Genomic DNA, 53,396 nt, shown 5'->3' on the forward strand with positions numbered 1-53,396 from the left:
GCTACCGGCAAGGGGCCCTGCGCAAGATGTTCGTGCGCGCGAACCGGCGCGGGCCGACGCCGGGACTGGCGGCGCGGCTCCTGGCCGCGCTTCTGGACTGGGGCCGGGGCAGCGGCTTTCGAGAAATTTTCCTCGGCACCACGTCCAGCTACCTGGCCGCCCATCGTTTCTATGAAAAGAACGGCTTCATCCGCCTCCCCCGCGAGGCCCTGCCGTCCGCGTTCCCGATCATGCGGGTGGACACGATCTTCTACCGCCTGGGCCTGGAGCGGGGCTGATGGCCGAACCGCGTTCCGGGTCCGAGGGAAGGGCCGGGGCGTCTTCCTCACTCCGGGGCCAGGATGACCGACACATGCGCGGTCCGGGAGAAATGAAAGTTTTTTTGTCGGGGGATCAAAATAGTTCTTGACTCCCAAAGAAGGGACACGTAGGGATACACCTTCCGCCTAGTTCGGTTGCGAACAGAACGGCACGGAGCCGTTCGGCCCGACAGGCACATTTCAGTCTTTGTTTGGGAGTCTTATGAAGTCCATTTACGTCGGCAACCTGCCCTTTTCCGCCACCGAGGACCAGACCCGTGACATGTTCGCCGCCTACGGCGAGGTCACTTCCGTGAAGTTCATCATGGACCGTGAGACCGGTCGCTTTCGCGGCTTCGGTTTCGTGGAGATGGATGACGCCGGCGCCGCCGAGGCCGTTCGCGGCCTGAACGGCACCGATTTCGGCGGTCGTACGCTGAAGGTCAACGAGGCCAAGCCTCGTGAAGAGCGCGGTCCCCGCTGGTAGCAGGGTTCGCCCAATACCTGGTGGAAATGCAAGCCGCCCCGCCTCGCGCGGGGCGGCTTTTTTTCGTCCCGGCGGAGGAGTCAGTTCCTCGGGTTTTCGTTGTCCGGGGCGGAGCGGAACGCCTGGAAGGCCTCCCGTAGGGCTTTGGGCCCGAGATGTTCCTTGCCTGGGAGCAGGACCGTGACGATCACGGTCGGCATGTTCTGGGTCAGACGGAGGAGCTGGGCGGCCACGAGAGCTTGTTCCCGGCCCAGCCCGAACCAAGCGAAGGAGAAGACCATCGCGGCCTCGAAGAGTCACAGTCCGCCCGGCGAGGAGGGGATGAGGAAGCTCAGCGAGGTGGCGGCGTAGATGACAAGCAGGGTGCCCAGACCCGTGTTCAGACCCATGACCGTGTTTGTGTTGAAGATGAACGTGGCTGGAGTAGCACCCGTTTGGACCGGACACCCTGGCAGCGATAGGAGATAGGTCTAGCCCTATGTCCAGACCTAGTGCTATGGGGAAACATTGGTGGAGGTGCTGACCACGGTCCACCGTCGACGGTGGACCGTGGCGGAGAAACTGGAGCTGGTCCAGGAGTCGCTGCATCCGGGCATGAACGTCTCGTACGTGGCCCGCAAGCGCGGCAGCAGCCTGCGCGCGGCCGGGAACACCAGAACTTGCGGCTCTGAGAGCCATATTCCGGCAAGGGTCAGGGCCAAAGGAAGCCAGACGAAGTGCTTGCCCGAGACGAGGTTGGCCAGGGCGGCCAGCGCCAGGATCATGTTCAGGTCCGCTAAACGTTCCCAGAAGACGAAACCGAAGCTCTCCCTTATGGGTATGGAGGTGTGCCGCTTGAGGTAGAGGACCTTGCCCAGCTCGCCGAGTCGGGCCGGGAAGATGTTGTTCAGGCCGTTGCCGAGGATGCAGGCCAGGGTGGCCTGGGTGATGGTCGCCCTGGGACCGGTGATGGCCCGGAAGCGGACGCCCTGGATCAGTGAGAGGCACAGGCCGAGGATCAGGGATAGGAACAGGGGCAGACCACGGAATGCCGCCAGGGTTTCAACCGCGCGCTGGAGGTTCAGATCCCACAGTGCGTAGATGAGACACGCTCCGGCTAGGCAGAACCGGAGCGTGAGCGACAATAGCCATCGCGGCAGGGACGCGGCCGGGGTTTGACTCATGGGGCTGCGGAGGAGGGGATGGGTTTGACCCGGCACAGCCTGCGGTCGAAGATCACCTCGGCTCCGGGAGTGGCGTCCGGAGGCGCCCCGTTGGGGGTCACCAGGTAGACGTTTTCGTCTTGGGGGGTCATGGCCGCATACCGTACGTTGTCGTAATCTCGGGAGTCGCCCAGGAACATGGCGGCCACGCGATCTAGGTTGCGAGCCATGAACAGGGGAACCTGGGTGAGCTTGCGGTCCTTCTGGTTTATTCCGGTGAATATCCAGATGAACGCCTGTTCTATTGCGTTTGGTTGCCAAGCTAGGTAGCGCATGACGAATGGCCGCTTTTCGGCCAGGAGCGGGGTGAGAATTTCGGCGTCCTTGCCGATTTGGACGATGGAGTTGGTCGGGGGGATTTTCAACAGGGTGAATGCCGCGAAGGCACCGAACAGCAGCACGGTGCATACTTTTGCCGCGCGGGGCGAGCCTACCTTCAGTGAACTGAGCCAGAGCAACAGGGTGATCAGGCCGAAGGGCGCCACGGAACACCAGTAGCGGGACCCGATGGGGTGCACGATTTGGGGCCTGGAAATGCTGGAAACCATGTAGGTCATGAGGAACATGAAAATCATGTACATGATGGCCAGGGCGCGGCGGCGTTGGTCCGTGGAGCGCAATTCGGACACGCAGGCGATCAGGCTCAGAATCAGAACAGCCAGGAGGCCGCGCAGCTTGGAGTAATCCAGGATGTTCAGGAGATAATCCTTGAGGGGCAAGGTCAAGAGGGTTTCCCGGTCGTCCATGGCGTGTTTGGCCACTCCCAGCCGGCCCAGGATCGAGCCGGTGTCCAGCCAGAAATAGAGCCATTCGCAGCCGAAAAAAAAGCCAGAGGTGAGGCAGAAGGTGAGCACGCCTTTGAAGCTGCGCGAGGGCAGCCAGATGAGCAGGAGCAGGCCGGGAAAGAAGTAGATTGCCGTCTCGCGCGCGCCCCAGGCGAGAACGAAGGCCACGCCCGCCAGAATGAGCAATGCGGGTGAACGGCGTCGTAGCCACACGAGGATGAGCCAAATAGTGACGGCCAGGAAGGCGAAGATGAAGACGCTGGGCCAGAGCTGGCTGCCAGTCTGGGCCATCTGGGGAAAGAGAATGGTCAGGACGGCGGCCGCGATGCCCAGACGGCGGCTATGCAGTTCCTCGCCGATGAGGTAGACGAACACCGTGCCCAGGGAGGCGGTCAGGATCGGCAGCACGTAGTAGAGCATCGGGTTCGTGCCAAACAGCTTCATCAGGACCCACACGGGGACCGAGATGGTCCAGCGCATGGTCTGGTGGGTCCAGGCCGTCAGGCCGAGTCCATCGAGAACGCGATGGACCTCGATCCAACGAGTGGCGTTGTCACCGCCGATGTCCACGTATTCGGCCGTGAGGATGCGCACCACGACGCTCGCGGCGAAGAGGATTGGAAGAAACGATAATCGTCTGTTAGTATTCCTGTTGCTGACCGTAATTGGTGCGCATTGCATGGGGGACAAGGGCGACTCCAGTTTGGAGGAGAAAGGCGCTTCCTTCACAAATAATTGACCGGTAAGATAGGGCGAGGCCTGAGTTTTGTAAAGACTGAGGGGGCAGGTCAATACAATCGAGCATACAGGTCGCAACGCCCCAGCAGTTCCTCATGCCGCCCCTGGTTTTGAACCAGCTGGCACGTCTCAGTTCGTAAGATCTTCCAGGCTCACCACGCGAACTCTCAAGGCCGCAGCCTGCGCCCGGATCTCCTCGAGATAGTTATGATTCATGGCCACGGCCGTGGCTCCGGCAAAGCCGGCCAGCGACTCCGGAGGCAAGATGGGATGGGCGGTGTGGGCGATGTAGCGGAGCTGTTTCCGAGGATTAATGTCGATGACCGCAGCCACCAAACCAGCACCGGGGTCCACGAGATTGAGCAGGGACGCGCCCTTGGCTCCAGCGCCCCAGAGCATCTGGCCTGGGTTCTCGCGGAAGTATGTCGCGAGGCTGGCGATCCGTTCCGGAAAGCCCGTTTCCGGGCAGAAAGCAGAGGATTTCCGAGCCCGAGGTAGGAGATCCTCCAGGCGGGCCAAGCATCCCAGGTACTGCCCCTGGAACAGGGTCTCGAAGGAACAGTCGCGCCAGAGGGCTCCCAGGCTACGGCGGGTGAAGTAGTTCACGTGCTCGTGGAATACGTCCCAGAAGGCCCGCTGGCGGCGGATCCAGTCGAAGCAGGGCACCTCCACGTAAATCAGGCCGCGGCCCTGGTTGGCTTGCGCGATGGTGGCCAGCAGGCCGCGGGGATCGGGCACGTGTTCTAGGGTGTGCCGAAGGACCACGAGGTCCGCAGGGGTGACCGAGCTGCCCGGACCGAAGTACTCGCGCACAACGCCCGGGTCATCGCCCTCGAAACTCGGGTCAAAGCCCGTGACGCGGTATCCGGCTTGGCGCAGCAGGCCCAAAAACAGTCCCTTGCCGCAGCCCACCTCGACCACCGTAGCCCCGGACGGGACTCCCCGGCCCAGCAGTTCGAGGACCTGCGCTAGGTGCCGGCGGAAGGCCGGAGAATGGCCCTGCTCGTTCTGGTATTCCTGGTCATAATCCATGAGCTTCGGGGCGAAGCTGCGGTTAAACACAAACCCGCACTGCGGACAGCAGGCCAAGTCCACCCGGGCCATGGCCGCGCTGCGGGCCGCCACGGGCGTGGGATAGGTCTTATTCTGGAAAGCCGGGCATTCCAGGTTCCAGATATCCCGGGCCCCAGGCGAGTCACACAGCGGACAGACGGTCATAGGCGCTCAGGGCGCGTTGTAGCTTGGCGGTGTTGCCCCAGAACCGGAAGGGTTCCCAGTCCGGGTAGGGATAGACGCCAAGATTGAGGGTCAGGGCCGCCCCGCGCTCGGCCACATGGGCCTGCACCAGTTCCCGCACTGTGGCTGGCTCGCCGGAGCAGACGTTGATCACCCCGGCGACCTCATCCTGCAAGGCGACGCGCGCCAAGTATCCGGCTAGGCGTTCCACCGGAAGGAAGTCCCGGACCTGCTCGCCACCGGACATGTCGAAGGACGCCCGGCCCTCGTCTAAAGCCCGATCCAACTGGGAGAACAAGGAGTTGGGATTCTGGCCCGGGCCGTACATGTAAAACAGGCGGGCCCACTGGAGCGTGGCACCCACGGCCGCAGCGGCTGGCTCCAGCGCCCGGCGCAGAGCATCTTTGGCCCGGCCGTAGGCGTTCTCCGGCCGAGTCTCGATATCCTCGGAAAACTCGCCTTCCTGCAGGCCGTACTCGAAACAGGTGCCAGCCACCAAGAGACGACGCAGGCCTCCCGCCAGCAGGGTTCTAAGAAAGGCCAGGGATTGCGGCAGGTTTTCCTCCAGATGATGCGCCCCGCGATAGTCCGGCAAGCCGGACCAAGCCAAGTGGAGACAGCGGTCGGGCCGGCCCAGGGTCTGGAAGGGATCGGACGACGGCACAGCCAAGTCCAGGGGACGCCAGTCCACTCGCCCGAACCAGGGCATGGCCTCGGCCCGCTCCCGGCTGCGTGAGGCGGCGATGACTGGCACGCCCAGGTCTAGCAGGGCGGCCACCACGTAACGGCCGATGAATCCCGTGGCTCCAGTGATGAGGACCCGCATAATTACCCCCGGGCCTCAGGCGGCCCGGATCAGAGCCAGCAGTTCGTCCAGGTCGGCCCGGCCCTCAGGCCCTACGAAATCCAGGGCCTGCTCAAGCAGACAGCGCCGGCTGACCCTGGCCTCGTCCCGGGCAGCGGCCCTGCGGGCCCTGGCCCGGGTCCGCAGGATGGTCTTGTCCAGCAACCGCTGCCACTCCCGGCGCAGCTTGTCCGCGCAGGTTCGCACGGGCTTGTCCTGAAGCCAGTACATGGCCAATGCCCCGTCTACGAAGACCCGGGCCTGCTCCAGGGGGATGCCCGCCCGCTCGGCTAGGTAGGCATCCACCGCCTGGCGAACGTCTTGCACCTCTCCGCCATAGCGCGGGTCCGTGGCCAGCTTGAAGGGGCTGGAATGGAACCGCGGATCGCGGTCGTTGATCGAAGGCCCGGCCTCCATAAGGGTGAAAGGTAGAGGGAGTTTGGCCAGCTTGCCGTGGATGGCGGCCATGAGCACGATATAGGTCTCGAAGAGATAGTAGTTCCTGAGGGTCTGCGGGCAGCGGCTGAAGATGTCTCGCCACATGTCCGTGCGCTGCACCGCGTAATAGCTGGACCAGAAAAACAGAAAATTCTGGAGCAGCCTGTCCCCGGGGCGCTCGGCGTCCACGGCGAAGGGGAACCGCTTGAACTGGGGGCAGGCCAAGCCTTCCCCGCCCTGGCCGGTCTGGAAGTCCAGGCCCATGGCCGATGAGTAGTCTGGGTGGGCCTCCAGGAACTCCAGGCAGAGACGCACGGCGCGCGGATTCGTCAGCGTATCGTCGGCGTTGAGCAGCATGTAGGGGGTGCGGACCCGCTCCAACACCGGGGCCTGCATCTTCTTGGTCAGGTTCTGGCCCGGACAGTGAACGTAATCCACGTCGGGGTGCCTAGCGGCGAAGGTGTTGGGCGCGGCGCTGGAATCGATCACCAGGATCCGGCCGCGACTGGCCAGGGCGTTGGGCAGGACGCGCCGCTCCAAAAGCCGCTGGCGCTCGTGGGTGGGGATGACGATGGTCAGTTTCTCTCGCACGCAAGCACCTCTTGGGCCTTCAGCAGGTGCCCCGTCGGCCGGGACCAACAGGCGAGAGCAACTCCAGCCGAGGAATCGCCAGGGCAAAACAGCCGCCCCATTCACGCACCTCAGCCAGTTGCTCCATGATCTCGCCCTTGATGTTCCAGGGCAGGATGAGCAGCACGTCGGGTTTGCGTTCGGCAACGGCCTCCGGCGGCAGCACGGGGATGTGACTGCCGGGCATGAACAGGCCCTGCTTGTGGGGCGAGGCGTCGGCACAAAAGGCCACTAGGTCCGTCTTGACCCCGCAGTAGTTCAGCAGGGTGTTGCCCTTGGCCGCAGCCCCATACGCCGCCACCAGCCGTCCGGCCCGCTTCTGCTCGATGAGGAACGTGAGCAGATCGGCCTTCACGGCCTCGGCGCTACGCTGGAAGCCCTCGTAGTAGGCCATGGTCCGCATGCCCCGGCCCTCCTCCACTGCCAGGAGGGCGTCCACAGCCGGGCTGGCGCTCCGCGCCGCATCCTCCGCGTGGCAGGCATAGACCCGCAGCGAGCCTCCATGGGTGGACAGTTGCTCTACGTCGAACAGCCGCAGGCCCTGGGAGGCCAAGATGGTCCGCACCGTGCCCAGGGAGAGATAGGAGAAGTGTTCGTGGTAGATGGTGTCGAACTGGTTGCCCTCCACCATGCGCATGAGGTGCGGAAATTCCAGGGTGATGATCCCGTCCGGCTTGAGCAGCAACCGCATCCCGGCCAGGAAGTCGTTGATGTCCGGCACATGAGCCAGGACATTGTTGCCCACGATGAGATCGGGCCGGCAGCCCTGGCTGCGAAGCCGTTCCGCCAGGGCCGTACTGAAGAACTCGGTTACGGACTCCACGCCCCTGCTCCGCGCCGCGTCGGCCGTGGCCGTGGAGGGCTCTATGCCCAGGCAGGGGATACCCCGCTGCACCAGGAACTGGAGCAGGTAGCCGTCGTTGGAAGCGATCTCCATGACCAAGCTATTTCCGCCGAGGCCGAAGCGCTCCACGGCCATGTCCACATAGCGCTCGGCGTGCTCCACCCAAGAGCGGGAATAGGAGGAGAAGTAGACGTAGTCCCGGGAAAATATCTCCTGGGACTTCTTGTATTCGTCCACCTGTACCAGGAAGCAGCAGGGGCAGGTAAACAGCTTGAGGGGATAGAATATCTCAGGCTCGTCCAACTGGGCCGCCGTGAGAAAGGCGTTGGAAGGCGGCTGGTTCACCAAGTCGATGAAGGCCTGGGACAGCAAGGTCCGGCAGTGGCGGCAGTGCATCAGTTCGCTTCCCGGACCTCGACGGGGTCCAAGCCGATGCGCGAGAAATCGATGTTGGGGTAGTAGCTGGCCATCTTGAGGATGCGGCGGCGCTGCTCCTCGCTGAGTAGGGTCTTGCCGCGGCCTGTGATCCCGACGTTGATGCCCGAGCGCACCCGGTCGCCTCCGACGGCGGCAACAGCGGCCTGGATGGCCTCGTCTCCAGCCTTGATGCCGTAGAACGCGCATACGCCACTTGCAGCGGCCGTCTTATCGGCCATCATTTCCTCATAGCTGAGCCAGTACGTGTCCAGGGCGCCGCTCTGCTGGACCTGGACCCAGGAGCTGAAGAAGGTAAAATACCAGGGCAGGCAGATGTCGATGATCATGTCCGCCTGTCGCTCCTTGAGCTGGCTATTATAGTAGTCTCCCATGTACTGGATACCGAAGATGGGAGTGTGGGAGCAGTGGTCCACGAGGCTGGCCGTGATGTCGAAAATATTGCGCACCAGGACCACGGGCTTGAGCCCGCACATGCGCATGAGCCGGACGTTCTCGTCCTTGGCCCGCATGTGCATGCGGCTGGAGATGCCAGTGAAGGCCTTATCGATAAGAGTCGGCAGGTAGATGTCCTGCTCCTCGTTGCGCACGCCCACGCAGATCTCCTCCGTGGCGTAGCCGGTGATCTCGGCCATGACGTTGCGCAGGAAGGTGGACGCACTCTTCGGAAAACAGGCGATGATCACGCGCTCGCTGGCGTGCGGGGACAGCGTTTTGGTGAGGAAGAACAACCGCTTGAGAAGACTCTTGGTGAGATGCATGAAAGACCTCACGATTATGGTGTAGGGGCAAGCAGTGGATGATTCCTGTCCCTGTCGGAAACCTCGCCCACAGACAAAGGCCACTGGATGCCCATGGCCGGGTCGTCGTACCGGAGGCCGCCCTCGGCCCCCGGCGTGTAGAAATCGGTATGCAGATAGAGCAGTTCCGTGTTCTTCGCAAGGGTCTGGAAGCCGTGGGCGAAACCCTCGGGAAGGAGCAGGGCCCGGCCGTTGTCTGGGGTTAAGACCTCGGCGTGCCAGCGCAGGTAGGTCGGCGAATCCGGCCTGAGATCCACGGCCACGTCGAAGGCCGCCCCCACCAGGCAGCGGACGATTTTTATCTCGGCGTACGGCGGATGCTGGAAGTGCAGGCCCCGGACGGCGCCCCGGGCGTGGGTCAGGGAATGGTTGATCTGGACCACCGGCTTGAGGCAACCCGCAGCGTGCAGTTCCCGAGCGCAAAACAACCGGGTGAAACTGCCCCGCCCGTCCCGAAAAGGCTCGGATTCCAGGAGGTAGAGTCCACCGAGCGGTAGGGCCTGGAGCTTCACGGCAAATTCTCGTAGCGTTCGATCTGCCCCAGCGTGAGCCGTCTGGGGTCCTGGCCCGAGCTTGCCGCCTTGTACCAGGCCAGGGTCCAGGCCAAGCCCTCGCGGAAAGCCAGCCGGGGAGCCCAGCCCAGTTCGCGCGCGGCCCTGGCGGGATCGAGCCGCAGGCAGCCCGCCTCGTGGGGAGCGGCCCAGGCGTCGGTCTCGCAGGCCACGTCCGGGCCCCAGCCCGCGCAGAACTGGCGAGCGACCTCGTCCACGCTGTGGACCTCGTCCTTCGCGGGGCCGAAGTTCCAACCGCCCTGCAATGCCCGGCCCTTCTCGCACAGGCCTTTGACCAGAAGCAGATAGCCGGTCAGGAGGTCGAGCACGTGCTGCCAGGGCCGCACGGCCCGGGGATTGCGGATGCGGGCCCGGGTTCCAGAGGTGGCGGCCCGCACTAAGTCCGGTATGAGCCGGTCCCTGGCGAAGTCGCCGCCGCCGATGACATTGCCAGCGCGCACCGAAGCCACCGAGGTCCGCCCTGCGAAAAAGAAACTCCTGGTGTACGACTCGGTGGCCAGTTCGGCGCAGCCCTTGCTGGCCGAATAGGGGTCGTGGCCGCCCATTGGGTCGCTCTCCACAAAAGGCCTGCCGAGCTCGTCATTGGCGTAGCACTTGTCGCTGGTCACGATGAGCACGGCCTCGGCCCCGGGGCTTCGCCGGACGGATTCGAGCAGATGGACCGTGCCCATGATGTTGGTCTCGAAAGTCCCTGCTGGGTCCTCGTACGAAGGCCGGACAAGGGATTGGGCGGCCATGTGGATGACGATGTCCGGCGCGAACGCGGACACGGCTGCGGTCAGGGCGTGCAGGTCACGGACGTCGCCGCCCAGGCGCCGGACATCCTGCTCCACCCCGGCCAAGACATACAGCGACGGCTCGGTCGGCGACTCTAGGGCATACCCGCCCACGACAGCACCGAGCCGGGCCAGCCACAGGGCCAGCCAAGCCCCCTTGAATCCTGTGTCCCCGGTGAGCAGGATGCGCTTGCCCTCGAAAAAGCCGTCGAACATGGAGTGCCTACCAAATTTTCCAAGGGGCCTTGCCCGCAGTCCAGAGTTTGTTGAGGTGCTCGGTATCGCGCAGAGTGTCCATGCACTCCCAATAGCCCTCGTGGCGATAGGCCGTCAATTGACGCTCCTGCGCCAATCGCTCCAGGGGGCCGAATTCCAGGTCGCAGCTGGCCTCCGGAGTGAGGTAGTCAAAGACCTTGCGGCTGAAGACGAAGAAGCCTCCGCTGATGAGGTCGCGGCCCGCGAAAGTGGGTTTTTCCAGGAACGAGAGCACAGTGTCGCCGTCCAGCTTGAGTTCCCCGAAGCGCTGGGCTGGATTGACGCCGGTGACCGTGGCGATCTTGCCGTGGGAGTGATGGAAATCGAGGAGCGCCCGGATGTCGATGTTGGCCAATCCGTCGCCGTAAGTCAGCATGAACGTGTCTCCTGTGATGTACTTTTCCATCCGTTTGATACGGCCACCCTTGAGCGTCTGCTGCCCGGTGTCAGCCATGGTGATGCGCCAGTCGGCCTCGTCATGGCAGCCATGTATGCAGAGGCGCTCGGGGTGCCCGAGCTCCACGGTGACGTCGTTGTTCATCCACTGGTAGTTGACGAAATAGTCCCGGATGATCTCGCCCTTGTAGCCCAGGGGCAGGACGAAATCGGTATACCCGTAGTGGGCGTAAATTTTCATGATGTGCCAGAGGATGGGCCGGGTGCCGATGTTGACCATGGGCTTAGGCCGGAATTCGGTCTCTTCTCGGAGCCGCGTTCCCAGCCCGCCGCAGAGGATGATTGTTTCCATAGCTTCTCACCTGCCTCATATCAAGGGTGCGAGGATTTCCGGGTCGCGTTCACTGAACGGCTTCCACTGGGGAGTCCTGGGCCGCGCCCTCGGCGAACTGCATCTGGTAAAGTCGCGCATAGAGGCCGCAGGATTCCAACAGTTCCCCGTGGCGGCCCTGGGCCAGAATACGCCCGTTCTCCATGACCACAATGCTATCCGCCGTGAGCACCGTAGACAGACGGTGCGCGATGACGATGCTCGTGCGGTTGCGCATGAGGTTTTCCAGGGCCAGCTGCACGATGCGCTCGCTCTCGGTGTCCAGGGCGCTGGTGGCCTCGTCCAGGATGAGCAGGGGCGGGTTCTTTAGGATGGCCCGGGCGATGGTTAGGCGCTGCTTCTGGCCGCCGGAGAGCTTGACCCCCCGCTCGCCCACCAGAGTCGCGTAGCCCTCGGGCAGCTCGCTGACGAACTCGTGGGCATAGGCGGCCTTGGCCGCCTCCTCGATCTCTTCGCAGCTGTACTGGCGGCTCTCGCCGTAGGCGATGTTGCCGCTCACCGTGTCGTTGAACAGGAAGGCATCCTGGGAAACGATACCCAGGGAGCGGCGCAAGCTTTTCAGGGTATAGTTCTGAAGTGGGCGGCCATTGATCAGGATGCGGCCCTCCTGGGGGTCGAAGAAGCGGGGCACGAGGTTTACCAGGGTGGTCTTGCCCGATCCACTGGGGCCCACGATGGCCACGCGCTCCCCGGCCCGTACCGCCAAGCTGACCCCGTCCAAGGCCGGCCGCGAGGCTCCGGGATAGGTGAAGCGCAGATCCTCGAAGCGCAGTTCCCGGAAGGGCTCGGCCACTTCCAACTCGCCGCCGGACTCGGCCACCAAGTGCGGGGCGTCCAAGATCTCGAAAACCCGCTCGGCTCCGGCCATGGCGGCCTGGATGTCCATGTTGGCGCTATTCATACGCTTGATGGGCTCATAGAGCATGGCCAGAGCGGTGAGAAAGGAGAGCAGCGCCCCGGGGGTCAGATCCTCGCCGATGACCCGCATCCCGCCGTACCAAAGCACCAGCGCGGCGGCCACAGATCCAACGATCTCCATAACCCGGGAGGATTGTTCGCTGACGCGGATCTGCTTGATCGCACTCGTAAGGAACTTGGAGTTCTCCCTCTTGAACTTGTCCACCTCCAGGGACTCGGAGGCGAAGGCCTTGATGACCCGGATGCCGGAGAAGCCCTCCTGCATGACCACGCTCACGTCCGCGACATTAACCTGGGTTTTGCGGCTGATCTTGCGCAGCTTGCGGCTGAAGGATCTGAAGACCCAGACCACCAGGGGCATGACGATGAGCCCCCAGAAGGCCAGCGCCCGGTCCAGATAGATGACGTAGGCGACGAGTCCTAGGACGGTGAAGAATTCGCGGGTGCACATGACGATGGACGGCAGGCTCTGACGGATTAGGGCCACATCGTTGAGCATCCGGGACATAAGCATGCCCACCTGGGTCTCGTTGAAGAACCGCAGGGGCAGATAGACTATGCGCGCGTAGAGGTCGTTGCGCAGGGCCTCAACAACCATGAACCCTGTGGAGTTCATGTAGTAGGTCTGCATGAAGCGGAATACGCCCTTGAGGGACATGAGCACGAAGATGGCCAGGGTCACCAACTGGAGCGCCGCAATGTCCTTGCGGATGAGCACGTCGTCCACGGCCAGCTTGACGAGCCAAGCGGTGAGGGCCCCGCAGGGCGCCACCGCGAGCATGCCGATGACGGCCAGGACGAGCCGTTTCTTGAAGACCAGGAAATAGCTCAGGCTGCGTTTGAGCAGGTGTCGGGAATCCTGATAGAAAAATTTTCTTTTGCCGTCGGACAAGAAGTGTTCCTTTGCGGAGGATTGGGAAGACGTTCGGTGCAGCCGCCCTGTGGCGCCATATACCCCAGATCCTGCGGACAAGACAAGGGCCTCGCCCGCCTTGGGGCTATGCAGGAGAGAGGGCCGTCCGGGTGATCTGGAGGTGCCGCGCCACATAATCCGCCAGCACGTCGAGACGGGCTTCGATCCCCATATTTTCCGTGTCCACGACCACCTCCGGGGAGCCGGCCGAGTCATAGGGGAAGGGCGCCTGTGAATTCGGCGAGTTGGCCCTGCTGTGCCCTACGGTAAAGCCTCTTGGGATCCCGCTGCTCACAGGTCGGCAGACTGACCTTGATATAGACCACGTGGAATTCACCGGGGGCCATGAGTGCGCGAAGGCCACACGATCGCGCAGAAACGGAGAGATGGTGGTCGTGATGCAGAACAGGCCCAGCCCGGACAACAGCTTGACCACGTGAGCCAAGCAGCGCAGGCTCTTGGAGCAATCCGCTGCGAAGAAACCCAGGGCGGAACTGATCCCCTTGCGCATGAGGCCGCCGTCCAACACGACCACGGCATAGCCCCGCTGGAACAGGAGGCGTTCCAGATTCTCGGAGAGCGTGGTCTTTCCGAAGCCGCTCAGGCTGGCGAACCAGAGGATGCCGCCTGAATGCCTGTGGCGGGCATGGCGTTCCTCCGGCAGGATGCACTGGGGCTAAGGACATGAGCTGCAGACCTCGGGTATTCGCGTTCAAATAACAATCTCTGTTGATTGCGATGAAAAATCGCCTGCGGCGGAGGCCAATCCCCACCGGCTGGCGAGACCTATAGCCCAAACCGGGAAGCCAAGGCAAGATGTCCCGTCGGCGCTCCCTTCCGCCAGTGCCGGAGCCGAGCTGGCCTCCGGCATTTTGACAGGTCTGCCCAAAGCGGATAGTTACCGGGCGGGACGCGTTTCCGCCCTCTTCCGAGGCAGACCGGCATTCCGTCCGCATCCCATTGCTTCGAGGAGGTTGTATTTCCAAAATGCTCTGCGCTATTCCCATCGAAATTGCCACTCGGGAATTGGACGGCATCCTTTATCTTGCCCTGCATTTAGCCGCGCGCGGCCTGCCGACCCTGTTCGGCGAGCGCATGGTCAACCAGTACGTGCTCTCCTCCAGCAACCCGGTAATCTACTTTGACAGCGACCAGGACGTCTCGGTCAATGAAGCCGTGTTGGCAGCGGGCGGCCGGGTCATCAACCTCAACCCTGAGGGGTTGAACCAGTGGGATGCGCCGGAATACCTGGACAACTTTCTGCGCATCCTGCCCTGTGTCTCACGTATCTGCGCCTGGGGTGACAAGCAGGCGGCTATGCTGCGGAGCCGCCTGCCGCCGGACAAGGCCAATCTTGTGGCGGTCACCGGGTATCCCTCCTTCGACTTGGCCAGCAAAAAATTCCTGCCCTATTTTCGCGACGAATCCTTGGGCCGCCGATACGGCGAAGATTATCTGCTCATCAACACTAGCTTCACCTGCAATCACAGCATGGGCTTTGACTACTATTTCGAGATGCTCAGCCGGATGAAGGAATGGCGTATCTACAAGGACAAGAAGTTCATGGCCTTCATGAGGCGCAATGCGGAATACCAGCGGGGGCTGCTGGAGCCCTTTGTGGCCCTGACGCGCCACTTGGCCCTGCGCTTCCCGAAACGGCAGGTGATCATCCGCCCCCATCCTGCGGAAAACATGGACTTCTACCGCAGCAGGATCGCTGATCTGCCCAACGTGCATGTGCTCCGCACCGGTTCCGTGCGCAAGTGGATCGCCACGGCCGGAGCGGTGATCCATCATGACTGCACCACCGGCCTGGAGGCGCTACTCATGGGCAAACCGCTCATTCAATACCGTCCGCACTTCGATCCGGAGTTGGCTGCGGCCATCGTCTCCGAGCTTGGCCACCCCGCGGAGACCCCGGAGGCCGTCGCCGACCTTGTGGTCGCCACGTCTAAGGGCTGTGGTCCGGCCCCTTCAGCCCACGACCTGACTTCTTATGTCGCCAATCTGCGCCAGAAGGCTTGCGAGGTCATCGCCGACATGGCCGCCGGCTTTGCGGCAGGCGGTCCCGCCGCCTGGAAACCTCGGCCGCCGGGCGTCTGGGGCTCTGTCAAATGCTGGAGAAAATATCTCAGCAAGTTGCTCCGGGCCAAACAGCCGGGGAGAAACGGCCGCAAGGTCCGATATGCGTTGAGTAAGTTTCCATACATGACGGAACAAGATATCCGCGACCGGCTGGATAAACTCTGGGCAATTGAGCCAGAACTGCCCCGAGCGAGGGTGGAGCGTCTGACTGTGAACACGTTCCTGCTGACCCAGTGAGCTTGCCAATGTGCTCTGCCGAGACCACCATCCGCGAGATGCCGCCAGACCGGAGGCGGGAAGAGATTGTCTTCGAACACGCCGCCCGCGCGTGCGCCAAAAAAGCAGAGGAACGATGCTCAAAGCGTTCCGGGAATGCACGCCGGACCAAAAAGTGAGAACCACATGACTCCCTCAATCATCAATGGATTCCTTCAGAATGCCAAACAAGCGCCGTCCGCCCCGGCCCTGTTCGTCCAGGATGCATTTTACTCCTACGCGGACTTGGCCGCAGCCGGCGCCTCAATCCGCGAGGCCCTGGTGGCCCAGGCCGCGACCGAAGAATTGATCGGCGTCTTCGCCTACAGGTCCCTGCCCATGTTCATCGGTATCCTCGGCACACTCATGGCCGGGAAGTGCTACGTCCCGCTCAACCCGACCTTTCCCGCCAAGCGCCTCAAGAGCGTGGTCCTGCGCTCCGGCATGCGTTTGGTCCTGACCGAAGAGAAGTATTTGGACCAGATCCTGGAGGTGCTCCAGGCCTGCGAAGGCACATACGTCCTCCTGGTGGTTGATGCCCTTGCTGCAGGGTCCTTTGCTGCGGGCAACGTCGTGGTCCACAACCAGCAACACACGGAGGCCCGGGCACTGGAGCCCCAGGCCCTACGCCCGGTGGAGGTGCAAGACAACGGCTTCGCCTACCTGCTGTTTACCTCCGGGAGCACTGGGGATCCCAAGGGCGTGGGCATCACCCACGCCAACGTGAACTTCTTCGTCAACGCGGTGCAACGGAAATACCGTTTCGCTGCCAGCGACAGGTTCTCACAACTGTTCGACTTCACCTTCGACCTCTCGGCCTTTGACATGTTTGTGGCCTGGAGCGCCGGAGCAGCCGTGTATTGCCCGCCAAAGGAGGAATGCCTCGCCCCGGTGAAATTCGTGAAGAAGCACGAGTTGACCGTATGGTTCTCCGTGCCCTCCACGGGTGTGCTGATGGCACGCTTCGATTTCCTCAAACCCGGCAACCTCCCGTCCTTGCGCTTTGCTCTATTCTGCGGGGAGGCCCTACTCTGCGACACGGCCCGGCAGTTCCTGGCCGCCGCGCCGCAGGCCCTGGTGGAGAACCTCTACGGCCCCACCGAGGCGACCATCGCCTTCACCGCTTATCCATGCACCCAAGCATCCCTGGACGAGAAGTGCCGCAACGGCGTCGTGCCCATCGGCAAGCCCTTCGAGGGCCTGGTGGCCGCCGTGGTGGACGAGAACCTGCGGCCGCTGCCCAGGGGCGAGGTCGGGGAACTCTGCCTCGGCGGGGCCCAGATCGCTCCAGGATACTGGGAGGGCGAGGCCCTGACCCGCGCCAAATTCCTCTCACTACCCCATGCGGGCGCGCCGGAGATCCCGTGGTACCGCACAGGCGACTTGGCCTACTGCGACGCCGACGGAGACCTGTTCTTCTTAGGCCGCAAGGACGACCAGATCCAGATCGCCGGGTACCGGGTGGAGCTGGGCGAAATCGAGCACGTCCTGCGCCAAGCCACGGGAATCAGCCACGTGGCGGCCATCGGCTGGCGGCAAGCCCCCAATCACCCGCTGTGCGTCGTGGCCTTCGTGGCGGGCCGAATCGTCGATTCCGCCGCGATCATCGAACGCTGCGCCGAGAGCCTGCCCAATTACATGGTGCCGCACAAAATCTGCAGTATTGTGAGCATGCCGCTCAACTCCAACGGCAAGATCGACCGCAACACCTTGGCCCAGATGGTCACGGGGGCATGATGAGCAGCACGGTCCTGTGGAGCGACTTCCTCCAGCACGTCTTCGTTCTGTACGAACAAAAGTTTTTGCAGCGCGGGATCGCCGTTCCGGACAGCCTCGCGCCCGAATTCGACCTGATCCGGAACACCATCGTCGATTCCCTGGAATACTTCTCCCTGGTGGGCAGTCTGGAGGAACGCTTCGGCGCCCTGGACATGGAGTTGGTGAGTGAGCACGGTTTTGGCGCCCTAGGCTCCCTATACCAGGGCCTCACCGGCGCGGCCCCGGGCAAGCAGGCCGGGATCACCCGGGCGGACATGGCCGAGGCCCTGGCCGGTCTGAGCCTGGAACCCGACGGTGTGTTTGTCATCCATTCGGGCCTCCAGCACCTCGGCCCCATCCAGGGCCATGCCGAGGCGCTCCACGCGGCGCTCCAGGACGTGGCTGGACGCGGCATAACGGTCATGGTGCCTGCGGCCAACATTCCGCAGTTCAAGGCCCACGCCTTTGACGCCCGCACCACGCCCGCCGACGCCTCGCTCGGGGTCTTTTCCGAGTACATCCGGTCCCGGCCCGGAGCCCTGCGCAGCGAGAACCCCCTGGATTCCGCAGCGGCCATCGGGCCCCAGGCCATCGCCCTGATCCGCCCCTACGAACTGGCCTACGGCGAGGGCTCGCCCTGGCGGCAGGCCCTGGACCTGAACGCCACGGCCCTGTTCGTGGGCGTGGGGCTGGAATACGCCTCGGCCGTGCACATGGCCGAGTTGGACTGCCGGGTACCATACCGGGCCATGAAGGACTTCCGCTACCGGACCATGGGCGATTCCGGCCCCCAGGAGAGCTGCTACCGGCTCTTCGCCCGACAGCCGGAGACACTCTACGATTTCGCCAGGATCCACGCCGTGGCGGGCTTCGACGCCGCCTGCACTTGGCAGAAGCTCGGCTACGGCGTTTTGACGAAGGTCCGAATGCGCGCTATCTATGCTTCTGCCGTTCGTGTGCTGAACGAAAATCCTCGTTTTTTCCTGGAGGGATAAATGGCTTGGGACGAATGCTGGGAAAAGATATTCTCGGAGCGCGAATGGGGCAAGTATCCCTCGGAAAGCGTCATCCGGTTCATGGCCAAATACTTCTATAAGGCCCCGGACCGGCGCGCGGTCAAGGTTCTGGACCTGGGTTGTGGCACGGGCACGGTCTCCTGGTACTGCGCTCGTGAGGGCTTCACGGTCTTCGGCATCGACGGCTCGGCCACCGGAGTGCGCCGAGCCCAGGAGCGCTTCGCCCACGAAGGCCTCAACGGCGAGTTCCGGGTGGGCGACATCACGAAGCTGCCCTACGCCGACAGATCCTTTGACGCGGTCATCGACGGCTTCGCCATGGCCGCCAACGACCGCGAGTCCCACGCCGTGATCCTCAAGGAGGTGCGTCGCGTGCTCAAGCCCGAGGGCCTGTTCTACTCCATCTTCCCGGACGTGGACACTATGGGCTACGGCTCGGGTATCACCTTGGACCGCTACGTGCAGAAAAACCTGACTACGGGCCCGTTCGCCCAGGAAGGCACTATCTACTTCTTCGACGAGGACGAGATCAAACGGCAATTCCAAGGCTTTACGGTAGAATCCCTGGAGATGCTCCGGCGCACCTTCGACAACCGCCAGAGCCACTGCACTGAATGGGTCTTTGTCGGCAGGCCCTAAGGCCGCTCCGCAGGACAACCAACCGGTGGAAGCCAGCGCAATGCCGAACCCGCACGCAACCGTCTACGTAGTCCACTGCATCGACACGGAAGGCCCGTTGCACGAGTCCCTGGAGGCCACGTTCGAACGGCTCCGGTACGTCTTCGGCGTCACCCTGGAACCCACCAGGGAGAACCTGAGGCGGCTCCAGGACGGCGAGATCGATCTCGACGGCAACGAGGCTGCAGTGCGCCAGATGGTCGCCCCGGAACTGCTCCGCTACAACGACACCTGGGACGCCGTGGACCGGATGCTGGAGAACGCGCTGAACCCGTCGTTCCGCGACAGCTTCACGGATTCTTTCGGCGGCCACTGGATCTACAACTGGTTCTGCGTGGACCATGTGGGATACGAGGGCAATCCGCGGCACCGGGACATGGGCTACGGCAACGTCTTCGACCACTATTTCCGGTACGTCCGAGCCCAAGGCATGAGGGACGGGTTCCAGTTCCACTACCACCCCATGCCGTTCAGCCGGCAGGCGCACCACTGCGCCACCCACTACTTCGCCCACGCCGACACCCTGTTCCGCAGCCTGGCTTGGCGGATCATCGAGCGCGGCTGGTTTCCCAGCTGCTACCGCCCCGGGTTTCACACCATCCGGCCGGACAGTCACTGGTTCCTGGAGCAATTCCTGCCCTTCGACTTCTCCAACCAGGCCACGGACGAGACCTCTGAGCAAAAGGATATGGCCAGCGGCCGCTTCGGCGACTGGCGGCGGGCCCCGGACACCTGGGTCCCGTACCGCCCGGACCACGACGACTACCAGCGGCCCGGCAACTGCCGTCGCCACACCATGCGCTGCCTGAACGTCGGCACCCGCACGCGCTGCCTGAGGCAGTCCGACGTGGACCAGGCCTTTGTGGAGGCCAGCCGGAGCTTGCCCGTGATCTTGGCCTTCGCCGACCACGATTTCCGCGACATCCGCCCGGACGTGCGCACGGTGGCGGCCATGCTGGCGGATGCGGCCAGGCGCCACCCCGGTGTGGGCTACCGCTTCTGTGAGGCACGTGAGGCCGCCCGCTTCGCCCTAGGCCTGGAGGCCGCAAAGCCCCCCCTCACGCTCAAGGCCACTTGGCAGGACGACACCCTGCTCCTAGAGGCGGACCGGCCCATTTTCGGACCCCAACCGTTCCTGGCCCTCAAGACCCGCACCGGTCAGTACCTTCACGACAACTTCGACATCCAGACCCCGTTCCGCGCCTGGAGCTACGTGCTGGACGCCCAGACCGTGCCCGCCGGCACGGTAGAGACCATCGGCGCGGGCGCCTGCGACGCCGCAGGCAACGTGACGGTGGTCCGCTCCATACCCGGCGGCCCAGCCGAGTCCTTCCACTGGTAGCCCCCGCCGCCCCATTCTTTGCCTTTTGGCCCCGCCGATGCTACACAGACGCCCAGAACGGAGCGCGACATGAAACTTACGGGCAAGCGAATTCTCGTCACCGGGGCGGACGGATTCATCGGTTCGCACCTGACTGAGCACTTGGTGCGCCTGGGGTTCCGGGTGCGGGCCTTCGTGCTCTACAATTCCTTCAACTCCTGGGGCTGGCTGGACGAATCGCCTGAGGAGGTCAAGGCCGAACTGGACGTTTTCGCTGGCGACATCCGCGATCCCAACGGGGTGCGCCAGGCGATGCGAGGTTGCGACGTGGTCCTCAACCTGGCCGCGCTCATCGCCATCCCCTATTCCTATCACTCCCCGGACACTTACGTAGACACCAACGTCAAGGGCGCGCTGAACGTGGTCCAGGCGGCCCGCGACCTGGGCGTGGAGCGCGTGATCCAGACCTCCACCAGCGAGGTCTACGGCACGGCGCGGTTTGTGCCCATCACCGAGGAGCACCCCCTCCAGCCCCAGTCGCCCTATTCGGCCTCCAAGATCGGCGCGGACCAGATCGCGCTCTCGTTCCACCACGCCTTCGGCACGCCGGTGTCGGTGATCCGGCCCTTCAACACCTATGGCCCCCGGCAGTCCGCCCGGGCCGTGATCCCCACCGTGATCACCCAGATCGCCACCGGCGTCCGCCATGTGCGGCTCGGGGCCCAGCACCCCACGCGGGACTTCAGCTTCGTGGAGGACATCGTGCGCGGCTTCGTGGCGGTGGCCCGGGCCGACGCCTGCCTGGGGCAGGTCACCAACATCGGCAGCGGATTCGAGATATCCATCGGCGACACGGCCCGGACCATCGCCGAGGTCATGGGCGCGGACATCGAGATCGTCTGCGACCAGGAGCGTTTGCGGCCGGAGAACAGCGAGGTGGAACGCCTCTTCGCGGGCATCGAGCGGGCCGCCGAGCGCTGTGGCTGGCAGCCCGAATACGCCGGAATCGACGGCTTCCGGCGCGGACTCGCGCGCACCGTGGAATGGTTCCGGACCCCTGACAACCTCCGGCGCTACAAGGCCGGCCGCTACAACATCTGACCGCCGGAGCGGACCCGCATATGAAGGATTGGAAAAAGGCCCTGGTACGCGTCACCGGCACGATGCGGGACGCCGTGCAGGCGCTCAACGACGGCAGCGTGCGCATGGCCCTGGCCGTGGACGCCGAAGGCCGCCTCCGGGGCGTGATCACGGACGGCGACATCCGGCGCGGCCTGCTGGTCGGGAAGACGCTGGAAAGCCCGTTGCTGGACGTGCTCGTCACCGATTTCCGGGCGGCCCGCCCCGGCGACGGCGACGCGGCGATTCTCGCCGTCATGCGTGAGCTGGACATCCACCAGATGCCCGTGCTGGACGCCGAGGGCCGGGTCATCGGCCTGAAGGTGCTCGGCGAACTATCCGCGCCGTTGCCGCGCGACAACTGGGTGGTGCTCATGGCCGGAGGCCTGGGCACACGGCTGCGCCCCCTCACCGAAGACTGTCCCAAGCCCCTGCTGCCCGTGGGCGGGCGGCCGCTGCTGGAAACCATCATGCAGCAGTTCATCCAGCACGGTTTCCACAATTTCTTCATCTCCGTGAACTACCGCGCCGACATGGTCGAGGAGCATTTCGGCGACGGCACCCGGTTGGGCGTGAGCATCGAGTACCTGCGCGAACGGGAGCCCCTGGGCACCGCCGGAGCCCTGGGCCTCCTGCCCCGGAAGCCGGACGCCCCGGTCTTCGTCATGAACGGCGACCTACTCACCCGGGTGGACTTCCCCGGCATGCTCGACTTTCACCTGACCCAAGGGGCGCACGCCACCATGGCCGTGCGCGGCTTCGACATCCAGGTGCCCTACGGCGTGGTGGACGTGCGCGAAAACAGCATCGTGGGCCTGGAAGAAAAGCCGGTGCAGAAATTCTTCGTCAACGCGGGCATCTACGTCCTGGGTTCCGAGGCCGTGGCGGAGATCGCCCCGGACGCCTACCTGGACATGCCCTCGCTGTTCTCCCGGCTCATGGAGCAGGGCAGCCCAACGGCCGCCTTCCCCATCCACGAGTATTGGATGGACATCGGCCGCAGACAGGATTTCGAGCAGGCCAACTGCGACTTCGCCCTGCACTTCCAACGCCAGGAGCGCTAGATGCGGGTTCTGGTCGTCGGCTTCGGCTCCATCGGCGGACGCCACGCCCGCCTGCTGGCCGGACTGGGCCACGAGGTGGCCTGCCTGACCCGCAACCCGGACTGCCCGCACCCGGTCTTCGCCTCGGCCGAGGCGGCCCAGGCGGCGTTCCGGCCCGAGGCGGCGGTGGTGGCCACGGCCACGGCCGACCACCAGAGCGCCCTGGAAAACCTGGCGCGGGCGGGATTCCGGGGCCGCGTGTTGGTCGAGAAGCCGCTCTTTCATCGAGCCGACTTGGAGATTCCCGCCGGGCCGGGACCGGTGTTCGTGGGCTACAACCTGCGCTTCCACCCCCTGGTTCCCAGGCTGCGGGAACTGCTCCGCGACCGCCGCATTCTTTCCATCCAGGCCTATGTGGGGCAGCACCTTTCCCTCTGGCGGCCGGGCCGGGACTTCCGGCAATGCTATTCCGCGCACCGGGACCAGGGAGGCGGCGTTCTGCGCGACCTGTCCCACGAGCTGGACCTCGTGCAGCTCCTGGCCGGGCCCTGGTCGCGGGTGGCGGCGGTGCTCGGAACCTTCGGCGACCTGGGTATCGAGTCCGAGGACACGGCCTGCCTGCTTCTGGAAGCTGCGGGCTGCCCCGCCGCCACCATCCAGCTCAACTACCTGGACCCCCGAGGACGGCGGGAGCTTCTGGTCCTGGCCCAGGGCTTGAGCCTCAAGGCCGACTTCGTGGCCGGGATCCTGGAGACGCCCGAGGGCGTCGAGCGTTTCGCTGCCGAGCGGGACACGACGTATCTGGCCCAGGCCCGGGCCTTTGTCGGGGACTGCGCCGGGCTCTGCACCCTGGGCGAGGCCGGACAAACCTTGGCGCTCATCGACGCCGCGGAACAGGCCGCCCGGGACGGGCGGTGGGTGTGTGCATGACACCGAAAATCTGGGGATTCATTTTCGCCCGGGGCGGGTCCAAGGGCCTGCCGGGCAAGAACATCCGGCCCCTGGACGGCGTCCCCCTGCTGGGCTACGCCGTGCGCGCCGCCCACGACAGCGGCTGCGTCGAGCGGGTCATCGTCTCCACCGACGATCCGGCCATCGCCGAGGCGGCCCGCGCCTGCGGGGCCGAGGTTCCCTTTCTGCGCCCGGCCGAGCTGGCCCGTGACGACTCGCCCGAGTGGCTGGCCTGGCGGCACGCCGTGGACGCCCTGGACTACTTCGACGTCTTCGTCTCCCTGCCCGCCACGGCCCCGCTGCGCATCGGCGCGGACGTGAAGGCCTGCGTTGAGACCTATCTCCGGGGCGACTGCGACATGGTGGTCACCGTGCGGGCGGCGGAACGCCATCCCTCGTTCAACATGGTCCGGCTGGACGAGGACGGCTACGCCTCGCTGCTCATGCCCCTGGGCGACGTGGCCCGGCGGCAGGACGCCCCGGCGGCCTTCGACATGACCACCGTGGCCTACGTCACCTCGCCGCGTTTCATCCGTGAGCATTCCGGCCTGTTCCAGGGCCGGGTGCGGGTGGTGGAGGTTCCGGCCGAGCGGGCCGTGGACATCGACACGGAGCTGGATTTCGCCTTCGCGGAATTTCTCATGCGGCGCCGCAACCAAGGAAAGAAGCCATGAAGAGCATTCGGGAACTCATGGATTTGAGCGGCCGCGCGGCCCTGGTCACCGGCGGGGCCGGGCACATCGGCCGGGCCTGCTGCGAAGCCCTGGCCGAGATGGGCTGCGCCGTGGCCGTCATCGACCTGGACCAGGACAGCTGTCGCGAAACGGCCGATGATCTGGCGCGGCGCTTCGAAGTGTCCACCCTGCCCCTGGCCCTGGACTTGGCCGACGAGAAGGCCGTGGTCGCCGCGCCGGATCGCGTCGCCGACGCCCTGGGTTCCCTGGGCATCCTGGTGAACTGCGCGGCCTTCGTGGGCACTTCCAAACTTCAGGGTTGGGGAGTGCCTTTCGAGCAACAGCGCCTGGACACCTGGCGCGCGGCCCTGGAGGTCAACCTCACCGCTCCCTTCGCCCTGATCCAGGCCGCGGCCCGGTATCTGCGCGCCTCGGGGCACGGCTCGGTGGTCAACGTGGGCTCGACCTACGGCGTGGTGGGCCCGGACTGGAGCCTCTACGAGGGCACGTCCATGAGCAACCCGGCGGCCTACGCCGCCAGCAAGGGTGGCCTGATCCAGCTCACGCGCTGGCTGGCCACCACCTTGGCCCCGGACGTGCGCGTGAACAGCCTCTGCCCGGGCGGCGTCTTCCGCAACCAGCCGGAATGCTTCGTGCGCCGCTACGAGGCCCGCACCCCGGCGGGGCGCATGGCCACGGAAGAGGACATGAAGGGTACGTTGCTGTATCTGGCCGGGGATCTCTCCCGCTACGTCACGGGACAAAACATCATGGTGGACGGCGGCTGGACCGCCTGGTGAGGGCTAGGCCGGAGGCTCCTCCGGCAACTGGGCCAGAAGCTGGGGCAGGACGAGCTCGGGCGTGAGTTCGTTGAGACACTGCATCGTGCCCTTGGGGCAGACGTCCTTGTTGCAGCGGGAGCAGTCCAGGGTCAGGGCCGCGAAGTTCTGGTCCGGGCCCGGGTAGGTCCAGGACGGACCGTAGTTGGCCCCGATGAAGGTGAACGTGGGCGTACCCACGGCCAGGGCCAAGTGCCTGGGCGCGGAGCAGTTGCCCAGGTGAAGCACGGCGCGGGACTGGATCGCGGCCACCCGGTCCAGGGGCAGGATCTCCGGCAGGAGCAAACAGCGGTCCCGGCGACCGCATGCGTCGTACACCTCGCGCACCTGTCCTTCCTCGCCCGGCCCATGCAGGAGCAGGAAGCGCAGCTCCGGCCGCTTCTCGGCCAGCAATTCAAACAGCCGGGCATAGTGCCGCGCGGGCCAGCGCCGGGTCACGGCCTTGTGCGTGGTGTCCACGGTCACCAGCTTCTCCCCGTCCCGCAGCCCCTGTTCGCGCAGCCAGGCGTCGGCCCAGGCGCGTTTCTCCTCCGGCACATGCACGTAGGGCCGTTCGCCCTTCCACTCCAACCCCAGCGGGCTCAGGGCGCAGGCCTTCACCTTGGCGGCGTAGCCTCCGAAGATCGGCGCGGTGTGGGTGTAGAGGAAGCTGTTGTACCACTTGGGCGTATGGGCCAGACGGTAGCGGGCGCCGGAGAAGAAGGTCACGGTCTTGCAGCGCGGCAGCTGCTGGCAGTTGACCACCAGGTCGTAGCTCCGTCGGCGCATGTTCAGGTAGAACGCCAGGGCGCCCCAGGGTGACAGGGACTTGTCCACGACCCAAAGCCGAGAGATGTCCGGGTTGTCCTTGAGCACGTCCGCGCACTTGGCCTCGGTGAAGAAGTCGATCTCCACCGCCGGATAGCGGTCCTTGAGCATGCGGATGAGCGGCGTGGCCAAGATCACGTCGCCGATCTGGCGCTGCTGGCAGATGAGGGCCCGCCTGGGGGTGAAATCCTGGGGTATGGGCTTGGTCATGGCGTCGTCCTGGAAGGTTTGTTTCCTCATCGGCCCAGGTCAGGCGTCCTTCCCGGGACACGTCATTCTCGTATGTGCGCCGTCCAGCAAGTCGTCGATGGTCGGCAGAGGCCGGGCCTCCACATAGAGCTGATAGGAGAAGAGCGGCAGCCGGAGCCTGATGAACAGGCTGTTGAGCCGTAGGAGCAGGCGGCTTGTTGCGTTATCGCCGATGGCCTTGGGGTAGGGGGCCGGGATGCCCCGCACCGCTTCCACCGAGTAGCCCCGCTGCTGCAGCATCGTCTTGAGCGACGCCAGGGTGAAGAGCCGGGTATGGGTGAAGTCCAGAATGCCCACTTTCCCGTAGTTGAAGGATCCGAGGAGCATGCGCAGTCGGATGATGAAGAAGGCCACGTTGGGAACGGTGATGATGATGCGCGGCTTCTCCATGCCGTGCAACGAGGATCTGAGGTCGTCGAAGAACTTTTCCGGCGATGCGAGATGCTCCACGACGTCCAGCAGAAGGATGCAGTCGTAGGACGTCGCCGGCAGGGGGAGCGGGGTCGCATTGAGGTCGGCCCGCCGCAGGGTGATCCCCTCCTCGTCGCGGTCGTTGATGGTGCTGTCCAGGCCGGTCACGCGGCAGCCTTTTTTCGCCAGTTCGCGGGCGATCAGTCCCTGGCCGCAGCCGATGTCCAGGACCGTGCTGTCCGACGGCACGGCTTCCAGGGCCATGGTGTGCGAGGACGGGTAGCTGAGCTTGAGGGAGTAGTCCGGCTCCGAGACGATTTCGTACTTCCGGTCATAGGCGATGGACGCCTGGTGCAGCTTGCTGGAGAGCGTCGTCAGGACCACGTCGAGGGCGTATTTCATCCCGTTGACGTGGCAGACCTCATCCCCATAATGCGTGGGGATCGGAAGTTCGGCGATGCGCAGGCCCTTGAGCAATAGCTGGATGATGATCTCCGTGTCGAAGTGGAAGTCGTTGGAATTGCGTTCGAAGGGGATGGAGGCCAGGGCCTTCGTGGAATAGATGCGAAATCCCGTGTGAAATTCGCTGAAGCCGGTCTTGAGCAGCCAGTTCTGGAGCTTCGTGAGGATGATGTTGCCGAGGAACTTGTACAGGGGCATGCCGCCGCGCAAGGCGTCCTTGCGTTTGAGCATGCGCGATCCGAGCACCGCGTCGGCCTCTCCTGCGAAGATCGGCTTGGACAGGTCTTCCACGAATTCCGGCGGATACTGGCCGTCGCCGTGGATCAGGGCGACCACGTCATAGTCGTTGCGCAGGGCGTAGGTGTAGCCGATCTTCTGGTTGCCGCCGTAGCCGACGTTCATGCAGTTCCGCAGCACTTCCAGGCGTATTCCGGGATGGGTCCGCTTGTATTCCAAGCCCACCCGAAAGGTCTCGTCCTGCGAGGCGTCGTCGATCACCAGGATCCCGCAGCCGCCTTCCAGAAGGGAGGCGGGGATGCGGTCCAAGACAGGCGCCAGCGTCTTTTCGGCGTTATACGCCACGATGAAGACGAGGAGCTTATCTAAATGACGGTCACTCACTGCGGGTCTCCTTGCGAGCCGGAATTCTGTTGCGTGGCGGTCATGAAAAGCGGTAGCCCGTGAAGTGGCCTGGGAAGCGCGGGTTGTGCCAGTTGATGGATGGGCCAGCGCGCCGCGTGCCCCGTGTCGGCCGAGGCCTTGACCGCCTTGGCTTCCGTCCGGCTGGAACGGGGCCTAAGCAAAGCGTTATGGGCGAAATAGCGAAGCGTGGACTTGCTAGCATGTTTGCCTTGGCAAGACAACAACGCCTGAGCCTGGGCTCTTCGCGGTCGCTTGGGAGTGGAGCCCTTCCTCCTGGTTCTTTGCCTTTTGACCGTGCGGGTGGTACATGGCGATGCGGGATGGCGGCGCGGCTGTTCCGGCCGTCTCCCCGGTTTTCATCCCTTCAACCTCGGCCGACGCGGGACCGCGCGGCGCACCACCTGGACACGATGACCGACATGCTGGATCGCTTCGCCGCTCTGGTCCGCCGATTCTACTCCGAGCCGAAAGGCCCCATCCCCCTGCACGCCCCGGTCTTCGCGGGCAAGGAAAAGGAATACCTCTGCCGTTGCGTGGACACGACCTTCGTCTCCAGCGTGGGTGAATACGTGACCCGCTTCGAGGACATGCTCCGCGAATTCTCCGGAGCGGCCGCCGCCGTGGCCGTGGTCAACGGCACCTGCGGCCTGACCGCCGCCCTGGGGCTGGTCGGCGTGCGGCCCGGCGAGGTCGTGCTGACCCAGGCCCTGACCTTCGTGGCCACGGCCAACGCCGTGCGCCACGCCGGAGCGGAGCCGGTCTTCCTGGATTCGGACCCGGACACCCTCGGCATGTCCCCGGACGCCCTGCGCGCCTTTCTGGACGCCAAGGCCGAGAGCGGCCCGGACGGCCCCCGTCTGCGGGCGGACGGCAGGCGCATCGCGGCCTGTCTGCCCATGCACGTCCTGGGACACGCCTGCCGCATCCGCGAGATCGCGGCTCTCTGCCAGGAGTGGCGCATCCCCCTGGTGGAGGACGCGGCCGAGGCCCTGGGATCGACCCTGGATGGCCGCCACCTGGGCCTTTTCGGCCGCATCGGGGTCTTGAGCTTCAACGGCAACAAGACCGTGACCACGGGCGGCGGCGGCATGCTGCTCACCAACGACCCTGAACTCGGGGCCCGGGCCAAGCGCCTGACCGCCACGGCCAAGCGGCCGCACCCCTGGGAATTCTTCCACGACGAGACGGCCTGGAATTACCGCATGCCGAACGTCAACGCCGCCCTGGGCTGCGCCCAGATGGAGCGCATCGAGGACATCCTCGCGGACAAACGGGACGTGGCCGCGGCCTACCGGGAGTTTTTCGCGAACGAGGCGGATATGGAGTTCGTGGACCAGCCCGAGGGCTGTCGTTCGAACTTCTGGCTCTGCTCGGTGCGCGCCGGAAGCCGGGCCGCCCGCGACGCCATGCTGGAGTGGACCAACGCCCACGGGATCGCCACCCGCCCGCTGTGGCGGCTCATGACCGATCTGCCCATGTACGCGGGCAACGCGGGAGACGACCTGGACGCGGCCCGCGAGGCCGTGGAGCGCGTGGTCAGTCTGCCCAGCGGCCCGCGTTGGGGGAAACGCCCGTGAGCCGTGTGCTGATCATCGCCGAGGCCGGGGTGAACCACAACGGCGATCTGGCCCTGGCCTTGAAGCTGGTGGATGCGGCCGCCGACGCGGGGGCCGACGCGGTCAAGTTTCAGACCTTCAAGGCCGAGCGACTGGTCACGCCCGACGCGGACAAGGCGGCCTACCAGAAGGAGGCCACCGGCGCGGCCGAGTCGCAGTTCGTCATGCTCAAGCGGCTGGAGCTGGACGCGGCGGCTCACGAAACGCTCCTGGCCCGCTGCCGGGAGCGCGGCATCGCGTTTCTCTCCACGCCCTTCGACGAACAGAGCGCGGACATGCTCGTGGGCATGGGCCTCGCGATCATCAAGATCCCCTCGGGCGAGATCACCAACCTGCCCTATCTGCGGCACGTGGGCGCGCTCGGCAGGCGCATCGTGCTCTCCACGGGCATGTGCGCGCTGGACGAGGTGGCTGACGCGCTGCGGGTGCTTGAGACCGCCGGGACGCCTGCCCGGAACGTGACGCTTCTGCACTGCAACACCCAGTATCCGACCCCTGACGCCGACGCCAACTTGCGGGCCATCCGCACACTGGCCGAGGCCTTCCCCGCCTGCGCGACGGGCTATTCCGACCACACCCTGGGCATCGCCTGCCCCATCGCCGCCGTGGCCCTTGGCGCGACGGTCGTCGAGAAGCATTTCACCCTGGATCGCCGAATGGAGGGGCCGGACCATGCGGCCTCCCTGGAGCCCGGGGAACTGGCGGCCATGGTGGCGGCCGTGCGCACGGTGGAGGCTGCCCTGGGGCACGGCCGCAAGGAGCCCAGCTCCTCGGAGCGCGAGAACATCCTGGTGGCCCGGCGCTACCTGGTGGCCGCCCGGAACATCGCCGAGGGCGAAGTCTATTCCCCGGAGAACGTGGCCGCGCGGCGCACGGGCTCCGGCGGGGTGAGCCCCATGCGTTGGGAAGAGATCATGGGACGGCGCGCGCCGCGAGCCTTCGCCGCGGGGGAGAAGATCGAGCCATGAGGATCGCGGTCTTCACCGGCACCCGCGCCGAATACGGTCTGCTGCGCCCCGTGCTGGAACGGCTGCGCGACGCTCCGGACGCGGAACTCCTTTTGCTCGTCTCCGGCAGCCACCTTTCGGCCCGCCATGGGCATACCGTGGACGAGATCCGGGGGCACGGCTTCGAGCCGGACGCGGAAATCACCCTGGATCTGGACGACGACTCGCCCCAGGGCGTGGCCCGGGCGGCCGCTCAGGCCCTGGCCGGGTGCGCCGAGGCCCTGGCACGACTCAAGCCGGACCGGCTCCTGATCCTTGGCGACCGCTACGAGGCCCTGGCCTGCGCCGTGGCCGCGTCCCTGTGCCGCGTGCCCATCGCCCACATCCACGGCGGCGAGGTGACCCGGGGCGCGGTGGACGATCAGTTCCGCCATGCCCTGGCCAAGCTCGCCGCGCTGCACTTCACGGCCTGCGAGGAGTACCGCCGCCGGGTGATCCAGATGGGTGAGCGGCCGGAAGCGGTCTTCAACGTCGGCTCGCTGGGGGTGGAGAACGCCCTGACCCTGTCTCTGCCGGGACGCGCGGAGTTGGAGGCTGAACTGCAGTTTTGCCTGGGGCCGGAGTTCGTCCTGGTCACGTTTCATCCCGTGACCCTGGACGCCGACCCGGCGGAACAGGCCCGGAGCTTCTTCGCGGGCCTCGCCCTGATGCTGGACGAACGGCCGGAACTGCGGGCCGTGATCACCGGGGCCAACGCGGACGCCGGGGGCGGGGCCGTGGACGCCCTGACCCATGAACTGGTCGGACGTTTCCCCGGCCGCATCCTGGCCCGGCCCTCCCTGGGGCAGGTGCGCTACCTCTCGGCCATGAAGCACTGCCGTTGTGTGGCGGGCAACTCCTCCTCCGGGGTCATCGAGGCCCCGAGCTTCGGCGTACCCACGGTGAACGTGGGCAGCCGCCAGGACGGCCGCGTGCGCGCCGCCTCGGTGCTGGACTGCCCGGCCGAGGCCGAAGCCGTGGCCCTGGCGCTGCGCCGGGCCCTCTCCGGCGAGGGCGCGGCCCTGGCCCGGAGCGCGACGAATCCCCTCCAGAAGGACGGCACGAGCCGCCGCATCGTGGATCTGCTTATCTCCTGGCGCGGGGGGCTGGAAAAGGTCTTTCACGACATCCTCGCCTGATCGCGTTCCACCTTCGGAGCTCGTCGCCGGACTCGGACGGCGTGTTTCCCTGTCCTTCCCTCTTGGCCTTTGGGTGGCGCATCGTTCCAGCAATCCTTTCATCATGCGACGGCCCACGGCTTACCATCAAAATGATCATATTTTGACAAAAAAGTAATTACTCGCCATTTTTGCATTGGGACAATAAGCCGTAAAAGACGAATTTTGGCATGGACCAAGTTGACAGCCCCAGGCGTGTGGTATACCAGCAAATCAACGCTGACACGCCAACAAGGATCACGGATGACCACGGCCCGGGAAACGTTGCTCCACGCCGACAACGTGAGCAAGAAGTTCGGGGGCATTCTCGCCCTCTCGGAATACTCGCTGACCCTGCGCAGGGGCGACCTTGCGGGCCTCATCGGCCCCAACGGCGCGGGCAAGACCACGGCCTTCAACGTCCTCTCCGGAGTGCTGGCCCCCAGCGGCGGGACGCTCACCTTCGACGGCCGGGACATCACCGGCTTCGACGCCTGTCGCAGCGCCCGCGCGGGCATCGCGCGCACCTTCCAGAACATCCGCCTGTTCCAGGATCTGACCGTGCTGGACAACATCCTGGTGGGCTTCCATCAGCGCATGGGCCGGGGTTTCTTCGCCACTCTGCTGCATCTGCCGAGTTTCCGTCGGGCCGAGGCCGGGATGGAGCGCCGCGCCAGGGAACTGGCCGACCTCCTGGGCTTGGCCGACCTCTTGGGCCAGACCGCCGGGGCGCTGCCCTACGGCGACCAGCGGCGGCTGGAGATCGCCCGGGCCCTGGCCACGGAGCCCAAGCTCCTCCTCCTGGACGAGCCCGCCGCCGGCATGAATCCTCAGGAAACCCGCGAACTCGCCGACACCATCCGCCGCATCCACAAGGAATTCCAGCTCACCGTCTTTCTCGTCGAGCACGACATGCATTTCGTCATGGATATCTGCGAACACCTGCAGGTCATCAACTACGGCCGTCTGCTGGCCGAGGGCGATCCGGCGGAGGTGCGCGCCAACCCCGAAGTCGTCGCGGCCTATCTCGGCTCCTCGGAGAACAAGAAGGATTGGGGGGCGGCATGCTGACGATCCGCCACCTCGACGTGTTCCGGGGACGCACCCACGTTCTGCGCGACGTGAGCCTGGAGGTCGGCCGCGGCGAGATCGTGGCCCTCATCGGAGCCAACGGCGCGGGCAAGACCACGACCTTGCGGACCATCTCCGGGCTGCTCCCGGCCCGCAACGGTGAAATTTCCTTCGCCCCCCGCGAGGGCGGCGACGTGCTCGACCTGACCAGCACGCCGGCCGAGGCCATCGTGGCGGCGGGGATCTGCCACTGCCCCGAAGGCCGGGGCGTGTTCTCCCGCCTGAGCGTGCATGAGAACCTGCTCATGGGCGCTTATCTGCGCGATGACCGCCAGGACATCCGCCGCGACATGGAGCAGGTCTGCGCCATGTTCCCCATCCTGGCCGCGCGCCGGAACCAGCCCGCGGGCAATCTCTCCGGCGGTGAACAGATGATGCTGGCCATCGGCCGGGCCCTCATGGGGCGGCCCCGGCTGCTCATCCTGGATGAACCCTCGCTGGGGCTGGCCCCCCTGGTGGTCGAGGCCATCTTCCAGCTCCTGGCGCGCATCAACCGCGAGGGCGTGACCATCCTTCTGGTGGAGCAGAACGCCGTGGTGGCCCTTGAGCTGGCGCACCGGGCCTACGTGCTGGAAAACGGCCGCGTGGTCATGAGCGGGGAGAGCGCCGCCCTGGCCGGGGACGACAATATCCGCAAGGCCTATCTGGGGGGCTGACATGGACGGGGCCTATCTCGCGCAACAGATCCTCAACGGACTCATCCTGGGCTCCATGTACGCGCTGGTGGCCGTGGGCTTCTCCATGATCTACGGGATCATCAACCTGATCAACTTCGCCCACGGCGACATCGTCATGATCGGGGCCTTCAGCACCCTGGCGCTCCTGGTCGTCCTCGGCCTGCCGTTGTGGGTCGTGGCCCCGGGCGTGGTGGGCGTGGGCGCGCTCTGCGGCCTGGTCATCGAGCGCGCGGCCTTCCGGCCCATGCGCGGCGCGCCGCAGGTCACGGGCTTCATCGCCTCGCTGGGCGTCTCGATCATGATCCAGAACCTGGGCATCCTGACCGTCACGGCCCAGCCGCGCAACTTCACCTTCCCGGATTACATGCTGGCAGCGGTCTCCGTGTTCGGCTTCGAGATCCAGATGGTCAACGTCTGCATCATGCTCGCCGCGCCGCTGCTGGTCGTCGGCCTGCTCTTCGTCGTCCACCGGACGCGCCTGGGCACGGCCATGCGGGCCACGGCCGAGAACCTCGACGTGGCCCGGCTCATGGGCGTGAACATCAACCGCACCATCGCGGCCACCTTCGCCCTGGGCTCGGCCCTGGCGGGAGCCGCGGGCCTCATGTGGGGCGGCAAGTTCGGCCAGATCGACCCGCTCATGGGCTTTCTCCCCGGGCTCAAGGCCTTCGTGGCGGCGGTCATCGGCGGGGTGGGATCCATCCCCGGAGCCATCCTGGGAGGCTATGTCCTGGGGTTGGCCGAGGTGCTCTTCGTGGGCCTCCTGCCTCCGGTCTACTCCTCCTACCGCGACGCCTTCGTCTTCGGCCTGCTCATCCTCATTCTCCTGGTCCTGCCCAACGGCATCCTGGGAAAAAGCACCGAGGAGCGCGCCTGATGACCGCCGAGAGAAAACGCCTCCTCTTCCTGGCTCTGGCCGGGCTCGGGCTGACCGTTCTCATGCAGGCCGTCTTCGACGACTATCTGCGGACCATGGCCTGCTTCGTGGGCATCTTCATCATCCTGGCCGTGAGCCTGAACTTCACCAACGGCTTCGCCGGGCTGTTCTCCCTGGGCCATCCGGCCTTCATGGCCATCGGCGGCTATGTGGCCGCGCTGCTGACCTTCAATCCGGAAATGAAGCCGCTCTTCCTGCCCGATCTGCCGGAATGGCTCATGGCCCTGCATCTGCCGTTCCTGCCCGCGCTCCTGGCGGGCGGGGCGGCGGCGGCCCTGACCGCCCTGCCGGTGGGCGCGGCGGTGCTGCGCCTGCGCGGGCACTACCTGGCCGTGGCCACCATGGGCTTTTTGATCATCGTGCAGGTGCTCATCACCAACATGGAGCCCTATACGCGCGGCCCCCTGGGGCTCAACGGCCTGGATACGCTCACCGACCTCTGGTGGGTCTACGGCTCGGTGCTGGTCACGGTCTACGCCTGCTGGAAGATCAAGTTCTCCTCCTACGGCCGCATGCTCCAGAGCGTGCGCGAGAACGAGCTGGCCGCCGCCTGTCTGGGGGTGAACCTGTTCCACGCCCGCCTGGCGGCCCTGGTGATCGGGGCCTTCTTCGCCGGGGTGGCCGGAGGGCTCTGGGGCCACCTCGTCACGGCCCTGACCCCGGTGTCCTTCTCCCTGGTGCTGGCCTTCAGCATCGTGGTCATGGTCGTGGTCGGCGGCACGGGCTCCATCACGGGCTCGATCATCGGCGCGGTCATCTTCAGCTGCATCACCGAATTCTTCCGGCCCCTGGAGGAGAACTACTCCGTCTACGGGGTGGGCGAAATCCTCATGGCCCTGATCCTCATCCTCATCCTGGTCTACCGCCCCCAGGGCATTTTCGGCTCCCGGGAGCCCGACTGGCTGACACCCAAAACCAACCGTTGCTGAAGGAGGTTTTTCGATGAAACGTCTGCTCGTTCTCCTGACCCTGGCCGCCATGGTCCTCGGCGTCTCCGCCGCGGCCTCGGCCGCCGAGCCGATCAAGATCGGCGCGCTCTACGGCCTTACCGGCGGCATGAGCTCCATCGACACCCCGTCGCTCAACGGGGCCAAGCTCAAGGCCAAGCTCATCAACAAGTCCGGCGGGTTGCTGGGCGGCCGCCAAGTGGAGATCCTGGGCGTTGACACCAAGACCGACCAGAAGGCCTCGGCCATGGGCGCCAAGAAGGTGCTCAGCGAGGGCATCGTCGCGGGCATCGGCTACTCCGACCCGGCCTTCGTGCTGCCCGCCGCGCCGCTGTTCCAGAAGCAGGGCATCCCCTTCGTCACCTCCGGCGCCACCCTGCCGACCCTGCCCAAGATGATCGGCGACTGCATGTTCATGACCCCCTTCGGTGACGACGACCAGTCCTACGCCATCGCCGACTACACGGTGAAGAAGCTCGGAGCCAAGAAGGTCGCGGTCTGGACCGACAACTCCATGGACTTCACCAAGACCCTGTCCCGCTTCTACAAGGAGCGCATCAAGAAGCTCGGCGGAACCATCGTTCTTGAGGACTTCTTCATGATGGGCGACAAGGACTTCTCCGCCCAGATCGCCCGCCTGAAGAGCTCCGGCGCCGAGGCCGTGTTCGTTTCCTCCATTCCCAACGAGGCCGGCCTGACCGTGAAGCAGATCCGCGAGGCCGGACTGAAGCTGCCCATCGTTTCCGGCGACGGCTTCGACACCGAGCTGATCACCACGGTTCCCGGCCCGGCCCTGGCCAACGACGTGTTCTTCGCCACCCACACCTACCGCGAGGACACCCGCCCCGAGGTTCTGGACTTCATCAAGGAATACAAGGCCGAGTACGGCCATGATCCCGAGAACGCCTTCGCCGCCCTGGGCTTCGACGCCGTGGGCCTCATCGCCGACGCCATCACCCGCGCCGGTTCCGCCGAGCCCGCCGCCATCAAGAAGGCCCTTCGGACCACCAAGGACTTCAAGGCCGTCACCGGCACGATCACCTACTCCCGCGCCTCCGGCGTGCCGGTGAAGGGCGTGTCCGTCATCAGCGTCAAGGGCGGCAAGTACAAGGTCGAGGAAGTTTGGTATCCTGAAGCCAAGTAGCGCATCGTCAGGCATTCGACGCGCACGGGCGCGGGCGCTTCGCATGCGGAGCGCCCGCGCCCTTCCCGCGAAGAGCCGTCAAAAAACGGAGAGATGGAAATGAAGAACGTCCGTCTGGAAGAGCATAACGAGTACAGCTTCAAGGAAGCGAAATTCGACAAGTTGTTTCTGGCCATCGGCTCCTGCGAATCCCACGGCGAGCATCTGCCCTACGGCTGCGACAGTTTCGTCAGCCATCAGATCGCCCTGGATCTGGCCCAGCGCGTGAAGAACGCCGTGGTGGCCCCGCCTCTGTGGTTCGGCATGAGTCAGCACTACCGCCACCAGCCCATGTGCCTGTCCCTGTCCGACGACACGGTCATCCGCGCCGTGGGCGACCTGCTGGAATCCGCCGCCTTCTGGGGCATCCGCAAGGTGCTCATCGTCAACGGCCATGACGGCAACATCGCGCCCATCGAGATCGCGGCCCGGGACTTCAAGGTCCGCCATCCCGACTTCAGTCTGGCCGTGCTGGACGCCTGGTGGGTCACGGCCGGGAACCTTCTGCCCAAGGACACCTTCGAGGTCTGGGACGGCCTGGGCCACGGCGGCGAGGGCGAGACCTCCATCGGCCTGTCCATCTTCCCCCAGCTCTGCGACATGAGCCGGGCCAAGGGCGACCTGCCGGAGATGGATGCGAACGTGAAACTCATCTGGAACTTCCAGGAACTGACCCGTTTCGGCGCCAGCGGCGACCCGACCAAGGCCACGGCCGAGAAGGGCGACAAGATGCGCAAGGTGCTGGTGGACTACCTGGTCGGATTCATCGAGAGAATGGATGAGCAGAACTGGCGCTACAACATCAAAAAGTAGTCGCGACGTCGTCGTCTTCCTGACCGGCGGCACCATCGGCATGCGCCGCAGGGCGGATGGTCCGGGCGTCGCCCCGGGCGGCGGGCTCGGCGAACTGTTCGAGAGCCTGCTGCCCGTGGAGGGCGTCCGCGTCCGCACCGTGGAGTGGTCCGACCGGCCCAGTCCGCACATGACCCCCGAGGACATGCTGCGCCTGGCCCGGGACATCGACTCCGCCCTGTCCGAGCGCGGCGTGTGCGGAGCGGTGGTCCTGCACGGCACGGACCTGCTGGCCGAGACCTCGTTCCTGCTCGACATCGCCCTGACCTCCACCAAGCCGGTGGTGACCACCGGCTCCATGCGCCACATGGAGGAGGCGGGATACGACGGGCAGCGCAACCTGCTCAACAGCATCCTGGCCTGCCTGGCCATGCCGCGTTCGTCCGAGGTGCTCGTGCAGATCGCGGACCAGCTTTTCACGGCCCGCGACGCCATCAAGTTGGACTCGGTCTCCGTGGACCCGCTCATCGGCCAGCGCCGCGGCAGCGTGGGCCGCATCGCCGGTTCGGCCGTGGAGCTGACCCAGGACGTGCGCGTCAAGCGTCCGCGCCTGCCCTTTCCGGTCACGGGTCTGGCCCGGCGCGTCCCCCTGGTGACCTGCTACCCCGGCATGGGCGGCGAGGTTCTGGAGACCTTCGCGCGTTGCGCCGGGGAGGGCGGGTTGAATGGGCTCGTGCTGGAGGGCTTCGGGGCCGGGAACGTGCCGCCGGGGTTGGTCCCGGCCATCCGCGAATTGCGGGCCAAGGATATCCCCGTGGTCCTGGCCACGCGTTGCGTACTCGGCGGAGTCTGGCCCATCTACGGCTATGAGGGCGGCGCGGCCCAACTGGTGACGCTGGGCGTCATCCCCGCCGGTCCGTTGAGCGGGATCAAGGCCCAGCTCCTGCTCAAGGCGGCGCTGGGCAGCGGTTGCCCCCCCGGGGATCTGGAAAAGGTGTTCCGGTGAGCCGTCCCGCCCCTGAAAGCGTCACCGCGCCCATGCCCCTGCCGTTCGGCGAGGTGCGCGGAACCGAGAAGGGGCGGGTCTACGCCTGCCTGCGCGACTGGATTCTCTTTTCCGAGCTGGCTCCGGGCTTGCGGCTCAACGAGCGCGAACTGGCCGAACGTTTCGGCATCTCCCGCACACCGCTGCGGGAGGTGTTGCAACTGCTGAGCTACCAGGGGCTGGTGGTCATCCGGCCGCGCCATGGGATCATCGTGGCCCCGGTCGACGAGGGGATCATCCGCCGGACCTTCGAAGTCCGCTTGCCCCTGGAACGCGAAGTGGCTCGGCTGGCGGCCCTGCGCGCCACCCCGGACGATGCCGCGCGGCTGGAGGAACTGGCCCGGCTCTGGGCCGAAGCCTATGCATCCGGGGACGTGGAGGCGGTCATCCGCGCCGATGACCGGTTCCACAACGCCCTGGCCGAACTCGCGGGCAATCCCGTGCTCCTGCGCGCCCGCGAGTCCCTGCACAACATTTGCCTGCGCTACTGGTTTCTCATCCGCCATGAATACGTGTTGGAACCCTCCAGCGCCGAGGCCCACGTCCGTCTGGCCGAGGCCGTAACCAGGGGCGACGCCGAGCTGGCCGCCGTTCTCCAGGAAGAACACGTGCGCGGTTTCGCCCGGCTGCTGGAGCGGGAGTAGGGCAACCTCCGTCCCCTCCGTCCGCTCCCGCCTTCCTTGTTTTCCTCATCCGCCGTCGCGCGCGGCCTTCCAAACGGCATGCCCTGGGTTATCGCATAACCTGTGGAATATATGCCCCGCCATTGAGGCGTGCCGCCCTTTTCCCGCAACGGGCCGTTTTTTCCCATAAGGGATCGCATCCGTCTTCGGTGGGATGATCCTGCATGGCGTCTCATAAAAAATTTTTGTAAACAACGTGTTGTCGTGTTGTTTCGTTATGGTGCGGTTCTTGATTCCAGCCGTCTGGAAAAAAGGGGCATTCTCCGTGCGGATCAGACGTGCGGGTTTCCAACCGGCTGAGTTTGTTGGGCCAACCATTCACCGAAGGAGCAACCTGTAATGAGAAGAGCAGTCGTGTCCTGGCTTTTCGCCGTGGTCTTTCTCTGCAACGCGTTCGTCGCCCAGGCGGCGGACAAGCATCCGGGCGTGACCATCTACGCCACCGGCGGCACCATCGCGGGGAGCGCCGAGAGCAGCACGGACACCACCACCTACCAGTCCGGCGTGCTCGGCGTCGATGTGCTCATTAAGGCCGTTCCGCAGTTGAAGGACATTGCGGACGTCTCGGGCGTGCAGGTCGCCAAGCTGAACAGCCCGGACGTGAGCCAGGCCGTCCTGCTGAAGTTGTCCAAGGAGATCGGCAAGAAGCTGGCCGAGAAGGGCACCCACGGTGTGGTCGTGACGCATGGCACCGACACCTTGGAGGAGACCGCGTTCTTCCTCGACCTGACCATCAAGAGCAAGAAGCCCGTGGTCATCGTCGGGGCCATGCGCCCGGCCACGGCCATCAGCGCCGACGGCCCGATGAACCTGTTGCAGGCCGTGAGCGCGGCGGTGGACAGGAACGCCGAGGATCGCGGCGTGCTCGTGGTGATGAACGACAGGATAGGCTCGGCCTTCTACATCACGAAGACCAACGCCACCACGCCCGATACCTTCAAGGCCGCCGAACAGGGATTCCTGGGCACCTTCGTGGGCGACAAGGCGAAGTTCTACTACGAGCCCGCCAAGCCGGTGAACAAGCCGCACTTCGACGTCTCCAAGCTCGACAGCCTGCCCAAGGTCGTCATCCTGTACAGTTACCAGGACGAGGACGTGGCCCTGCTTGACGCGGCCGTGGCCAACGGCGCCAAGGGCATCGTCTTCGCGGGCACGGGCAACGGCTCCCTGTCCAAGGGCATGGAGGACAAGGTCGTCGAACTGATGGGACGCGGCATTCCCGTGATCCGCTCCACCCGGACCGGCTCGGGCTGGGTTTCGGACATCGACACGGGCATCCCCTCCGGCTGCTTCAATGCCCAGAAGTCCCGCATCCTGTTGACCCTGGCCCTGGCCGAGGGCGCGAACATGGACAAGATCAAGCGGTATTTCGGCATGTAACAAGCCTCACGGCAGACGCCCACCTCACACCGGAAGTCGGTGACTCCCCATGTTTCCGGTGTTCTCGGTCGGCTGTCGATCCATCATCGGATCGGCGGCCGACAATTTGTGGAAGGGAGGACAAAAGAAAAACCGGCGGTCTTGCGACTGCCGGCTTTCTTTTTCCCTGTGGTGCGCCCGAGAAGATTCGAACTTCTGACCTACGGATTCGTAGTCCGGCGCTCTATCCAGCTGAGCTACGGGCGCGTTGGGAAGAGACTTGTTATTCCCATTCGCTTTCGTCGTCAAGTCTTTTCGCACCGTTTTTCGCCCTTGCCAAAAGCCCCGGCCGTGCGCATGGTTCCGGCCATGAGCAGTCTCAGCGAAAAGGCGGCGGCCAGCCGCGCCGCCCTGGAAGGACTCCTGGCCCGCGCCGAGCCCGGCCGCGTGGCCGTGGCCTGGACCGGGGGCAAGGACTCCACCGTGGCCCTGGCCCTGTGGCGGGAGGTCCTGGAGTCCCGGGGCCTGGGGCCGTTGCGGGCCCTGAACCTGGACACCGGGCTCAAGTTCCCGGAGATCATCGCCTTCCGCGACCGTCTGGCCAGGGAGTGGGGCCTGGAGCTGACCATCGTCCGGCCGGAGGTGGACCTCTCGTCCTATCCCGTGGCCCGGGACAAGGTGGCCTGCTGCCGTGACCTGAAGATCGCGCCCCTGAGCCGGGCCCTGCGCGAGGCGGACATCGCCGTGCTCATCACCGGTCTGCGCGGGGACGAGCACGCGGCCCGGGCCGGGCTGCCCTTCCTGGAGGAGCGGCCCGATCCGCCGCACCTGCGGGCCAACCCCCTGGCGGACTGGACCGAGATGGATATCTGGGCCCACATTCTGGAGCGCGGTCTGCCCTACTGCGACCTCTACCTCCAGGGCTACCGCTCCCTGGGCTGCATGCCCTGCACTCATCTGCCCACGGACCCGGCGGACGAACGCTCCGGCCGCGACCAGGACAAGGAGCGGCACATGGCCGAGTTGCGCAGCCTGGGATATTTCTAGCGGCCCACACCTGCCGCCCTTTTCCCATCTTTCTCGAGCGAGGCGAAGTCCACCCTCTGGGCGTCGGAGGCCTTCTCCCGCCTTGGCTTGCCCGGGGAAATGCGCTATCGCCACGGGATGCAGCAAACGGAATCGCCGATCATCCGCCACCGCACCCGCGAGGTGCGCGTGGGCTCCGTGGGCGTGGGCGGGGACAACCCGGTGCGCGTGCAGAGCATGTGCAACACCGACACCCGCGACGTGCCTTGCACCACGGCCCAGGTGCGGGCGCTGGCCGAGGCGGGCTGCGAACTCGTGCGCCTGGCCGTGCCCGACGAGGCGGCCGCCAAGGCGCTCACCGCCATCCGCGCGCAGTCGCCCGTGCCGCTCATCGCGGACATCCACTTCGACCATCGGCTGGCCCTGGCCGCCCTGGCCGCGGGCATGGACGGCCTGCGCATCAATCCCGGCAACATCGGCGGCGAGGCCAAGGTGGACGCCGTGGTGGCCGCGGCCAAGGATCGCGGCGCGCCCATCCGCATCGGGGTCAACTCCGGCTCGGTGGAAAAGGAGCTGCTGGCGCGTTTCGGCGGCCCCACGCCCGAGGCCATGGCCGAGAGCGCGCTCAAACATGTTGCCATGCTGGAGCGCCGCAACTTCGACCAGATCAAGATTTCGCTCAAGTCCTCGTCGGTCCTGGGCACCGTGGCGGCCTACCGGCTTCTGGCCCGGAAGGTCGACTACCCCCTGCACATCGGGATCACCGAGGCCGGGACGCTCGTGCGCGGGGCCGTGAAGTCCTCGGTGGGCCTGGGCATCCTCCTCTGGGAGGGCCTGGGCGACACGCTGCGGGTGTCCCTGACCCACGACCCAGTGGCCGAGCCGGGCGTTGCCTGGGAGATCCTGCGTTCCCTGGGCCTGCGCGCCCGGGGCCCGGAAATCGTCTCCTGCCCCACCTGCGGCCGCACGGAGATCGACCTCATCGGCCTGGCCCAGGAGGTGGAGGACCGCCTGCGCGGGGTCACGGAGGTCTTCACCGTGGCGGTCATGGGCTGCCCGGTGAACGGTCCGGGCGAGGCCCGCGAGGCGGACATCGGCATCGCCGGGGGCAAGGACCTGGGCATCATCTTCCGCAAGGGCGAGGTGCTGCGCAAGGTGCGCGGCAACGATCGCCTCTTGCCCGAATTCATGCTGGAAATCGAAAAGTTCCTGAAGGAAAGGAGAGAGGAATCCCCATGCGACTGAGCCGCTACTATGTCCCGACCCTCAAGGAGGACCCGGCCGAGGCCGAGGTGGTCAGCCACAAGCTCCTCATGCGCGCGGGCATGATCCGCAAGCTGACCTCGGGCATCTACACCTATCTGCCCCTGGGCCTGCGCGCCCTGAACAAGGTGGCCGGCATCCTGCGCGAGGAGATGAACCGCGCCGGGGCCGTGGAGATCCTCATGCCCTCGGTGCAGCCCGGCGACCTCTGGAAGGAGACCGGGCGCTGGGACTTCTACGGCAAGGAGCTGCTGCGCATCAAGGACCGCCACGACCGGGACTACTGCCTGGGCCCGACCCACGAAGAGGTGGTCACGGACCTCGTGCGCGGCGAGATCAAGTCCTACAAGCAACTGCCCATCAATCTCTACCAGATCCAGACCAAGTTCCGGGACGAGATACGGCCCCGCTTCGGCCTCATGCGCGGCCGGGAGTTCGTCATGAAGGACGCCTACTCCTTCGACAAGGACGAGGCCGGGGCCGAGGCCAGCTACCGGGCCATGTTCGAGGCCTACACCAAGGCCTTCCAGCGCCTGGGCCTGAAGTTCCGCGCCGTGCAGGCCGACTCCGGGGCCATCGGCGGCGACTTCTCCCACGAGTTCATGGTCCTGGCCGCCACGGGCGAGGACACCATCGCGGTCTGCCGCGACGCCAAGTGCGGCTTCGCCGCCAACCTGGAAAAGGCCAAGGTGAACAAGCCCGCCGGGGACTGCGCCTGTGCGGCCGCCTGCCCGGCCCTGGAGACCGTCTCCACTCCCGGCACGCACACCGTGGAGGAGGTCTGCGCCTTCCTCAGGATCGAGCCCAAGGCGCTCATCAAGACCCTGCTCTTCGACGCCGACGGCAAGGCCGTGGCCGCCCTGGTGCGCGGCGACCGCCAGCTCAACGAGGTCAAGTTCAAGAACCTCCTGAAGTGCAATGACCTCAAGCTGGCCGACGAGGCCCAGGTGCGGGCCTGGACCGGCGCGCCCGTTGGTTTCGCCGGACCAGTGGGGCTCAAGGTCGAGGGCGTCTACGCCGACCACGAGCTGTGTTGCGCCACGGACTGGGTGGCCGGGGCCAACGCCGCCGACGCCCACGTGAAGCACCTGAGCCTGGGCCGCGACGCGAAAGTGGCCGCCTTCGCGGACCTGCGCGTCATCGAGCCCACGGACCCCTGCCCCGAGTGCGGGGGGCCCATCGACTTCACCAAGGGCATCGAGGTCGGCCACGTCTTCAAGCTCGGACTCAAGTACTCCAAGGCCATGCAGACCACCTTCCTGGACGAGAACGGCAAGGAGCAGCTCATGATCATGGGCTGCTACGGCATCGGCGTCTCGCGCATCGTGGCCTCGGCCATCGAGCAGAACAACGACGACAAGGGCCCCATTTTCCCGCCCTCCATCGCGCCTTTCGAGGTTTCGCTCCTTTCCCTGGGGGCCAAGGAGCCCGAGGTGCTGGACAAGGCCGCCGAGCTCTACGAGGAGCTGCGCGGCATGGGCGTGGACGTGCTCTACGACGACCGCGACGAGCGGCCGGGCGTGAAGTTCAACGACGCGGACCTCATGGGGTTCCCCATGCAGCTCGTGCTCGGCGGCAAGGGCCTCAAGGCCGGGATCATCGAGGCCAAGGACCGCAAGACCGGGGAGCGCAAGGAACTGCCCCTGGCCGGATTCGGCGAGGCCTTCGCGGCCTGGCGCAAGGAGATCTGGCGGAGTTGGGGGCTGGAATAGGACGGAAGGAATCCGGACAGCAGCCATCGGCCGCGGGGGGCGATTTTTCCCCTCCTATCGGCAGGGCTTGTTTCGCGACCTTTTGTGGTAACGAAGGCGAGGAAGGCGTCGTCTTCGGTCTATTGACGCCTCAAGCGGATGTGGTCCGATTCCTTGTGATGTCTTGTTTGTCGCCTGTTCGTGGAGGGGGGAGGTGCAGGCCCGTCGCAACGTTTTCTCAAGGGATCGCAACGGCCTTTCAACGGGTCGATTTTGGCGGCATTGCCTCTCCCTTTTGCATGGAGTGATTTGTGAGACGTTTGATTCTGCACATTGGATTGCCAAAGACCGGCACGACGGCTCTACAGCGTTTTTTTACCGAGAATCGGAAGCTGTTTGGAGAGCAAGGGATACTTGTCCCCAAGACCCCGCAAAATGTCCACCGGGCATACGGTGTCGTATTCGAAGCTTCGCAGCCTTTTCCCCATGAACGGGTATGGAAGCAAGTCCGCGATCTGTTCGCGGAGAAAATTGATGCCGTTCTGGTGAGCCACGAGGATTTGTCCACGCATATGGCGAAGAATCCTGAAGGTGTTCTTCAAGAGCTTGTTGAATATTTTGCTGAAATTGATGTAAAAATACAAATTGTTGTTTATCTGCGTAGGCAGGATCTGCATTATGAGTCTCTCTATAACCAGGACGTCAAATACTATTGCACGAGCAACATTTTTAATCCAACGCCTGAAGATGACTCCATAATCAACTCGAATGGGATTTCGTTGAGCATATATCATTATTATGAATGGTTGCACCGTATCGCGGAGATTATTGGAAAGGAGAATGCATTCATTCGCATATATGATCGCGCGTCGTTCGCGGGCGGCGATATTTTTCATGATTTCGTTTCCGCCATTGGAATTGATTATGACGAGAGATTCGTTCTCCCAGCCGCTGATCCAAACCCTGGAATAGATTCTCAATATCTCGAACTCTGTCGGTACGCCAATTCGGTGTACTCGAAGGATGAATTGACGAGACAGGATACGGTCGATAAGATTTTATTCTATAAATTCATGCTGTTCATCAATAACCAGCTTGGAAGGACTGGAGATAAAGGCCTTTTTCTGGATGCGGAGCGGCTGAAATTTTTGGAGAGATTTTCTGAGTCGAACAGAAGGCTCTTCGAATTCATTGGCCGAGAGAACATCTTCTCCGTGGAGCCGTTGCGGCATGCCGAGATGAAAACCGCGCGGGAGACGCTCGACGCTTTGGACTTGCGGAAAATAGTCGTGCTTCTGCATCGGCGTTGGCTGGAATGCTCGTGCGGCATGAGTTACCCGGTTCGAAATTATCTCCGCCTGAAGCTGGCGCAGATCAAGATGAAGAAGGGTGATCCCGGGGCGCGCCGCAAACTCCGCCGGTACAGGCTGATTCACAGCGTCGGGAAGCGATTGGTGCCCGGCTGGCCATCCACGGGAGAGATGGAGGTTGTTTTGGGGGAAATGCCGTTGGATGTGAACTAGGCGGCATGCCGGGGAATTGCGGGCAGCGGGCGAACCTTCGCGTCCTGACGTGAAGTTCAACGACGCGGACCTCATGGGCTTCCCCATGCGGCTCGTGCTCGGTGGCAGGGGCCTCAAGGCCGGGATCATCGAGGTCAAGGATCGTAGAACCGGCGAACGCAGGGAACTGCCTCTGGACGGCTTCGCCGCAGCTTTTGCGGCCTGGCGCAAGGATATCTGGACCACTTGGGGGCTGGAATAAGTTATTTGTAGGCCCATTATGCCAGTGAATCGTGAAGCCCTTGGGAAAAAGCTGGGGCACCTCCGGCAACATCTCGGCTTATCTATTGATGAGCTTTCTCGGGTGACGTCGATTGACGAGCAACGCTTGTATTTGATTGAGGCAGGTGAGCTTGAATGCTCTGGCGATGAGTTATTAATACTTGCTGATCATTACAAGGTTAATTTTGTATCACTACTCAGGAAAGAGATTGATTTGGTTGATGGGATGGATGCATTCTATAGATCGAGTGGTAGTGGGTTATCGAAAGATGACAGGGCTTCAATTCAAGAATTTCTATTTTTATGTGAGAATGAGAAGTTTTTATTAGAGGACATTGGGCGAAATAATATAGTTGAATTCTCTCCTAAAATTCATGGAGATATGTATAAGATTCACGGAGTACAAATAGCTCAACAATTAAGAGAAGTGCTTGGATTTAAAGAAAATCAGGTCCCAGCGGACATATATTACGAGTTTCGGCGACTTGGGTTCCATATTTTTCGCAGAAAACTTGATGATTCTAATATATCTGGCATTTTTATTAAACATGTTACTGCTGGAAAATGTATTCTTGTCAACTTTTATGAAGATATTTATCGGCAGCGCTTTACTGTTGCACATGAAGTTTGCCATGCGTTGATAGATAATAAGTATAGCTATAATATTTCAAAAGATAACGATAGCAAGAAGAGCTTAATAGAAATTAGGGCAAATAATTTTGCTAGTGAATTTCTATTACCATCTGCACTTTTAAAAGAATTTGCTTCAAGCCTTGCTGTTGGAAATGATGAGCAAATAATTGGTATTGCGAATAGACTACAAGTAAATCCAATATCATTAGCAATTGCATTATCTGAGAAGTGCGGCATCAGCGCAGAACTCAAAGAATATATCGGTAGCTTAAAAATTAATCGCACAGTGAAGAATGATCCAGAATTATCTGGTGCATATTCTGCACGCTACTTGAGTGCAAAAGAAAATGTTTTGCAGCGTGGGTTGTCGTCTTTCTATGTGAATTTATGCATTGATGCTTATGAGCAAGGGATTATTTCTCTCAACCGTCTCTCCTATGTTCTTTTGTGCTCACGCGATGAATTGTTTGAGATCGCTGAAATGTTTGGAAGAAATATTAATGTTAAATTATAAGTTATTTCACCTGTCAAATTCAATAGACACATGTGCTGTATGGAACCTTGTGTCTTCAAGCAGGCTATCCGTTGTAGCTTTCTGTTGTGGTCTTGATGGATATTTAACGCATTTTGTTTTTTATGAATGCATGCGTTCTTGGAAATGCAATAAAGAACATGAGGCGGAATTAAAGAAAAGATTGAATTCATTGTTTGATGGGAAAAAACTAAAGAAATTTAGTATTTCATTAGACGATCTCGCTGATAACTCGGTTGTCCAATTGGCGCAACGCATGGATCTAGGTGAGTTATCTGCATTAATTTTTGCAAAAAAATATGGGATTGCATTTCTTACAGATGATCAGAAAGCTCGGAAGTTGGCATCAATTGTGTTATCTTCTAGTTATGTACAAACTACGCCGCATCTCTTTGGCTGGCTGTTTTATATGAATAAATTGTCAGATGAAGACAAAGCAGAAATAATAAAAGAGCATTCTAATTTGGGCGGAAGTTTAAGCCCTCTTTTTGAACACGCTTATTTAACAGCGTTGCAACTTCGCCTTATTGCCCCAGAGAAAGAATGAGAATCCTGACCGTCTCCGAACTGACCCGCGCGGTCAAGGACACCCTGGAGGCCGAGTTTCCGTTCGTCTGGGTGCGGGGGCAGGTCTCCAATCTGGGCCGTCCCGCGTCCGGGCACGTGTACTTCACGCTCGGGGACGGCGAGGCCCTGCTCCAGGTGGTCTGGTTCAAGGGCAGCCAGTGGGGCGCGGGCGAGGAGGGGGTGCACCCTCTCACCGGCGAGGTGCTGGAGCCAGGCCAGGGCGGTCTGGCCGCGCGGCTGGCCGACGGCATGGAAGTGCTCTGCGCGGGCCGGATCAACGTCTACGCCCCGCGCGGTCAGTACCAGTTGGTGGCTGAACTCGTGCAGGAGCAAGGCGTCGGCGATCTGCACCTGGCCTTCGAGGCGCTCAAGAGAAAGCTGGCGGACAAGGGCTACTTCGACGAGGACCGCAAGATGGTCCTGCCCAGGAGCCCGGAACGCGTGGCCCTGGTGACCTCCACCAGCGGCGCGGCCGTGCGGGATTTCCTGCGCATCGCCTCGGAGCGCGGCTTCGGCTGCGAAATCCGCATCCATCCGACTCTGGTGCAGGGCGAGCAGGCCCCGGCCGGAATCGCGGCGGCCTTGGACGCGGTGAACGCCGACGGCTGGGCCGAGGTCATCGCCCTGGTGCGCGGCGGCGGCTCCCTGGAAGACTTGTGGGCCTTCAACACCGAACTGGTGGCCGACGCCCTGTACCGCTCAAGCATCCCGGTCATCACCGGCGTGGGCCACGAGCCGGACGTGACCATCGCGGACTACGTGGCCGACAAACGCGCTGCCACCCCGAGCCACGCGGCCCAGGAACTCTGGCCCGCGCGCGCGGACCTGGCCCAGGCCGTGGACGAGGCCCAGCTCAACCTGGAGCGGGCCTTCGGAAACTGGCTCGGAGCCAAGGAGGCCCGGCTGGCCGAGCTGCGGCGGGCCCTGTCCTGGCTTTCCCCGACCCAGCGCCTGGAACGGCTGCTGGAGCGCTTCCGGGACACGCTGCACCGTCTGGTCCGGGCGGGCGGAGATTTTGTTGAAAACAGGCGGGACGATCTGGAGCGGGCGTTGGCCGGGTTGACCCGGGCCTTCGGGCCCGAGGCCCTGGAGGTCCGGCGCGGACAGGCCGAATCCCTGGCGCGGCGTCTGGACGTCGCCGGGCGCGGCCTGCTGGAAGCCCAGGGCAACGCCCTGGAACTGTTGCGGGCCCGGCTGGCCGGGCTCGACCCCGAGGCCCCCCTGGCTCGGGGCTACAGCCTCGTGACCTTGGCCCGCACCGGCCGGTTCCTGCGCGGGGCGGGCGACGCGGTTCCGGGCGACGAACTGCTGGTGCGCGCGCGCGACGGCCGTCTGCGCGCCGGAGTGACCGCCGTGGAGAAGGACGAATGACGCGTCGCATCCTGGGAGCCCTGCTCCTCGTCTGTCTCTGGGCGGGCGCGGCCCTGGCCGGAGCCCGGCTGGAGGTTCCGCCGCAGGTGGGTCTGGGCGAGCCCTTTCTCGTGCGCATCGTCTCGGACCGGCCCTTCCGGGACGTGACCGTGTACTGGCTGGAGCGTGAAGTGCGGCCCACGGTCAAGGCCGGGGACGGCGGGAATGCGGCCGAGATATTGCTCGGCACGGACGTGCTCGAGGACGAGCCCGGCATGCGCGAGATTTCGGCCGTGCTCCTGGACGGGAGCGAGACGGCCACCCTGCGTGGGACCGTGGAGGTGCGGCCCAAGGACTACCCCGTCCAGGCCCTGACCTTGCCGTCCAAGATGGTCACGCCTCCCAAGGAGGAACTGGCCCGCATCGCCCGGGAGCGGGAGCTGAACCACCGTATCCTGGACCAGGCCAGCTTGCGGCGCTTCTGGGCCCTGCCCCTGGCCCGGCCCGTGTCCGGCCCGGTGGAGAGCGTCTACGGCGCGGCCCGGGTGCTCAACGGTCAGAAGAAGAATCCGCATCGGGGCCTGGACTTCGACGCGGCCAAGGGGCAGCCCGTGCTGGCCTGCGCCACGGGCACCGTGGTCCTGGTGGCGGACCAGTATTATGCCGGAAAGTGCGTCATCGTGGACCACGGCAACGGCGTACAGAGCCTGTACTATCACCTGTCCGAGGCGAAGGTTCGCGAGGGCTACCGGGTGGACCGGGGCGAGGTTCTGGGCCTTGTCGGCTCCACGGGCCGGGCCACGGGGCCGCATCTGCATTTCGCCCTGAGCGTGCAGGGCCGTCTGGTGGATCCCCTGCCCCTGCTGGAGGAATGAACATGGCCAAGAAGGAAGAGGGATTCGAGAAGCGTCTGGCGCGCCTCAAGGAGATCGTCGAGGCCCTGGAACACGGCGACCTGCCCCTGGAACAGGGCGTGGCCCTCTACAAGGAGGGCTTGACCCTGGCGCGGGCCTGCGGCAAGCAATTGGAAGCCGCCCGCAACGAGGTCAAGGTGGCCGGGGAGGGCGCGCTCAGGGATTTCAATGTCCCGGAGGACGGAAACGGCGATGACGATCAAGCGTGAACTGGCCGGGCGGGCCGACGAGGTGGAGCGTTTTCTCGCCTCCTGCCTGCGCGGGAAAGACATCCCCGAACGCCTGCTGGCCTCCATGGAATACAGTCTCCTGGCCGGGGGCAAACGTCTGCGGCCCGTGCTCACCCTGTCCTGGGCCCGGGTTCTGGGCGGCGATCCGTCGGCCGTGCTGCCTTTCGCCTCGGGGCTGGAGTGCATCCACACCTATTCCCTGATCCACGACGACCTGCCCGCCATGGACGACGACGACCTGCGGCGCGGCAAGCCTTCCAACCACAAGGCCTTCGACGAGGCCACGGCGATCCTGGCCGGTGACGGCCTGCTCACCGAGGCCTTCGGCTTCTTCTGCGACGCCGGGCTCGCGGGCGGGCTGCCTCCCGAGCGGGTGCTGCGGGCCACGGGCCTCGTGGCCGAGGCGGCGGGGGCTGTGGGCATGGTCGGCGGCCAAGCCCTGGACATGGAGTACACCGGCCGGGCCGGGGTGACCCTGGAGGAACTGCGCGGCCTGCACGCGCGCAAGACCGGCGCGCTCATCAGCGTGGCCTGCCGGGCCGGGGCCGTGCTGGCCGGGGCCCCCGAGGCCGACGAGGCCCGGGCCCTGGAATACGGCCGCAATCTCGGCGTGGCCTTTCAGATCATGGACGACGTGCTCGACCTGGTGGCCGACGAGGCCACCCTGGGCAAGCCCGTGGGCAGCGACGTGGAGAAGGGCAAGAACACCTATCCGGCCCTGGTGGGCCTGGACGAGAGCAGACGGCTGGCGGCCCGAAGCGTGGACCGCGCCCTGGAGTGTCTGGCTCCTTACCCGGGCGAGGAATCCGCCTTCCTGGCCGGACTCGCCCGCTACATCCTGGAGCGCGCATCATGAAAGCCGTGAAAGGCGACGAGATCGCCAACAAGTATCTCGGCGAGACCAGCCTGTTGCCCCTGATCCGCAAGCCCTCGGACGTTGCCGGGTTGAGCCGCGAGGAATTGCAGACCCTGGCGGCCGAGATCCGGCGCGTGATCATCGAACAGGTCTCGGCCGGGGGCGGGCATCTGGCCCCCTCCCTGGGCGTGGTCGAGCTGACCCTGGCCCTCTGCAGGGCCTACGACCTGGAGCAGGACCGGCTCGTCTGGGACGTGGGCCATCAGGCCTACGCCCACAAGCTGCTCACCGGCCGCCTGGACCGCTTCCACACGCTCCGGCGGTTCGGCGGCCTGTCCGGTTTCCCACGCATGAGCGAGAGCCCCTACGACCATTTCGGCGTCGGCCATTCGAGCACGTCCATCTCGGCGGCCCTGGGCATGGCCCTGGCCCGCGACCTTGCCGGAGGGAAGAACGAGGTCATCGCGGTCATCGGCGACGGTTCGCTCACCGGCGGTCTGGCCTTCGAGGCCCTGAATCAGGCCGGGGACATGGAGCGGAAGATCGTGGTCGTGCTCAACGACAACGAGATGAGCATCTCGCGCAACGTGGGCGCGCTCTCGCGCTTCCTTTCGCGCAAGCTCTCCGCGCCCTTCGTGACCCGCTTCAAGCGCGAGGTGGAGGCCTTCCTCAAGCAGATCCCAAAGATCGGCCAGGACTTGGCCCTCTTCGCCCGGCGCAGCGAGGACGCCTTCAAGAGCTTCATGACTCCGGGCATGCTCTTCGAGGCCCTGCGTTTCACCTACGTGGGGCCCATCGACGGCCACAACGTTGAGCTGCTCACGGACGTGCTGAACCAGACCAAGCGCATGGACCGGCCCGTGCTCGTGCATGTGCTCACGCGCAAGGGCAAGGGCTACGAGCCCGCCGAGACGAATCCGGCCTATTTTCACGGCGTGGGCGGCTTCGAGCCCGAGACGGGCATGGCCATCAAGCACGGGGCCCAGTTCAGCACCTACACCGAGGTCTTCGGCTCCACGCTCTGCGCCCTGGCCGCCAAGGACAAGAAGATCGTGGCCATCACCGCGGCCATGCCCGAGGGCACGGGCACGGAATGTTTCCGGGAGCGTTTTCCCGAGCGCTTCGTGGACGTGGGCATCTGCGAACAGCACGCCGTGACCTTCGCCGCCGGACTGGCGACCCAGGGCTTCAAGCCCGCCGTGGCCATCTATTCCACCTTCCTGCAGCGGGCCTACGACCAGGTGGCCCACGACGTCTGCCTCCAGAACCTGAACGTGAAGTTCTTCCTGGACCGCGCCGGGCTGGTGGGCGAGGACGGGGCCACGCACCACGGGGCCTTCGACATCGCCTTCCTGCGGCATCTGCCGAACATGACCATCATGGCCCCCAAGGACGAGGACGAGCTGGCCCGCATGATGGCCACGGCCTTCGCCATCGAGGGGCCCGTGGCCGTGCGTTATCCGCGCGGCATGGGCCAGGGCGTGCCCGTGGACCCGGCCCTGGCGCCGCTGCCCGTGGGACAGGCCGAGATGCTCCGCGAGGGCCTGGACGCGGCGGTCATCGCCTTGGGCTCACGGGTGGGCCCGTGCCTGGAGGCGGCCGAGGAACTGGAGGCCGCCGGAATCGGCTCGGCGACGGTCTGCAACGCCCGCTTCGTCAAGCCCCTGGACGCCGAGCGGATATTGAGCCTGGCCCGTCGGCACCGCAAGCTGCTCATCGTGGAGGAGGGAGTGCTGGCCGGCGGCTTCGGCTCGGCCGTGCTGGAGCTCCTGGCCGACAACGACCTCCTGGGGGGGCGCATCGTGCGTCGCCTGGGCCTGCCGGACCAGTTCGTGGAGCACGGCTCGCAGAAGCAGCTGCGCGAGCTCACGGGCATCGACAAGAAGGGCGTCAAGCAGGCCCTGAGCGAGCTTATTAAGGAAGAATAATGGCCATCACACGATTGACTGTAGATGATGTAATGTTGATTCGACAGTTGATGTCGAGAATGGAATTGGCTGCGCGCGATGCATTCGGCCAAACTGAGCCGCTTAATAAAAATGCCTTAGAATCAGCAGTATTCCGGCAGCATACTGCTATTGGAGGCGTATTTAAATATAATAAAATAGAAGAGATTGGGGCTAATTTATTTTATGGTATTGCGATGAACCATGCTTTTGAGAACGGAAATAAAAGAACAGCGCTTGTTTCATTATTGATTTTTTTAGATAAAAATAGACATATATTGGTTAGTTCTACAGAAGACGAGCTTTATGAATTTGCACGTAAAGTTGCAAACCATGAGTTGCCATCAAGAGATAAGACTGTTGATTCAGAAGTTGAATATATCTCTAAATGGATAAAAGAAAGAATTCGTGGAATAGTTTTAGGAGATACAAATTTAGAATTTGGACAATTAAAAGATATATTAAAAGAATTTGACTGTGAATTTGAAAAGCCAAGAGACAATTTTATTAAACCTAAATCGAGCGGAGGGGGCCCATTGAAGCCTTCCTCGGCAGAAACCGGGAGAAGATTGACTCCAAAAATGGTGCGATGGGGACAGCTTGATCGCTGAAGCGTGATAATGCTGCTCGTTTCGGTTGTGAAACCGGATTTTTCAGGAAGTTGGACGCACCTCTCCCGTTGCTGGACATGGAGCGGGGCGTTCTGATCAGGTCCAGACGAATTTTGGAACGCTCAGGCAGCGCTCCCACAGTTCTTTGAAACGCAATGAGTCCATGGCTATTGCCGTGACCTTGAGTACGGTTTTGCCAGCATGGGACACC

At 64.2% G+C, this 53,396-nt stretch carries 50 protein-coding genes, 1 tRNA gene and 4 pseudogenes (1 of these 55 running past the window's edge); 38 read left to right on the plus strand and 17 right to left on the minus strand.

Translation table 11 applies throughout. The features are described 5' to 3' along the window. A protein-coding gene (locus H587_RS0109775) for a GNAT family N-acetyltransferase (RefSeq protein WP_027176116.1) crosses the window boundary here: on the plus strand, nucleotides 1-278 show its 3' portion. The gene continues 220 nt to the left of window position 1, outside the view; the window shows 278 of its 498 coding nt (coding positions 221-498); its start codon lies off the left edge, out of view; the stop codon is at nucleotides 276-278. Nucleotides 279-522: 244 nt separating this feature from the next. Continuing rightward, entirely contained in the window at nucleotides 523-786 is a 264-nt protein-coding gene (locus H587_RS0109780) for an RNA recognition motif domain-containing protein (protein ID WP_027176117.1), read from the plus strand. Between the two features lie 80 nt (nucleotides 787-866). Here the strand turns inward: H587_RS0109780 and H587_RS0109785 are convergent, their stop codons facing one another. After that, entirely contained in the window at nucleotides 867-1,067 is a 201-nt protein-coding gene (locus H587_RS0109785) for a hypothetical protein (protein ID WP_027176118.1), read from the minus strand. 226 nt (nucleotides 1,068-1,293) lie between these two features. Between H587_RS0109785 and H587_RS21130 the strand changes: the two are divergent. Then, a pseudogene (locus H587_RS21130) lies at nucleotides 1,294-1,413 on the plus strand (transposase); the annotation flags it as partial. 38 nt (nucleotides 1,414-1,451) lie between these two features. Here H587_RS21130 and H587_RS21135 read toward each other — a convergent pair. From H587_RS21135 to H587_RS21395, 13 genes and pseudogenes are all read right to left on the minus strand, one after another. Beyond that, nucleotides 1,452-1,949: pseudogene (locus tag H587_RS21135) on the minus strand (lysylphosphatidylglycerol synthase domain-containing protein); the annotation flags it as partial. Further along, entirely contained in the window at nucleotides 1,946-3,367 is a 1,422-nt protein-coding gene (locus H587_RS0109800) for a glycosyltransferase family 39 protein (RefSeq protein WP_169432767.1), read from the minus strand. The gene H587_RS0109800 and the pseudogene H587_RS21135, both read right to left, overlap by 4 nt. 273 nt (nucleotides 3,368-3,640) lie before the next feature. Next, nucleotides 3,641-4,729 carry a class I SAM-dependent methyltransferase gene (locus H587_RS18090; protein ID WP_051202625.1) on the minus strand — a complete coding sequence of 363 codons (1,089 nt, stop codon included), beginning with the start codon at nucleotides 4,727-4,729 and terminating at the stop codon, nucleotides 3,641-3,643. Beyond that, complete coding sequence (locus H587_RS0109810) at nucleotides 4,707-5,573, minus strand: NAD-dependent epimerase/dehydratase family protein (protein WP_027176121.1); 867 nt, start codon at nucleotides 5,571-5,573, stop codon at nucleotides 4,707-4,709. The genes H587_RS18090 and H587_RS0109810 overlap by 23 nt, the downstream gene beginning before the upstream one ends. A gap of 15 nt (nucleotides 5,574-5,588) precedes the next feature. Then, on the minus strand, nucleotides 5,589-6,620 hold the full coding sequence (locus H587_RS0109815; protein ID WP_027176122.1) for a TIGR00180 family glycosyltransferase: 1,032 nt from the start codon (nucleotides 6,618-6,620) through the stop codon (nucleotides 5,589-5,591). A 19-nt stretch (nucleotides 6,621-6,639) separates the two neighbouring features. After that, nucleotides 6,640-7,899: a class I SAM-dependent methyltransferase gene (locus H587_RS0109820; protein ID WP_027176123.1), complete on the minus strand. Its 1,260-nt coding sequence runs from the start codon at nucleotides 7,897-7,899 to the stop codon at nucleotides 6,640-6,642. Continuing rightward, nucleotides 7,899-8,699, minus strand: coding sequence for a sulfotransferase domain-containing protein (locus H587_RS0109825; RefSeq protein ID WP_027176124.1), 801 nt, complete (start codon nucleotides 8,697-8,699; stop codon nucleotides 7,899-7,901). Before H587_RS0109825 ends, H587_RS0109820 begins: the two co-directional genes overlap by 1 nt. 14 nt (nucleotides 8,700-8,713) lie before the next feature. Further along, on the minus strand, nucleotides 8,714-9,250 hold the full coding sequence (rfbC, locus tag H587_RS0109830; RefSeq protein WP_027176125.1) for a dTDP-4-dehydrorhamnose 3,5-epimerase: 537 nt from the start codon (nucleotides 9,248-9,250) through the stop codon (nucleotides 8,714-8,716). Then, nucleotides 9,247-10,302: a CDP-glucose 4,6-dehydratase gene (gene rfbG, locus H587_RS0109835; protein ID WP_027176126.1), complete on the minus strand. Its 1,056-nt coding sequence runs from the start codon at nucleotides 10,300-10,302 to the stop codon at nucleotides 9,247-9,249. The genes rfbC and rfbG overlap by 4 nt, the downstream gene beginning before the upstream one ends. 7 nt (nucleotides 10,303-10,309) lie before the next feature. Further along, nucleotides 10,310-11,089: a glucose-1-phosphate cytidylyltransferase gene (rfbF, locus tag H587_RS0109840; protein WP_027176127.1), complete on the minus strand. Its 780-nt coding sequence runs from the start codon at nucleotides 11,087-11,089 to the stop codon at nucleotides 10,310-10,312. A gap of 49 nt (nucleotides 11,090-11,138) precedes the next feature. Then, on the minus strand, nucleotides 11,139-12,938 hold the full coding sequence (locus H587_RS0109845) for an ABC transporter ATP-binding protein (RefSeq protein WP_027176128.1): 1,800 nt from the start codon (nucleotides 12,936-12,938) through the stop codon (nucleotides 11,139-11,141). Nucleotides 12,939-13,171: 233 nt separating this feature from the next. Next, complete coding sequence (locus H587_RS21390; protein WP_156904508.1) at nucleotides 13,172-13,306, minus strand: adenylyl-sulfate kinase; 135 nt, start codon at nucleotides 13,304-13,306, stop codon at nucleotides 13,172-13,174. Between the two features lie 23 nt (nucleotides 13,307-13,329). Beyond that, nucleotides 13,330-13,626, minus strand: a pseudogene (locus H587_RS21395) (adenylyl-sulfate kinase); the annotation flags it as partial. Between the two features lie 320 nt (nucleotides 13,627-13,946). On the opposite strand from H587_RS21395, the gene H587_RS0109855 reads away from it, so the two are divergent. The 10 genes from H587_RS0109855 (at nucleotide 13,947) to H587_RS0109900 (ending at nucleotide 24,659) form a co-directional block, all read left to right on the plus strand. Beyond that, nucleotides 13,947-15,281, plus strand: a complete 1,335-nt coding sequence (locus H587_RS0109855) for a surface carbohydrate biosynthesis protein (RefSeq protein WP_027176129.1) — start codon at nucleotides 13,947-13,949, stop codon at nucleotides 15,279-15,281. Between the two features lie 165 nt (nucleotides 15,282-15,446). Next, the gene (locus tag H587_RS0109860; protein ID WP_027176130.1) at nucleotides 15,447-17,036 is read left to right on the plus strand and encodes an amino acid adenylation domain-containing protein; all 1,590 of its coding nucleotides are present in this window, start codon (nucleotides 15,447-15,449) and stop codon (nucleotides 17,034-17,036) included. Next, nucleotides 17,036-18,052: an AAC(3) family N-acetyltransferase gene (locus H587_RS0109865; RefSeq protein ID WP_027176131.1), complete on the plus strand. Its 1,017-nt coding sequence runs from the start codon at nucleotides 17,036-17,038 to the stop codon at nucleotides 18,050-18,052. Before H587_RS0109860 ends, H587_RS0109865 begins: the two co-directional genes overlap by 1 nt. Further along, nucleotides 18,053-18,712, plus strand: a complete 660-nt coding sequence (locus tag H587_RS0109870) for a class I SAM-dependent methyltransferase (protein ID WP_027176132.1) — start codon at nucleotides 18,053-18,055, stop codon at nucleotides 18,710-18,712. 40 nt (nucleotides 18,713-18,752) lie between these two features. Beyond that, on the plus strand, nucleotides 18,753-20,093 hold the full coding sequence (locus tag H587_RS18100) for a hypothetical protein (protein WP_034609044.1): 1,341 nt from the start codon (nucleotides 18,753-18,755) through the stop codon (nucleotides 20,091-20,093). Between the two features lie 69 nt (nucleotides 20,094-20,162). After that, nucleotides 20,163-21,173, plus strand: a complete 1,011-nt coding sequence (locus H587_RS0109880) for an NAD-dependent 4,6-dehydratase LegB (RefSeq protein WP_027176133.1) — start codon at nucleotides 20,163-20,165, stop codon at nucleotides 21,171-21,173. A gap of 20 nt (nucleotides 21,174-21,193) precedes the next feature. Then, a complete protein-coding gene (locus H587_RS0109885) occupies nucleotides 21,194-22,255 on the plus strand; it encodes a nucleotidyltransferase family protein (RefSeq protein ID WP_027176134.1) in 1,062 nt (353 codons plus the stop codon). Beyond that, on the plus strand, nucleotides 22,256-23,164 hold the full coding sequence (locus tag H587_RS0109890; RefSeq protein WP_027176135.1) for a Gfo/Idh/MocA family protein: 909 nt from the start codon (nucleotides 22,256-22,258) through the stop codon (nucleotides 23,162-23,164). After that, nucleotides 23,161-23,859, plus strand: a complete 699-nt coding sequence (locus H587_RS0109895) for an acylneuraminate cytidylyltransferase family protein (RefSeq protein ID WP_034609046.1) — start codon at nucleotides 23,161-23,163, stop codon at nucleotides 23,857-23,859. The genes H587_RS0109890 and H587_RS0109895 overlap by 4 nt, the downstream gene beginning before the upstream one ends. Further along, a complete protein-coding gene (locus H587_RS0109900; protein ID WP_027176137.1) occupies nucleotides 23,856-24,659 on the plus strand; it encodes an SDR family oxidoreductase in 804 nt (267 codons plus the stop codon). Before H587_RS0109895 ends, H587_RS0109900 begins: the two co-directional genes overlap by 4 nt. A 3-nt stretch (nucleotides 24,660-24,662) precedes the next feature. On the opposite strand, the gene H587_RS18105 is transcribed toward H587_RS0109900, so the two are convergent. Together H587_RS18105 and H587_RS20255 are read right to left on the minus strand one after the other, a co-directional pair. After that, nucleotides 24,663-25,715: a glycosyltransferase family 9 protein gene (locus tag H587_RS18105; RefSeq protein WP_034609135.1), complete on the minus strand. Its 1,053-nt coding sequence runs from the start codon at nucleotides 25,713-25,715 to the stop codon at nucleotides 24,663-24,665. Between the two features lie 39 nt (nucleotides 25,716-25,754). Beyond that, nucleotides 25,755-27,248: a bifunctional glycosyltransferase/class I SAM-dependent methyltransferase gene (locus tag H587_RS20255; protein ID WP_084630581.1), complete on the minus strand. Its 1,494-nt coding sequence runs from the start codon at nucleotides 27,246-27,248 to the stop codon at nucleotides 25,755-25,757. A gap of 440 nt (nucleotides 27,249-27,688) precedes the next feature. Between H587_RS20255 and H587_RS0109915 the strand changes: the two genes are divergently transcribed. From H587_RS0109915 to H587_RS0109970, 12 genes are all read left to right on the plus strand, one after another. Further along, nucleotides 27,689-28,846, plus strand: a complete 1,158-nt coding sequence (locus H587_RS0109915) for a LegC family aminotransferase (RefSeq protein ID WP_156904512.1) — start codon at nucleotides 27,689-27,691, stop codon at nucleotides 28,844-28,846. Next, a complete protein-coding gene (gene neuB, locus H587_RS0109920) occupies nucleotides 28,843-29,853 on the plus strand; it encodes an N-acetylneuraminate synthase (RefSeq protein ID WP_027176139.1) in 1,011 nt (336 codons plus the stop codon). The genes H587_RS0109915 and neuB overlap by 4 nt, the downstream gene beginning before the upstream one ends. After that, complete coding sequence (neuC, locus tag H587_RS18115) at nucleotides 29,850-31,010, plus strand: UDP-N-acetylglucosamine 2-epimerase (RefSeq protein ID WP_034609049.1); 1,161 nt, start codon at nucleotides 29,850-29,852, stop codon at nucleotides 31,008-31,010. The genes neuB and neuC overlap by 4 nt, the downstream gene beginning before the upstream one ends. Nucleotides 31,011-31,292: 282 nt before the next feature. Further along, nucleotides 31,293-32,099, plus strand: a complete 807-nt coding sequence (locus tag H587_RS0109930) for an ABC transporter ATP-binding protein (RefSeq protein WP_027176140.1) — start codon at nucleotides 31,293-31,295, stop codon at nucleotides 32,097-32,099. Continuing rightward, a complete protein-coding gene (locus H587_RS0109935; RefSeq protein WP_027176141.1) occupies nucleotides 32,093-32,815 on the plus strand; it encodes an ABC transporter ATP-binding protein in 723 nt (240 codons plus the stop codon). The genes H587_RS0109930 and H587_RS0109935 overlap by 7 nt, the downstream gene beginning before the upstream one ends. A 1-nt stretch (nucleotide 32,816) precedes the next feature. Next, nucleotides 32,817-33,713, plus strand: a complete 897-nt coding sequence (locus tag H587_RS0109940; RefSeq protein WP_027176142.1) for a branched-chain amino acid ABC transporter permease — start codon at nucleotides 32,817-32,819, stop codon at nucleotides 33,711-33,713. After that, complete coding sequence (locus H587_RS18120; RefSeq protein ID WP_051202630.1) at nucleotides 33,713-34,702, plus strand: branched-chain amino acid ABC transporter permease; 990 nt, start codon at nucleotides 33,713-33,715, stop codon at nucleotides 34,700-34,702. Before H587_RS0109940 ends, H587_RS18120 begins: the two co-directional genes overlap by 1 nt. A 13-nt stretch (nucleotides 34,703-34,715) precedes the next feature. Beyond that, nucleotides 34,716-35,864: an ABC transporter substrate-binding protein gene (locus H587_RS18125; RefSeq protein ID WP_034609053.1), complete on the plus strand. Its 1,149-nt coding sequence runs from the start codon at nucleotides 34,716-34,718 to the stop codon at nucleotides 35,862-35,864. A gap of 99 nt (nucleotides 35,865-35,963) precedes the next feature. Next, the gene (locus H587_RS0109955) at nucleotides 35,964-36,716 is read left to right on the plus strand and encodes a creatininase family protein (RefSeq protein ID WP_211219499.1); all 753 of its coding nucleotides are present in this window, start codon (nucleotides 35,964-35,966) and stop codon (nucleotides 36,714-36,716) included. Further along, nucleotides 36,682-37,701 carry an asparaginase gene (locus H587_RS0109960; RefSeq protein WP_027176144.1) on the plus strand — a complete coding sequence of 340 codons (1,020 nt, stop codon included), beginning with the start codon at nucleotides 36,682-36,684 and terminating at the stop codon, nucleotides 37,699-37,701. The genes H587_RS0109955 and H587_RS0109960 overlap by 35 nt, the downstream gene beginning before the upstream one ends. Next, a complete protein-coding gene (locus tag H587_RS18130; RefSeq protein WP_051202633.1) occupies nucleotides 37,698-38,384 on the plus strand; it encodes a GntR family transcriptional regulator in 687 nt (228 codons plus the stop codon). The genes H587_RS0109960 and H587_RS18130 overlap by 4 nt, the downstream gene beginning before the upstream one ends. Nucleotides 38,385-38,762: 378 nt before the next feature. Next, the gene (locus H587_RS0109970; protein ID WP_034609055.1) at nucleotides 38,763-39,803 is read left to right on the plus strand and encodes a type II asparaginase; all 1,041 of its coding nucleotides are present in this window, start codon (nucleotides 38,763-38,765) and stop codon (nucleotides 39,801-39,803) included. Nucleotides 39,804-39,972: 169 nt separating this feature from the next. Here the strand turns inward: H587_RS0109970 and H587_RS0109975 are convergent. After that, nucleotides 39,973-40,049 (minus strand) — tRNA-Arg (locus H587_RS0109975). 102 nt (nucleotides 40,050-40,151) lie between these two features. On the opposite strand from H587_RS0109975, the gene H587_RS0109980 reads away from it, so the two are divergent. The 13 genes and pseudogenes from H587_RS0109980 to H587_RS20265 all read left to right on the plus strand — a co-directional run bounded on the left by H587_RS0109980 (nucleotide 40,152) and on the right by H587_RS20265 (nucleotide 53,185). Further along, entirely contained in the window at nucleotides 40,152-40,829 is a 678-nt protein-coding gene (locus H587_RS0109980; protein WP_027176146.1) for a phosphoadenosine phosphosulfate reductase family protein, read from the plus strand. A gap of 117 nt (nucleotides 40,830-40,946) precedes the next feature. Further along, nucleotides 40,947-42,053, plus strand: a complete 1,107-nt coding sequence (gene ispG, locus H587_RS0109985) for a flavodoxin-dependent (E)-4-hydroxy-3-methylbut-2-enyl-diphosphate synthase (protein ID WP_034609058.1) — start codon at nucleotides 40,947-40,949, stop codon at nucleotides 42,051-42,053. Next, nucleotides 42,044-43,783, plus strand: coding sequence for a proline--tRNA ligase (locus tag H587_RS0109990; protein WP_027176148.1), 1,740 nt, complete (start codon nucleotides 42,044-42,046; stop codon nucleotides 43,781-43,783). The genes ispG and H587_RS0109990 overlap by 10 nt, the downstream gene beginning before the upstream one ends. Nucleotides 43,784-44,073: 290 nt before the next feature. Further along, a complete protein-coding gene (locus H587_RS20590) occupies nucleotides 44,074-45,285 on the plus strand; it encodes a hypothetical protein (protein WP_156904509.1) in 1,212 nt (403 codons plus the stop codon). Nucleotides 45,286-45,295: 10 nt separating this feature from the next. Beyond that, a pseudogene (locus H587_RS0110010) lies at nucleotides 45,296-45,526 on the plus strand (His/Gly/Thr/Pro-type tRNA ligase C-terminal domain-containing protein); the annotation flags it as partial. Between the two features lie 18 nt (nucleotides 45,527-45,544). Then, on the plus strand, nucleotides 45,545-46,693 hold the full coding sequence (locus H587_RS20260; protein WP_084630583.1) for a helix-turn-helix domain-containing protein: 1,149 nt from the start codon (nucleotides 45,545-45,547) through the stop codon (nucleotides 46,691-46,693). A gap of 130 nt (nucleotides 46,694-46,823) precedes the next feature. Continuing rightward, nucleotides 46,824-47,258, plus strand: a complete 435-nt coding sequence (locus tag H587_RS20595) for a hypothetical protein (RefSeq protein WP_156904510.1) — start codon at nucleotides 46,824-46,826, stop codon at nucleotides 47,256-47,258. Next, on the plus strand, nucleotides 47,255-48,649 hold the full coding sequence (gene xseA / locus H587_RS0110020) for an exodeoxyribonuclease VII large subunit (RefSeq protein ID WP_027176153.1): 1,395 nt from the start codon (nucleotides 47,255-47,257) through the stop codon (nucleotides 48,647-48,649). The genes H587_RS20595 and xseA overlap by 4 nt, the downstream gene beginning before the upstream one ends. Further along, nucleotides 48,646-49,503, plus strand: a complete 858-nt coding sequence (locus H587_RS0110025; protein WP_027176154.1) for a M23 family metallopeptidase — start codon at nucleotides 48,646-48,648, stop codon at nucleotides 49,501-49,503. Before xseA ends, H587_RS0110025 begins: the two co-directional genes overlap by 4 nt. Nucleotides 49,504-49,505: 2 nt before the next feature. Further along, complete coding sequence (locus H587_RS0110030; protein WP_027176155.1) at nucleotides 49,506-49,751, plus strand: exodeoxyribonuclease VII small subunit; 246 nt, start codon at nucleotides 49,506-49,508, stop codon at nucleotides 49,749-49,751. Then, nucleotides 49,735-50,628: a polyprenyl synthetase family protein gene (locus H587_RS0110035; RefSeq protein ID WP_027176156.1), complete on the plus strand. Its 894-nt coding sequence runs from the start codon at nucleotides 49,735-49,737 to the stop codon at nucleotides 50,626-50,628. The genes H587_RS0110030 and H587_RS0110035 overlap by 17 nt, the downstream gene beginning before the upstream one ends. Next, nucleotides 50,625-52,556 (plus strand): 1-deoxy-D-xylulose-5-phosphate synthase, encoded by a 1,932-nt coding sequence (gene dxs, locus H587_RS0110040; protein WP_051202636.1) that lies wholly within the window; start codon nucleotides 50,625-50,627, stop codon nucleotides 52,554-52,556. Before H587_RS0110035 ends, dxs begins: the two co-directional genes overlap by 4 nt. After that, a complete protein-coding gene (locus H587_RS20265; RefSeq protein ID WP_084630584.1) occupies nucleotides 52,556-53,185 on the plus strand; it encodes a type II toxin-antitoxin system death-on-curing family toxin in 630 nt (209 codons plus the stop codon). The genes dxs and H587_RS20265 overlap by 1 nt, the downstream gene beginning before the upstream one ends. Nucleotides 53,186-53,396: the final 211 nt, after the last annotated feature.

Origin of the sequence: Desulfovibrio aminophilus DSM 12254, from assembly GCF_000422565.1 — a bacterium.
GTDB lineage: Bacteria > Desulfobacterota > Desulfovibrionia > Desulfovibrionales > Desulfovibrionaceae > Aminidesulfovibrio > Aminidesulfovibrio aminophilus.

What these genes read in the sequence shown, in the direction of transcription:
- H587_RS0109780 (WP_027176117.1), top strand. Translation starts at nt 523, where the DNA reads ATGAAGTCCATTTACGTCGGCAACCTGCCCTTTTCCGCCACCGAGGAC.
- H587_RS0109785 (WP_027176118.1), bottom strand. Translation starts at nt 1,067, where the DNA reads ATGGTCTTCTCCTTCGCTTGGTTCGGGCTGGGCCGGGAACAAGCTCTC.
- H587_RS18090 (WP_051202625.1), bottom strand. Translation starts at nt 4,729, where the DNA reads ATGACCGTCTGTCCGCTGTGTGACTCGCCTGGGGCCCGGGATATCTGG.
- H587_RS0109810 (WP_027176121.1), bottom strand. Translation starts at nt 5,573, where the DNA reads ATGCGGGTCCTCATCACTGGAGCCACGGGATTCATCGGCCGTTACGTG.
- H587_RS0109820 (WP_027176123.1), bottom strand. Translation starts at nt 7,899, where the DNA reads ATGCACTGCCGCCACTGCCGGACCTTGCTGTCCCAGGCCTTCATCGAC.
- H587_RS0109825 (WP_027176124.1), bottom strand. Translation starts at nt 8,699, where the DNA reads ATGCATCTCACCAAGAGTCTTCTCAAGCGGTTGTTCTTCCTCACCAAA.
- rfbG (WP_027176126.1), bottom strand. Translation starts at nt 10,302, where the DNA reads ATGTTCGACGGCTTTTTCGAGGGCAAGCGCATCCTGCTCACCGGGGAC.
- rfbF (WP_027176127.1), bottom strand. Translation starts at nt 11,089, where the DNA reads ATGGAAACAATCATCCTCTGCGGCGGGCTGGGAACGCGGCTCCGAGAA.
- H587_RS21390 (WP_156904508.1), bottom strand. Translation starts at nt 13,306, where the DNA reads ATGGCCCCCGGTGAATTCCACGTGGTCTATATCAAGGTCAGTCTGCCG.
- H587_RS0109855 (WP_027176129.1), top strand. Translation starts at nt 13,947, where the DNA reads ATGCTCTGCGCTATTCCCATCGAAATTGCCACTCGGGAATTGGACGGC.
- H587_RS0109860 (WP_027176130.1), top strand. Translation starts at nt 15,447, where the DNA reads ATGACTCCCTCAATCATCAATGGATTCCTTCAGAATGCCAAACAAGCG.
- H587_RS0109865 (WP_027176131.1), top strand. Translation starts at nt 17,036, where the DNA reads ATGAGCAGCACGGTCCTGTGGAGCGACTTCCTCCAGCACGTCTTCGTT.
- H587_RS0109870 (WP_027176132.1), top strand. Translation starts at nt 18,053, where the DNA reads ATGGCTTGGGACGAATGCTGGGAAAAGATATTCTCGGAGCGCGAATGG.
- H587_RS18100 (WP_034609044.1), top strand. Translation starts at nt 18,753, where the DNA reads ATGCCGAACCCGCACGCAACCGTCTACGTAGTCCACTGCATCGACACG.
- H587_RS0109880 (WP_027176133.1), top strand. Translation starts at nt 20,163, where the DNA reads ATGAAACTTACGGGCAAGCGAATTCTCGTCACCGGGGCGGACGGATTC.
- H587_RS0109885 (WP_027176134.1), top strand. Translation starts at nt 21,194, where the DNA reads ATGAAGGATTGGAAAAAGGCCCTGGTACGCGTCACCGGCACGATGCGG.
- H587_RS0109890 (WP_027176135.1), top strand. Translation starts at nt 22,256, where the DNA reads ATGCGGGTTCTGGTCGTCGGCTTCGGCTCCATCGGCGGACGCCACGCC.
- H587_RS0109895 (WP_034609046.1), top strand. Translation starts at nt 23,161, where the DNA reads ATGACACCGAAAATCTGGGGATTCATTTTCGCCCGGGGCGGGTCCAAG.
- H587_RS0109900 (WP_027176137.1), top strand. Translation starts at nt 23,856, where the DNA reads ATGAAGAGCATTCGGGAACTCATGGATTTGAGCGGCCGCGCGGCCCTG.
- H587_RS18105 (WP_034609135.1), bottom strand. Translation starts at nt 25,715, where the DNA reads ATGACCAAGCCCATACCCCAGGATTTCACCCCCAGGCGGGCCCTCATC.
- H587_RS0109915 (WP_156904512.1), top strand. Translation starts at nt 27,689, where the DNA reads ATGCTGGATCGCTTCGCCGCTCTGGTCCGCCGATTCTACTCCGAGCCG.
- neuC (WP_034609049.1), top strand. Translation starts at nt 29,850, where the DNA reads ATGAGGATCGCGGTCTTCACCGGCACCCGCGCCGAATACGGTCTGCTG.
- H587_RS0109930 (WP_027176140.1), top strand. Translation starts at nt 31,293, where the DNA reads ATGACCACGGCCCGGGAAACGTTGCTCCACGCCGACAACGTGAGCAAG.
- H587_RS0109935 (WP_027176141.1), top strand. Translation starts at nt 32,093, where the DNA reads ATGCTGACGATCCGCCACCTCGACGTGTTCCGGGGACGCACCCACGTT.
- H587_RS0109940 (WP_027176142.1), top strand. Translation starts at nt 32,817, where the DNA reads ATGGACGGGGCCTATCTCGCGCAACAGATCCTCAACGGACTCATCCTG.
- H587_RS18120 (WP_051202630.1), top strand. Translation starts at nt 33,713, where the DNA reads ATGACCGCCGAGAGAAAACGCCTCCTCTTCCTGGCTCTGGCCGGGCTC.
- H587_RS18125 (WP_034609053.1), top strand. Translation starts at nt 34,716, where the DNA reads ATGAAACGTCTGCTCGTTCTCCTGACCCTGGCCGCCATGGTCCTCGGC.
- H587_RS0109955 (WP_211219499.1), top strand. Translation starts at nt 35,964, where the DNA reads ATGAAGAACGTCCGTCTGGAAGAGCATAACGAGTACAGCTTCAAGGAA.
- H587_RS0109960 (WP_027176144.1), top strand. Translation starts at nt 36,682, where the DNA reads ATGAGCAGAACTGGCGCTACAACATCAAAAAGTAGTCGCGACGTCGTC.
- H587_RS0109970 (WP_034609055.1), top strand. Translation starts at nt 38,763, where the DNA reads ATGAGAAGAGCAGTCGTGTCCTGGCTTTTCGCCGTGGTCTTTCTCTGC.
- H587_RS0109980 (WP_027176146.1), top strand. Translation starts at nt 40,152, where the DNA reads ATGAGCAGTCTCAGCGAAAAGGCGGCGGCCAGCCGCGCCGCCCTGGAA.
- ispG (WP_034609058.1), top strand. Translation starts at nt 40,947, where the DNA reads ATGCAGCAAACGGAATCGCCGATCATCCGCCACCGCACCCGCGAGGTG.
- H587_RS0109990 (WP_027176148.1), top strand. Translation starts at nt 42,044, where the DNA reads ATGCGACTGAGCCGCTACTATGTCCCGACCCTCAAGGAGGACCCGGCC.
- H587_RS20260 (WP_084630583.1), top strand. Translation starts at nt 45,545, where the DNA reads ATGCCAGTGAATCGTGAAGCCCTTGGGAAAAAGCTGGGGCACCTCCGG.
- H587_RS20595 (WP_156904510.1), top strand. Translation starts at nt 46,824, where the DNA reads ATGCGTTCTTGGAAATGCAATAAAGAACATGAGGCGGAATTAAAGAAA.
- xseA (WP_027176153.1), top strand. Translation starts at nt 47,255, where the DNA reads ATGAGAATCCTGACCGTCTCCGAACTGACCCGCGCGGTCAAGGACACC.
- H587_RS0110025 (WP_027176154.1), top strand. Translation starts at nt 48,646, where the DNA reads ATGACGCGTCGCATCCTGGGAGCCCTGCTCCTCGTCTGTCTCTGGGCG.
- H587_RS0110030 (WP_027176155.1), top strand. Translation starts at nt 49,506, where the DNA reads ATGGCCAAGAAGGAAGAGGGATTCGAGAAGCGTCTGGCGCGCCTCAAG.
- H587_RS0110035 (WP_027176156.1), top strand. Translation starts at nt 49,735, where the DNA reads ATGACGATCAAGCGTGAACTGGCCGGGCGGGCCGACGAGGTGGAGCGT.
- dxs (WP_051202636.1), top strand. Translation starts at nt 50,625, where the DNA reads ATGAAAGCCGTGAAAGGCGACGAGATCGCCAACAAGTATCTCGGCGAG.
- H587_RS20265 (WP_084630584.1), top strand. Translation starts at nt 52,556, where the DNA reads ATGGCCATCACACGATTGACTGTAGATGATGTAATGTTGATTCGACAG.